This is a genomic window from Candidatus Tisiphia endosymbiont of Parasteatoda lunata (genome assembly GCF_964030955.1).
Taxonomy (GTDB): domain Bacteria; phylum Pseudomonadota; class Alphaproteobacteria; order Rickettsiales; family Rickettsiaceae; genus Tisiphia.
In genome coordinates, this window is record NZ_OZ035003.1 from 1,142,814 (window position 1) to 1,198,582 (window position 55,769).

Here is a 55,769-nt window from a genome sequence, read left to right on the forward strand (position 1 = left end):
CTTTATTGGGACTCTTTCGCAAAGTACGCGGCAGCCTTTTTTAATAGATCACGCTCATGCGTTACCCTAGCTAAATCTTTCTTTAATCTTTTTAATTCATCATAGAGATGTTCATCTGTTCGCATTATTGATTCTTTAGGTTTGGAATATTTATCTACCCAAGTATATAGAGTATTTCTAGTAATACCTAACTCTTTAGCTGTTTGTGACACAGGTCGCTTGGACTCAATTGCTAATTTAACTGCTGACTCTTTAAATTCAGCCGGATAAACCTTTGGTTTGCTATTAGTCATTTTTGTACTTCCTTTCTGTTAATATTGTCTCCTATTAACTGTCCGGAAAACTATAACCACATCACTACAAAATGCAGCCAAAAAATGGACCATGCCTATTAAAGATTGGTCTTTAGCTTTAAATCAATTTGAAATACTTTGTGGAGATTTTAAATATGATTTATTGGAAAATAAAAAATGAACTTACACAAATTAAATGATTGACTCTTTTTATTCTATAATAAAAACAGAACTGCCATTAAAATTTTGTCCTTTGACGGTCAAGGCTTTTGGCTATGCTCTAAACGCCTATCCAAAGGTAAATTTACCGCAAAACTTTTCCCATCTGATAATTCATCTTATCAAATTTGTTATAGAACCTTACACATTCTTATTCATAATGGTGATCCTAGTTCTGCCAAATTCTCTAATGATTGGCTTCCTGTCGTTTAAGCTGCTGTCTCGATTAATTCCGTATTATTCATATATCTTGCATAGGCAAAAGGCGTATAATTCGCAGGACGCTTCTTTGCTTTGCTACTCTGCTCTTGTAGCCAATTTAAATATTTAAAGGCATTGATCTCGTTCTCACTACAAGTCTTTACTATACTATACAAACCACTATGTATCTCAGCACTATTGATTGTTTTAAAGAATAATGAATTCTTCCTTTGTAAAATAATGGTACGCAGTGATCTCTCAGCCCAATTATTATCAAGATTGCTAACTGGGATTTTTAAAAATTGGGTCAAACCTTCTTTATTATTTATCCAATATTTCATAGCTTGTCCAAGCCTACTATTAGGCTCAACTTTCTTGTCGTTAAATAATTCGTCTATTTTGTTATATATGTTTTCTATATATTTACTGCTATGTTCCTGATGATACCCAAGTTTTTCTTCAGGACTCATCTCTTTACATTGATGTTCATTGTGGTAAATCCCTCGTGTTTGTTTGAGAAAATATCCGCATTCTTCAGGGTAATATAGTTCATTCTCTGTAAATTTTCTCTGACCATGTGACAAACAATTGATCATCACTATTATTGCCAGTAATTCTTGATCTGCTTCTGATAATACCGGGTTATTATTGTTACTTGCGTCAGTCATTAATTGGATAGAATCTGTTCTATTCTTACGATTCTTTAGTACGTTACCTATATTTTCTCCACCATGCCTATTACCGGTAAAATATAAAACTATCACCTCATTATTTGCAGTCTTAGCACATATTGTAGTAGTATAACAGCTGCGTCCTTTCTTATTTTGAGTACGTAATTTCTTATTGGCTATAGTAATTTCTAAAATCCTAGCTCTAGTATCATCAAGGTTCAGTGAACTACATTCGGCAGCCATTTCCAATAATACCCCGTAAATTTCAGCTCCACCACCTTCTTGCCAAACATCTAAATATTGTTGCCAGAGCGAGCTATATGCCACAGGAACACCACTTAAACTTTGCAGCCTAGATAAACGGTAGAAAGGAGTACCATAGGTCTTTTGTAACACTATTGCACTTCTGCTACTATTTGTCCATTTGTTGATATTTTTATTGTTCATAACTATATAATCACAAGCATTACAACGTAGCGTTTTCTTTACATATCTGTTGACTGTAATTAGAGCATTACCTGTAAATTGTAGCAATTTTCTAGCTTCACTATTATATAGTTTGCCATTACAATAGTGAGGACAGCTATCACCACTACAAAAATTCTCAGGAGTTAAATAGCTGGTATTCGCATCCTTATAATCATCAAACCCATATTTACCTTGCCAATTACTACGATCTATCTTTTTGGGCTTATCGCACTCTTCTTCATTACCACCATTCCCGTTATCAGATTCACTTGGCGGTTCTTTTAATGAATCTGAACTATCTTTTTTTTGTTATCTGCCTTAAAACCAATCAGCATTTCCTTAAGCTTATTTATACTGATATTTGATGATGCTAGCTTGTCTATTAGCTCATTACAAAATTTCACAAGTTCTACTATCGTTTGCTGTTCATCTCCCGTTAATGAACTTTCCTTGACATGTTGTATTAGTTCTTCTCGTTCTTCAGCACTTAAGGTCGCTACTTTTGGTTTTTTCATTTGATTAATTATCATTATTATTAATATTTCAAATGTTATAATATAATTGGTACTTTTTCAACTAGTTTTTATTACAAAACTTACGCTATGTTATCTCAAGTATGACTAAAAACCTTGGCTGAAAGCCATTTTTTCATAGTAAAGAATTTTAATAATATCTCAGTACAAAGCCACTTATCATAAAACATAGCGTAAGTTTTGATTAATCGGTGATATTTGCATAGTAGAAACCCAAATTTATACAATAAATTCATACTAGCAAAAAAATTAGATAGTGTTACGCAGTTTTGCTGCAAGTATACATCTTATCTTGAAGCTGAAAGATTAGGGCAGTTAATCCTAAAAAATGCCGCTACTGAAACTAAAATTTTAAGATTTATCATGCCAGCAAATTTTATTAAATATCAACCAGGAGATTTTATCATATTATATTATCGGAATTATCAATATCAAATTAGAATTATCTCCATGAGATTATTTCGCCTAACAACTGAAATTCACGGAATTATTGATGAAGTTGAGAGTTATATATTCAAGTGAATAGCAGTATATATAAGCAGCAAGAATTTATTTGGAATCTATCCAAGATATATTCCCATCCCGACGGTAATAAACTACATTCATGCGATTAGTATGACTATTTTGAAACATTAAAGCAGGAAGGTTCTCAAGATCCATTTTCATCACTGCTCCACTTACTGATAGAGTTAATATTTCTACAGATTTTTCTGCTATAATTACAGGATTATCATATGCTGCCACATTATCTTCGTCTTCATGTTCATATTGATTGGGTGTTATAGTATATTTAACTGCTTTATTAGATGTTACTTCGGATATTTTAACTCTATCATGACGATCCTTGAGCTTAGATTTATACTTCCTAAGCTGCTTTTCAAGCCTAGCAAGAGCAATATCAAACGCTGAATATATGTCATCTGAAGCAGCGTTACCTTTCAATATCATATGTCTGCCTGTACCATCATTCACTACAATATCACAAACTAGTTGGAATCCTTGTTTAGAAAAATGCACGTTTGCACTAATTATTACATCACAAAAATACTTTTCTGACACCTGCATAGTACGGTTTCTTACATAATCTTGCAAAGAATTCCCAATAGAAATATGTTGACCTGATACTGATATTTGCATAAAATCCCCTTTAATTTAGTTAAGTCAAATATTATACGTAATAGAAAAGAGCTAGCATATACCCAACTACCTATCTATACAACTAATGCATAATCATGTAAATTTCAAGCCATTATTTTGAAATTTTCATAATGTCTTGATAATTGCGTTAAATAGAATGTAAGCTTATATATACTTACTTTAAATTGCTTTTTTAAAATATTATTCAGTTAAAAAGAGATTCTTTGACCGTAATTTTACCTAAATTGTAACATTTTATAGCTAACTTAAATAAGGTTATAATTTTGTTCTAAATAATGTTTTTTTGTTTTTACTATCTACTGAGTTTTGTTGTGATGACTTTCTAAGCCTAGATTTATTGTCCCACTTTGGGAGAAAAACCCCGCACTTGCAGTGCGTCGTTTCAACATAAATTTTAAATATCTTATCAAGAAAAGATAAGAATGAATCATACAGATATTTTTTAACAAAATCTTACACTTCACAGATATATTCTTTTTGTGTTGTGACACTTTCTAAATGAGCCATACACAAATAGTTTCTAACTTTTAAGTTAGTACATACATTAGGCATTCATGCCGTAATATTAAGCTCTGCACTTGCAGTGCAGAGTGGTTAACTACCATACACAATTTGTACTTGCTGTAATATTTTAGTTTTAATATGTTCTGATAAAGCAATATCTTTTAACAATTTGAACTGAAATTGATTGTCTATTACTTTACCAAATGCACAAGAAGTTAACAACTGATAAGCTGTATCAGTATCAAAAATGCCAGAAATTTTACGTTTTAACTGAGCCTGGTGGCTAGTATCAGTACTATATTCTATCTTCTGTAAGTACTGCTCTTTAGCTTTATTCTCATCACTAGATTTAAACTGGAAATTGCTAGAATTAACTTTAGTAGTTTCTCGTAGTTCATGGCTTAAGGCTTTAGCCATATAGTTCAAAAGCACTTTCTTATGACCAAAATGATGATTTGAACAGGAGTTTCGCAGTTAGCAAAATTGCGAATCAGCTAAAAGGCATCTAATGTTGTTCTGAATTGATGTTTTTATAACTTCCCAAGTTTGTTGATATAAAGTAATTTTTTCATTTATCCTCCTTTTGTTCATATCGAGCCAAGCAAATACAGCAAGGCAAATATGATTTCTCTGAGCTCGACCCGTGCGTGCCTGACAGCGTTCAATACCACAAGTTTGTTTTAATTCTCGATGATAAACTTCTATAGACCACCGTGCCTTAACAATTTTCTCTATTTGTTCACGTGTTGGATTTTCTAAGTTAGTTGTTATGTAATCAATGCGACCATTTTTTGCCACAAACTTAAATACCGTAACCCAACCGTATCCACGTAGGTGAATTTTTAGTCCCTCATCAGGAATCTCTAAACTTTCTAAGCTAACATTATGATTAACTTTTCTATTTTTTCTTAGGTTACTAACCCATGTCCAACCTAAATTACGTATATGTTTCAAATTCTCCAAACCGCTATACCACGCATCCATTACTACTGCATCAGGATTGATCCCTCTTTCCTTAGCTAAAGTAAGCATATCACAAAAATGCTCATTCTTTGTTTTTCCATCAGTTTCTTTATCATATATTCTATAATCTACAGGGGTAGATTGATCAGTTTTAGCATTGTAATGCAGTAAGTTGACCATCCCTATACCAGGTATAACATCATGTACAGCTCCAGAATATTGATAATGTACAAGCTCAATTTTCTTACTGTATTGCTTTGACAATAACGTGTCATCTCCCACTAATAAACAAGAAGCTTCCCTATCAATATATTTTGACACTTCTCTGTAGATCCCGCTAGGGCGGAAATCCTTACTATTTAACCATCGACTTGCACTATCATGAGATAGGTTTATTGGACTTACTTCAGATAATGCTTTACCACTATATCTTACGCTACTTGCTTGTAAAAATGATTTATATAAGTCTTTGCTACATTTTGATCTTGCCATGCTTAACTAAAACTCTTTCTTGCTAGATTAACATATTTTTTGCTAAGTGCGAAACTCCTGTTGAATATTCCTCAGCTAGCTTTAATAGTAACTTGTTGATAAAGTCTAAGTTAAATTCTCGATTTGATTTAAACTGCAATAAATCAGCATCTTCTTGAGTTAGAGGATAGAAATCAGCTAATCCTTTTCTTCTGAACCAGCTATTTTTATGTTTTATAACTGGCATAACTGAATTATTAGAGCAATTTGATGGTACTGGTGTCTGATGTTTCTGTGAACTTTTTGAACAACTTTTTGTAGCGTTGTACTGAGTGGCAAAGCAGTTGTCATAGGATTGTCAGTAGATGCTCTAGTATTATCAACTACTTGTGGTGCGTCTGATAGTTTTTGTTCAAATTGTAAGTTTTGTTCAAGATTTTGTAGTGGTAATTGTTGTTTATTGTCCCACTTTGGGAGAAAAACCCCGCACTTGCAGTGCGTCGTTTCAACATAAATTTTAAATATCTTATCAAGAAAAGATAGGATATTTTTTAACAAAATCTTACACTTCACAGATATATTCTTTTTGTGTTGTGACACTTTCTAAATGAGCCATACACAAATAGTTTCTAACTTTTAAGTTAGTACATACATTAGGCATTCATGCCGTAATATTAAGCTCTGCACTTGCAGTGCAGAGTGGTTAACTATCAATTTGATTTTTTTATTTTGAAAAATTTTAGATTTGTTATATCTAGATTTATTAGATATATCTTTATTATTATCTATATATATAGAGTGGTCCAAACTTTTTTGGGGTTGAGGCAAAAAATCTTTGGGGTTGACCCCAAAGTTTTTTGGAGTTGAAGGAAAAATTTTTTCATTTTTAGAATGGTATTTTATTGAAGCAGGTTGGAAATTTCTAGTCAGCTTAATACAAGGAGTATTACGGCATTTAATGCCATATTTAACAACTGTTGAGTTGTAAACTTGAATAAAACCACTTTTTTGCAACTCAAGTAGGCATTGTCTTACACGTTCTTGACAAACACTTAAGTGTTCTTGAAAGAAAGGATAGGTTTCCTGAAGTTCATCAATGCTATTATTATGATAGATTTGCAAACGAAATACGATCAGCGATAGAAGTTGTCGAGAAGTTTTACTTAAAACTTTACCAGTGTTGGAAGAAAGGTTACGCCATTCAGGTGGGACAAAATTACCAACAAAATTATAGAAAATGATTGAATTTTGATCATCAAAATTATGCGTTGCACAATCATTAGTAAAATGCGATGAGCATATAGTGAGCATAAGACCTCAACTTAAACATCAGTTTAGAAGAGGCACTCAAGGTAATTATACTATCATTTTTAAAAACGCGATGAGCATATAGTGAGCATACGGAGTATGTAGGTAAAATTGGTATATTAAGCAAAGCTTGGAGATATGGTGGTGGGCGATAGAGGATTCGAACCTCCGACCTTTACGATGTCAACGTAATGCTCTAACCAACTGAGCTAACCGCCCTTGCTTTTCTGATTTAATTTTATACTTAAAACAACAAAGTATACTCTTCTGCTTTAAAGAATTGCTTTTTCAAATACTTGCAGAGTCTATCGCGTACTCACGTAGCAAATGTACGCCTAGTCCGGTTACCCCTTGTTTGTTGTCCCAATTCTTCAAATCATTTGAAATATATATTAAGTTTTCATAGTAACATGTCTAATCCATAATAGCTTCAATTTCAAGTTTTATTTGCATTATTTTAAATATTCAGCTAGAATTCAGCATAAAATTATTAAGTAAATGACCTTAAAATCTCAAGCTTTTAATATTAGCAATAATTTTGTAGTGGCACTGGATGGTCCAGCAGCATCGGGTAAGAGTACAATTGGTCAAATGTTAGCACAAAAACTTAAGCTTACTTACTTTCAATCAAGTATTGTATATAGAAGCCTTGCTATTTCTTGTATAAACCAGAAAATTGATCTTACTGACATAAATGGAATAATTGAATTATCCAAATCTACGGAATATGTACAAAATTCAGAACTTGATAGTGAGATTGTAGGTAATGTAGCATCAAAAATTGCTATTATACCGGAAGTAAGAAATAACCTAGGAAAATATCTAGGAAAATTAATAAAAACAACTCCTAGAATTATAATGGAAGGTAGAGATATTGGAACAGTAGTGGCCCCCAATGCTGACTTAAAGATTTTTATCAGAGCAGATATTGTTATTAGAGCAAAGAGAAGATATAAAGAGTTGCAAGAAAAAGGAGGAGAATATATATTTGATACAGTTTTGGAACAACTAAAAATAAGAGACAAACGGGATATAGAGCGTGATATTGCTCCAACTCTTCCCCCACAAGGAGCTTTAGAAATTGATACTTCTTATCTATCACCAAAAGAAGTGATTGATAAGATCATGGAGTTTATTTCAGTTAGGTAACATCAACATATTTTATGTGCCATAGGTTGTTTTATCTACATTTTATTAACCATTCATAGTTAATTTAGTTGAATTTGATTACTTAAGGCAAAGAACAACTTGCTTATGTAAATTCAAGTCAATTAACTATAATTTTTATACTAGACGGCACAACTAGTATTAGAGAATAATATGCAAAAATTTAAGAAAAAATTTGTTTCTCAGCTTGCTGAAATTAGCATTCAATCTCACGAAGATTTTGCACAAATGCTTGAAGCCGTAAGTACTAGTCACGTAAAAGAAGGTACTGTTGTCAAAGGTCAAGTAGTAGGGATTGCTAAAGGCATTATCATAGTTGATGTTGGATTAAAGAATGAAGGCAGAGTTCCTATAGAAGAATTTGCTCTAGTTAGTAATCAACCTTTACCAGAAGTTGGCGAGATAGTTGATGTATATATTGAGAAAATTGAAGGACGTAACGGTAGAACTATATTAAGTCGTGAAAAGGCCATTAGAGAAGAATCATGGGGACATTTAGAAATTGCATGTGCCAATAAACAGTTTGTTGATGGTGTAATATTCGGACGTGTTAAAGGTGGATTTACTGTTGACGTATCAGGGGTTGTTGCCTTCTTACCTGGAAGTCAGGTAGATGTTAGACCAATAAAAGATATTGCTTCGTTAATGGGTATCAAGCAGCCATTCCAAATTTTAAAGATGGATAAGAAACTTGGTAATATCGTAGTTTCTAGAAGAGCTATACTTGAGGAATCAAGATCTGAGGCTAGAGACGAAATGTTATCGAAAATTAAGGAAGGAATAATATTAGATGGTACAGTAAAAAATATCACTGATTACGGTGCGTTTATTGCTTTAGGTAATTCAGGTAATGTAGACGGTCTATTGCACGTTACTGATATTTCATGGAGCAGAATAAATCACCCTTCTGAAGTTTTATCTCTAGATCAAAAGGTTAGGGTTATAGTTATAAAATTTAATGAAGAAACTAAGAGAATTTCACTTGGTATGAAGCAACTTGATCATAATCCATGGCAAAGTATAAAAGAAGAATTCCCCGTTGGCAAAATAATGACTGGCAAAGTAACAAATATTGCTGATTATGGGGTATTTATTGAATTAAAAGATGGTATTGAAGGACTCGTTCATTCAAGTGAAATTAGTTGGGTAAAATCAAATCAACATCCTAAGAAAATGCTTACTATTGGTCAAGAAGTTCAATTCACAATTCTAGAAGTTGATACCGATAAACATAGAATATCTCTAAGTATTAAACAGTGTCAAGATAACCCAATTATTGGGTTTGCACATAGTCATGCAATAGGTAGTATAATTAAAGCACCAATACGAAATATCACTGACTTTGGTATGTTTGTAGCACTTGATGACAACATTGATGGTATGATTCATGAAACAGATATAAGTTGGGAAGGCAATGGTACTGAGCTGTTAAAAACATATAAAAAGAATGATCAAATAGAGTGTAAAGTCTTATCAATTGATATTGAAAAGGAACGTATAAGCTTAGGTATTAAACAACTAAGCTTTGACCCCCAGCAAGATGAATTTGGCATGTACAAAAAAAATATGGTCGTTACTTGCTCAGTTACTGAAGTTAAAGATGATGGGATAGAAGTTATTTTAGACGACAAAATACCGGGCTTCATCAAAAAAGCTGATCTTTCTAGTGAAAAAGCTGAACAAAAAACTGAAAGATTTGTCTCTAATGACAGAATTGATGCAAAAATTATTACCATTGATAAGGCATCTCGTAAAGTTACTTTGTCAATAAAAGCACTTGAAATAGAAAAGAGAGAAAAAGCTATCAAAGAATATGGTTCTGCTTATAGTGCTCCTAGTCTAGGAGACATACTTGGAACAGCTCTTGACAATAAAGGAGAGAAAAACGGTAAAACTTGATATTGATTAGACTTTGGCAAACTCACTTATGCTGAGGAATTTAAAGAAGCCACGGAATATTGACCCGCAGCGGACGATGATGTATGTGAGGAGCAGAGTGCCGATAGCACAAATAAGTTACCAACAAAAGTAGAGTTTGTCAAAGATATCTATTATTGTTTTGTAGCAAAATCGAAGCCTTTACTTCAATTTTGCTACTCAATTTTTACCTTTTTACCTAAAAACTTGAAAAGTGGTAAACTAATTTTCAAGTTTTTGTTAAGTAATATATAGGATTTCCCCATGGACAGTTTGATAATTAAAGGCGGTATCCCTCTTGAAGGTAGTATTAGCATTAGTGGGGCTAAAAATTCGGCCTTACCAATTATGACTGCAGCATTACTTATAGATAAGCTTAGTATTAACAATGTTCCAAAGCTTACTGATATTCTCACAATGAAAAAATTACTTGAGAATTTAGGTAGCGTTGTTACTGTAACTGATCATCAAGATCAATTGAGCATGGATATTGACAGCAGCAATATTAATAATTTTACTGCACCATATGATATAGTACGTAAAATGCGTGCTTCTATTTGGGTTCTAGGGCCTCTACTCTCTAGATTTTCTAAAGCTAAGGTTTCCTTACCTGGAGGATGTGCTATAGGTGCTCGACAAGTGGATCTACATGTAGCAGTTCTACAAGCTATGGGGGCAAATATTGACGTCGATCATGGTTATATTAATGCTACAATTAAAGGTAGATTAAAAGCTGTACATTTTGTTTTTAATAAAATATCTGTTGGAGCAACAATTAACGCCATAATGGCTGCTACTTTGGCTGAAGGAGAAACAATATTATTTAACTGTGCTAGAGAACCAGAAATCATTGATCTGTGCCATTGTCTTAGCAAAATGGGTGCAGAAATAGATGGAATTGCTACAAACGAAATAAGAATAATTGGTAAATCTCATTTAAAAAATGTCAATTATTCAATTATGCCGGATCGTATTGAAGCCGGTACTTACATGATTGCTGCTGCTATTACTAAAGGCAATTTAAACATTTATGGAATCAGTAATAATATCGTTGAAAATATAGTATTAAAGCTTATTGAAGCTGGTATAGAAATTTTACCTATTGATAATGGTTTAAGAGTCTCTTATGTAGGTAAATTAAATCCTGTGGACATCCATACAAACCCATATCCAGGTTTTGCAACAGACTTACAAGCTCAGTTTATGAGCCTTATGACTCTTTGCAAAGGTTCTTCTATAATTACAGAAAATATTTTTGAGAATCGCTTTATGCATGTTCCTGAATTATGCAGAATGGGTGCAAATATAACAGTTAACGGAAAGAGTGCTATAATACGGGGTATACCTTTTTTGACAGGAGCAGAAGTAATGGCAAGCGACCTCAGAGCATCAATATCCCTAGTATTAGCTGGACTTGCCGCCAACGATACAACAAGAATACACCGAATCTACCACTTAGATCGTGGATACCAAACATTGGAGAAAAAACTAACCAGTTGCGGGGCAAATATAGTACGAATTACTGGAGGTAATGTTTAAATAAATTTATTGTCCCACTTTGGGAGAAAAACCCCGCACTTGCAGTGCGTCGTTTCAACATAAATTTTAAATATCTTATCAAGAAAAGATAAGAATGAATCATACAGATATTTTTTAACAAAATCTTACACTTCACAGATATATTCTTTTTGTGTTGTGACACTTTCTAAATGAGCCATATACAAATAGTTTCTAACTTTTAAGTTAGTACATACATTAGGCATTCATGCCGTAATATTAAGCTCTGCACTTGCAGTGCAGAGTGGTTAACTCTACTTAGGTAGAACTTCAAGAATTAAGATTCCCGTGACCTAAAGATTGAAGCTGCCCCATTACTCATGTACGTTACGCTGCTCGATTTTGCTACTGCCTAGCTCTTCCTGAAGTTATATAGTCTGTCCGGCAAAACTCTATAAGTCTTATAGATAATAGGGTTTAATGGCAGAAAATAATAAAGAAATCCATAAGAAAATGTTAAAATATGCTAATAAACCTTATGGATTTCAGTCAATATGCCAATAGAAAATATTATCAAATCACAAAAACAAGGAAAACTTTTTGGTTATAAATTAAAAGAAGAATTAAACTCAAATAATAAGCTATATAAATTAAGAGAATTAATAAATTGGTCTGGTCTAGAAGAATGGTTATCAAAAAATGTTTCTATTAAGAGATTTGGTAGAAATAGAAAATGTCATAGAGTGATGCTTGGTGTAACGATGCTACAAGCAATGTATAATTTTTCAGATTCATTAGCAGAGGAAGAACTAAAAGAAAACATGTATTGGCAATATTTCTGTGGGTGGGAATATATAGAAACAGATATAGCGATGTCGGAAACTAGTATAAGAAGATTTCGTAATTTATTAGGTGAATCTGGATATAACGAGATATTAGCAGAGTTGATAAGAGTTGGAATAAGAACTAACACAATTAAAAAAAAAGATTTGGAATTGATAATTGCTGATACAACGGTATAAATTAAGAATATCAAGCACCCACATGATGTTTATAGTCACCTTTTTGGTTAAAACCCCCAGCTTCAGCTGGGAAAGACTTCAGTCCTTGTTCTAATATTTCAATTCACTATAACTTGAATATATGATATTTTAATATACATGAAGAGCTTGCTCTTATGTATATTAAAATATCATATATGACAGATTATAACAAGACTAGCCACACTGTATTTTACCATCGCTTTCATGTTGTTTGGATCACTAAATATCGCTACAAAAGTATTGCAGGGTAACTTATAAGAATTAGGATCAGAGAGATAGCACAGGCATTAGTAATATCTCTTTAGAGTAATAGCGACTTCCAGTCTAGATATCAACCCACCAGCTTCAGCTGGTTGTTATTGAGTGTCCCACTTTGGGAGAAAAACCCCGCACTTGCAGTGCGTCGTTTCAACATAAATTTTAAATATCTTATCAAGAAAAGATAAGATAAGATATTTTTTTAACAAAATCTTACACTTCACAGATATATTCTTTTTGTGTTGTGACACTTTTTAAATGAACCATACACAAATAGTTTCTAACTTTTAAGTTAACCTCAGTTTGATGTAAGAGGAAGGTTGAGATTGTTTAATTTTCCAAAAGCTACAGAAATTTTATTAGGCTTAAAAACATAGGCAAGCAGTCCAGCTAATACGTTAGTTTGAAAATTCATAACAGATCTGTGCCTTGTATGGTCTATATGACAAAGGTTTTTTAGTTGATCGTTAATGGTTTCAATAATATACCTTTTATTTAAAAACCGCTTTTTAATAGGATCTATTATTTTTTCTTTCATATTACTTTTAATTTTTGTTATTAGTTCTAAACCTTGATTAGCAAGGGATTGAGTGAGTTTTTTACTGATATACCCACGATCACCAAAAAGCCAGCCTTGTAATTTATCTACTAAATTTTCCACCACTGCTCTATCATCAACATTTCCTGGAGTTAAAGAAAAACTCATAATCTCTCCGCAACTGTTAATGACAATATGTAGCTTACAACCAAAGAACCACCCAGTGGAAGTCTTACCTCTTTTTGCTATGTCTTTGAATACTTTATGTCTATTAATTCTTAAATTATGGCAAGCAGGAAGTTTAGTAGAGTCGATATAATATTGACCAGTTTGTTTTCCTGATAGGCTTTTTAGCAGTAACACCATGGGCATGAAGCTCATTGGCATTAACTGAATAAAACGACTATAGCTCACAAGTTTTGGAAATTCCTTTCTATAACTTTGACATAGGCAGCATAAATAAAAATCTTTAAAGGTACGGTAGTGACTCAAGTGAAACATTACTATAATAGTAATAATCTCTGAGAGTCCTATACTGCAAACTACTTTACGCTTACGGTTAGGATTTGGTAATATATATTTATTTTGCTCCGTATCAAAATGCTTGCAAAAATCATCAATTAAGCAGAAAATCTCCGTAAGAGGGATCATAATATATTCTCCAATTTTGTTGTTATTATTCGAGAACTTTATAATCCCTCCCTTCTTACTTTTCAAATATTCTTTCTCCTAACACACTAGTTTAAAAGAAGGTTTTATTTTTACCATAGCTCACCACCAACAGTTTGTTTATGTTATTACATAATGCTTAGCATTTTGTTTGGTGCTTACGTCAAACTCAGGTTAAGTTAGTACATACATTAGGCATTCATGCCGTAATATTAAGCTCTGCACTTGCAGTGCAGAGTGGTTAACTCAATCATAGATTATGGGGGCTTTAAATATTTTTGGCGGACGGACTATATAGTCTCCCCGTCAAAAGTCTAGAAGGATAATATATAATATGCTTAGCAGATAAAAATATATAGAGAATCCATAAGAAAAAGCTATAATATTGGCAAAAAACTTAAGGATTATCTGATTAATGCCGATAGAAAATATAACAAAGTTGCAAAGACAAGGACAACTTTTTGGTTACAAACTGACCGAAGAATTAAACCACAATAATAAATTATATAAATTAAGATCATTAATAAATTGGTCTAGTTTAGAGGAATGGTTGTCAGCAAATGTTGATATTAAGAAATTTGGTAGGAATCGCAGATGTCACCGCCTGTTACTTGGGGTGACTATGCTGCAAGCGATGTATAACCTGTCAGATGCAGCGACTGAGGAAGAGTTAAGAGAGAACGTATATTGGCAGTATTTTTGTGGTTGGGAATATTTGCAGAAAGATGCTGAAATATCAGAAGCTAGTATCCGTCGGTTTCGTACTATATTAGGAGAAGATGGCTACAATGAGATATTAAAGGAGCTGATAAGAATCGGATGCAAAGCAGGTGTAGTAAAAAAAAAGACTTAGCATCGATAATAGTTGATACTACTGTACAAATTAAGAATATTAAGTATCCCCATGATGTGTACTTGATGGATAAGGCAAGAATAGAGCTAGTAAAGCTATGTCATGCCTTAGGCATCAAGTTAAATGAAACATATGCCAAGCAATATAAAAGAGATATATTAAAATTATGGAAATATAAGGATAATAGTAAAGCCAAGAAGCGTAAGAAAATAATGAGGCATTTAAAAGTATTACTGGGTCGTTTAGTTAGGATATGTCAGCGAGAAATAGCTAAAGCAAAGTTAAGTTTATCGGCAAGACAACAAGAAATACTGAATAAGATAAAAAAGATACAAGTACAATCTATATTGAGTAAAGCAGAAAAAGAACAATATAAAGAAGAGAATAAAATATTATATAGTTTTCATGCACCGGAGGTAGAGTGCATTGGTAAAGGGAAATTAAACAAGCCATACGAGTTTGGTAATAAGGTTTCGATAGCAGTAAGTGGTCGGGGTAACTTTGTATTAGGGACAAAATCTTTTCATGGCAATCCATATGATGGGCATACATTATCGGAGACTGTAGAGATTGTAAAAGAATTAACAGGAGTTGAAGTAGCAAGAACCTTTGTTGACTCAGGTTACAAGGGGAATAATTTTAAGGAGAAGGGCAAAGTGTATAGCCCATATTGCAAGAAGAAACTATCGTCAGATGATAAGGCAATGCTCAAGAGACGGAGTGCCATAGAACCGATAATAGGGCATCTTAAAAGTTATGGTAGAGTTGGCAGAAACTACCTGAAAGGGGTAATAGGAGATGTCATTAATCCGTTAATTTCCGCTGTAGGATTGAACTTACGGTGTATTGCGAATCATTTACTCAAAACAAATTTTTCTACATAGAAATTAGTCAGTAAAAAAATAATCAAATAATTACAAAATCGTTAATAAATCATCATGCAAAAATTCTCTAAAAATCATCTTTTTGTACCAAAAATTTAAATCAAAAAAATTAAACTCTCAAATTTTATACAAGAATTTTTGGCTAAGGTATTAAATTTTGAATTTTTCTTAATTTTTAGCACTTTTGACGGGGAGACTATATACTCTTCTGCTTTGAAGAATTGTTTTTTAAAAATATCATGGATTCGCATGCGTGACTATACTATATGCACGTTCCGCTTGCTCACCATTCATTTTCAAATCCAATTCTTCAAATCATTTGAGTATACTATCGTCTATCAACTCTTGAAATCATAGCAGTATATCACCTCGGGAAAATGAATTTTCAATTTACGCAGCGAGCTTATCTCTCAATACTTCAATTAATTTATTAATTGCTTCGTCAGGATTTATATTCTCAAGAATTGCAAGCTCCCCAGCTAGCCTATTTAAGGCTGATTCATAAATAGTCCTTTCACTATAAGATCGGTCACTATCAACATTTTTATAGAGATCTCGTACCACTTCTGCTACAGATACTACATTACCAGAATTTATTTTACCCTCATATTCTTGTGCTCTTCTACTCCACATCCTATTACCTTGCTTAGCTTTACCCTGAAGCGTTGAATATATTACAGCTAAATCAGTTTTACTAACAAGTTTTCTAAGACCCGAAATAGCAGCTCTGTTTACCGGTACTTTCAAAGTCATTTTGTCTTGAGGGAATGATATTACATAAACCTTAATATCAGTACCAGCTATGACTTGGTGTTCTACATTTACTATCTCTCCAACTCCATGAGATGGATATACAATTCTTTCTCCTACTTTAAATTCAGACGATGTTGACATGCTTACTCCTTTCCATTATAAAAACTTAGACCATGGTCAATTGATTTGAATTTGTGTCAGTGAGTTGCAAATAATTAAATCATAACTATAGATATTTTGCAAATCACAATACTAAAGATAACACTCCCTAAATATACTTGAATGTGACTCCAAATTAGATTTGAAAATGAGGAGAGAACACACTAGACGTACATACGGTACGGGAGTCTTTGATATTTTCAAATAACAATTCTTCGAAACAGAATTAGTATACAGACTAATTTTACTCTGTGGTAGTATAGCATATTTTAGAAGGATAACAAAGTATAAGTTATAAAAAAAATATTACCCTACCTAAAACAAAAGAAAAATAAGTTGCCTTTTGCTCTAATATTGGTTAGTATCTCAGCTCTTTAGGCTAGGTAGCAAAGTGGTAATGCCGTGGACTGCAAATCCTCAATGCGCCGGTTCGATTCCGGCCCTGGTCTCCATTAAAACAAACTGTACGTAATATGGTAGAGTTTATCGAACAATTCCTAGAAATGATGATAGCGGAGCGTGGTGTAGCTAATAATTCCGTACTTGGCTACAAAGGTGATCTGTTAGATTTCCAGAAATTTTTATCACAGAATAAATTGTTAGAGCTGAATATTAAAGCTGAAAATATTAGAGACTGGATAGAATATTTGGCAGGAAATGGCTTGCAGGCAAGATCAATCAACCGGAAGATATCCACTATAAAAAACTATTATGAATTTTTAATTAGCGAAAAGCATACCAATTATAATCCTGTTTTGATGGTAGATTTACCAAGATATCAAGCTAAACTTCCTTCTACATTATCAATTGATAAAATCAAAGATTTACTTTTCTATTGCAATCAAGACAAAAATCCTAATTCCATACGCCTAAAAGCAATGATTCATTTATTATATGCAAGTGGGTTACGTGTTTCTGAGCTTGTCAGTATAAGGTTAACTGATATTTTAGTAAATCAAATGTCCCAAAATATTAGAAAAATATTTTCAATAATCGGTAAAGGTAATAAAGAAAGAATGGTGATAATCAATGAACAGGCTACCATAAGTTTGTCTGATTATTTAACTATTCGTAGTAAATTTATAAGCAAAAAACACCCTAAAAGTCAAATTTATTTATTTTGTTCTTCTTCAACTAATGGTCATATGACTAGGCAGAATTTCGCAATTCTGTTAAAACAAGCATCTATTAAGGCTGGGCTAGACCCAAGTAATATCTCCCCACATACTTTACGTCACAGTTTTGCAAGCCATTTGTTAGAAGGCGGTGCAGATCTTAGGGTAATTCAAGAACTACTTGGACATGCTGATATTAGTACTACCCAAATTTATACACATATACAAACAAAGCATCTAAAACAGGCTTTAGATCATCATCCGCTTAAATTATCTACACTCAAATGATGTAAAGAATTAGAGCGTAAAACAAGGGGTGAATGAGCATTTTCTAAAATAGCAATTTATAGTTTAATCCTCCTTTTTTTTTGAATTCTTTGTAATATCACTATTATCTTCTATATCAGAATCTATTTTAGGGTCTGTATCAGGTATGTCGTCAGGGTTTGCATCATATGGATCTTGATATTTGGCAACACATATATCCAACACATTAAATAAGGGTGTATTATATGTGTATTATATAATGTTCCTTTGTCATTATGCCCAAATCTTGTAATGTCTTCACCCCAACCCTTACTATCCACTTGAGCTCCGTACTTAAGTAATATTTCTACTGCCTGATATTTAGCGTTCAATGCGGCTTCATGTAAAGCTGTCCTTTTTTCATAACCTAGCACATCTACCGTAGCACTAGACTTAATTAATAACTCTATTGTAAACCCTTCTTTTGCCACTATACGTAATGGAGTTCTGCCATTTATATCTTTGGCATTAATATTAAAGTTAGGCGACTTTAACATTCTGCGTACTAACTCAATATTTCCCATCTTAACTATATCATATTTTTCCTACCCACTAAGCATATTTATAAAAAAATTTATACAACATAGGTTAGAAAATATTGCATCTTTTTAAAAATAAAAAGCAATAAATGCTTTAAATAGTCAAAATTTTAGTTTATTGTCCCACTTTGGGAGAAAAACCCCGCACTTGCAGTGCGTCGTTTCAACATAAATTTTAAATATCTTATCAAGAAAAGATAAGAATGAATCATACAGATATTTTTTAACAAAATCTTACACTTCACAGATATATTCTTTTTGTGTTGTGACACTTTCTAAATGAGCCATACACAAATAGTTTCTAACTTTTAAGTTAGTACATACATGAGGCATTCATGCCGTAATATTAAGCTCTGCACTTGCAGTGCAGAGTGGTTAACTATAACTTTATAATTAAAATATCATGGTTTCTTATGGAAGATGTTAATAACTATTGGGATAATTCAAAATACCAGTATTGTGCATATGCTGAGAGGTTGCTTAAGGAGTTAATTTTGCTAAATGAAAAAGTAAAGCAACCAATAAACATGTATGAAGTCAAAAAAGGCATCTACTATGCTAAAAAATATCATGGCAGTCAAATGAGGCAGTCCGACGAGCCGTATTATTCACATCCGATTGAAGTGGCTTATATGCTTGCCCAGTACACAGCCTTAGAAATTCCACGATTGTTTAGAACAGACATGATTGTTACCGCATTACTGCACGATACCATTGAAGATACAAAACTGACTGAACCCATGATTGCTTACATCTTTGGCAGTCAAGTAGCTAGTCAAGTGCAAGATTTGACTAGGGTCAAGCCTCATGGCAAGATTAGCTCGGCAGAAACATTAAATATATTATTTCAACAAAAAAAACATGATGTAGCATTGATTAAAATTTTTGACCGAATTCATAATTTAGAAACTTTAGGAGCTAAATCACCGGAAAAAATAAGGCAAATTGTACAAGAGAGTATGAGGGAGTTTGTAATAATCACTATGTACTTAGAAATCCCACAATTAACACAAAAATTACTACGGTTATGTTACCAATATTTATCTATTATTACACAGTCTTTTCCACAAAATCAACCTTTGGCATTTTCTAAGGATACGCTACTTTTTTCTCCAACCTTTCAAAATGAAATAGCCCAAATGCGAACCCTAGGCTGATTAAACAAAATAGGATAAGCAACCCCCAATGACCAAAATATTCAGTTAGATATATTGGTCCAAAGGATACAATGACATATATAAAAGCACGTGATAGGGCATATGTAAGAGTAGCACAGGTAAAACGTTTAAATACAGGAAAGTGCTTATAAAAAATTGGGTTAGCCGGCATATTATCAGACATTAACAAAACAACAAATGCTTGAAGTAGGAAAACATCTAAAGAATTTCTAAGGTTATTTAATAAGTACGGACAACTTAAAGACAGGATAATTAGAGCTACTAATTTCACTCTTAAAATTTTTAATGGATAAATTCTTGAACTTAGGTATGTTCTGATTATAAAACTTAATAAAGTTATTAAAGAAATAATAAAGTTTTGATGAATAACTTGTTCTGCTGTATAAGCAAAAGAATCTTTTAGTACATTAGCGCAATAAATATACACAAAATAAAAACTTGCGGGGGCTGAACATTCCATTAAAAAATAATGGTATGGACCTACCCTATATACAGAATGAGAAGCGTATGCTAATCTTCTAGGATAGGAAATGAATCCTAAACAACAATAAGGAGGTCCATATGGAAGTTACCACAATTGGTATAGATATTGCAAAAAGAATTTTTCAAATTCACGGTGTAGATAAAAATGGCAAGACAATATTAAAGAAGAAATTAATGAGAGAACAGGTTTTAACTTTTATGGCTAACGTACCAAAATATCTAGTAGGCATGGAAGCTTGCGGTGGAGCTAGCTATTGGGCAAGAGAATTAATAAAATTAGGTCATAATGTAAAACTAATGGCACCACAGTTTGTTAAGCCTTATGTCAAAACCAATAAAAATGATCAAGCTGATGCAGAAGGAATATGTGAGGCAGTAGCAAGACCTAGTATGAGGTTTGTACCCATTAAAACTGTAGAGCAACAAGATATTTTATTTATTCATAGGGTAAGACAGAGATTGGTAAAAAATCGTACTGCACTTGCTAATGAGATTAGAGGGCTATTATATGAATTTGGTTTTACTATTCCGCAAGGAATCAATAAGATTATAACAAAATTAACTGAGATTTTAGACGAAGGGGATTTAAGTCAGCTAAGCTACCAAACATTTAGTGAGTTAAAAGAAGAATTTGTAAAAAATGATAAAAAAATAAAAGAGCTAGAACAACGATTAAAAATCATAGCTAGCCAGTATAGTAATCACCAACAACTAATGATGATACCAGGTATAGGTTTAATAACTGCCACAGCCTTAATAGCCTCAATAGGTAATGCTAGTTGTTTTGAAAATGGTAGGCAATTATCAGCATGGCTGGGATTAGTGCCAAGGCAACACTCTAGTGGTGGCAAAAATAAGTTGCTTGGTATTAGTAAAAGAGGTGATATCTATTTACGTACTTTGTTAATTCAAGGGGCAAGATCCATTCTGAATAGCAAGATAAGATTTACCACGGAAGAACAAAAATCTAAAAAAGATTATAGCAAGTTTACTGAGTAGATGTTTAATTTATCTGAGAGAAACGGTCATAATAAAACAGTTGTCGCGGTAGCTAATAAGCTAGCAAGGGTGGTATTTGCATTACTTAGTTCAGGTGATGATTATACCGAGAGTAAAGTTTGTAGTTAAAAAACTACTCCAAATAATTGATGAAATGACATTATAGGTAATAGAAGTTTAACAAATTCCAATCCGGAATATGCGAAGAATGATAATATTGATGGTAAATAAGACGAACCTTAGCTTACAAAAAAACTGATTTAGCTAAGGGCTATTTATAAGTCGATAAAATAATAAGTATAAGTTTGTAAGCCCGCGAATTCCATCAGGGCTATAGGATAAATTGCTTGATTTATTGTCTATAAGCCGGATACATGACTGCATTCAATTTTTTTGCTGTTATATATTATTTTTTTCTTGCATTGTTGGGTAGGTCCATACATAAGCTATTTTAACAATTTTTTCTTGCAAAATAGGATGATTTGCTAATAATTTATAATCTTCAGCAGCTTTTTCTAAACTTATTTTTAATTGTCGTTTTGCGTCGGCAAATTCTATTGTTTCTCTAAGACTTGTTCTAGCTATAACACCGACCAGTGCAACCACTGTACCAATCCAAAAAGCCATCCGCCAATTAAAGCCATAAGAAGTAACAAGTGAGGCAAGACCTAAAGCTGCTGTCCCACCTAAAGCGGCAAGAACAGAAATTATTGCTACAGCTGGATATCGTGCTGGCGGAGCTATAGTTTCAGTTAGGTAAAGTTCAGCTCCAATTACTTCACCCATAGAAGATATACCCTGAACAATACGACATATAGTAATAATGATAGAAGCACTAATACCTATTTACGTGAATTCGGGATAAGGATATTGTGAACATGTAGATTAATACCAATTGCAATAATTAACGCAGTGTTATAAAATGGTTTTTTAACTGATAAAAGGTAATCAAATAGCTAGGTTAATATTACCGCAAGGTTTTGAAGGTCATGATTTTATAAAAATGATGAAACATGAGCCGCATGGTCGAAATCGTATACGTTTATTGGCGATGTATCACCTTCAATTAGGCAAATCTTTTAAAGCCATATCTGAAATAGTGAAGTCACACTGGAAAACTGTGCAATCATGGCTCAGAAGATTTAGGAATCATGGTTTTGAAGGATTATTTGAATCACAAAGAAGCGGTGCCCCTAGGAAGATTAACACTATACAAGAGTCTGCTCTTTTTGATAAAATCAATACGCTCAGTGAAAGTAAAACTGGTGGGTATATAACTGGAAAGGAGTTACATATCATGTTACTTGAGGAATATGGTGCTAAATGTGCTTTAAAAACAGTCTACAATACTATGCACCGCCTTGGTTTTAGCTGGATTACTTCTCGTTCAATGCATCCAAAGTCAAATCAAGAGACTCAAAATACATATAAAAAAACTTTCCAGATATGTTAACAGAATTATTACCAAAAAATATCGATAGATGTAAAGTTGATATATGGTCTCAAGATGAAACTCGAGTTGGGCAACAAGGTAGCTTAACTCGTATATGGGCTAAGCGTGGCACTAGACCCCGTAAAGTTCGGCAACAGCAATTCATTTCAACATATATTTATGGAGCTGCTTGCCATGATACAGGAGAAGCTTTTGCATTAATTTTACCATATGCAAACACACAGGCAATGAATAAATTCTTAGAAGACCTTTCTCGCAGTATTCAAGGCAACCGACATATAGCTTTACTAACGGATAATGCAGGTTGGCACACAGCCAAAAAACTAACTGTGCCAAGCAATATCACTTTGATACCGCTTCCGCCCTATGCACCGGAACTTAATGCAATGGAACAAGTTTGGGAATGGATCAAGAATCATTACTTGTCTAACCAATGTTATGGTGTATATGAAGATATCGTCACTATGGCTTGTTACGCTTGGAATCAACTTGCTCATAATGTAGATTTAGTAAAATCAATTATGTATAGAGACTGGATAAATACACCGTGTTAATTATTGCAATTGGTATTATCATGGCTAATCTCCCTACTTATGCTCAAATAGGAAACCTAGCAGCTTGGGTAGTGACTATCTGCCGTGTTATGCAAGGCATGTCTTCTATGGGAGAGATAGTAGGTGCTGAACTTTATATAACGGAAACGATTAACCCACCAGCCCAATATGCAATTGTTGGATCATTAGGAGTTTTTGCTTCCCTAGGAGCATTAGGTGCTTTAGCTATTGCCTCACTTGTTACTTCTTATGGCTTTAACTGGCGTGCAGCATTTTGGATAGGGGCAGTAATTGCACTGATTGGTTCTGTTGCAAGAACGAAGCTACGAGAAACACCAGAATTTGCTGATGCCAAACGTCAACTAAAAAAAGTTTTTGCACAAACTAATACAGATACCACCCCAATTCGTAATAAGAATTAACTAATTCTTATTACGAATTGGGGTAGTATGTATGGAACAGCAAGATGCAACTCAAGATATTTTAATCCCAATATTAAAAGAATAAGATAGTTCACAAAAAAACATGTTGAAGCGATATCATAACAAAACAATAAGAAATTAGAATGTGGCAGCAATACTTAGCAATAATATTAATTATTATTGAAGGTTTATTAATCTTAATATCTTTGAAATATTTGCATCAGATAAATATAACTCAATGATAGGTAAGGCACTAGTTTGACTAGTGAGACCATCAAGGCTTGGCCTTTAGATTTAGTATAACCTCAGTTTGATGCAAGATGAAGGTTGAGATTGTTTAATTTTCCAAAAGCTACAGAAATTTTATTAGGTTTGAAAACATAGGCAAGTAGCCCAGCTAATACATTAGTTTGAAAATTCATAACAGATCTATGCCTTGTATGGTCTATATGAAAAAGGTTTTTCAATTGATCATTAATGGTTTCAATAATGTGCCTTTTATTTAAAAACTGCTTTTTAATAGGATCTATTATTCTTTCTTTCATATTACTTTTAATTTTTGTTATTAGTTCTAAACCTTGATTAGCAAGGGATTGAGTGAGTTTTTTACTGATATACCCACGATCACCAAAAAGCCAGCCTTGTAATTTATCTACTAAATTTTCCACCACTGCTCTATCATCGACATTTCCAGGAGTTAAAGAAAAACTCATAATCTCTCCGCAACTGTTAATGACAATATGTAGCTTACAGCCAAAGAACCACCCAGTGGAAGTCTTACCTCTTTTTGCTATGTCTTTGAATACTTTATGTCTATTAATTCTTAAATTATGGCAAGCAGGAAGTTTAGTAGAGTCGATATAATATTGACCAGTTTGTTTTCCTGTTAGGCTTTTTAGCAGTAACACCATGGGCATGAAGCTCATTGGCATTAACTGAACAAAACGACTATAGCTCACAAGTTTTGGAAATTCCTTTCTATAACTTTGGCATAGGCAGCATAAATAAAAATCTTTAAAGGTACGGTAGTGACTCAAGTGAAACATTACTATAATAGTAATAATCTCTGAGAGTCCTATACTGCAGCCCACTTTACGCTTACGGTTAGGATTTGGTAATATATATTTATTTCGCTCCGTATCAAAATGCTTGCAAAAATCATCAATTAAGCAGAAAATCTCCGTAAGAGGGATCATAATATATTCTCCAATTTTGTCATTATTATTAGAGAACTTTATAATCCCTCCCTTCTTAATTTTCAAATGTTCTTTCTTACGTCAAACTCAGGTTAGTATAAAATAAAAAGTTATCATATATAACTTCTTTGGTTTGACGGTCAAAGGAGAAAATATATGACAACATACGAAAGTTTAAATCATTCTAAATGGGATTGCAAATATCATATTGTGTTTATTCCAAAGTGTCGTAAAAAAGAATTGTACGGGAAGGTTAGAAAATATCTTGGGAACGTATTCCATGAGTTAGCTTTTCAACGTGGGAGCAAGATCATAGAGGGGCATATGGTACAAGATCATGTGCATATGCTCATCAAGATTCCTCCTAAATATTCTGTAGCTGAAGTAATAGGCTATATCAAGGGGAAAAGTGCTATAGCCGTTGCTAGGCAGTTTGGTGGACGAAAACGTAATTTTAATGGAGAAAAGTTGTGGGCTAGAGGTTATGCGGTCTCAACTGTAGGATTTGAAGAGAATCAGATCAAACACTACATTAAGAATCAAGAGCAACTTGATAGTTTAGGCTCTGACGAATCAGGAGAATTTTAATTAACAATGGCAGCCCTTTGGGCTGCTCATAACCGTCAAGCCCCTCGCTTTGCGAGGGCGTTCTGATACCAATTGCAATAATTAACACGGTGTATTTATCCAGTCTCTATACATAATTGATTTTACTAAATCTACATTATGAGCAAGTTGATTCCAAGCGTAACAAGCCATAGTGACGATATCTTCATATACACCATAACATTGGTTAGACAAGTAATGATTCTTGATCCATTCCCAAACTTGTTCCATTGCAGGAAACTGGACTGATTTTTCAAGACAAATTTTTCACTAATTTTGTTTCCCATTTTACATAATTTTTAAGCTGCATTTTGTAAGTAATCAAGATACACGTTCATCGGTTTTTTATAACCAATACTTGAATGGAATCTTTGATTGTTATATTTATCCATGTATTTATCAATACCATCTTTAAGTTCTGCGATATTTTTAAAATCATTTATAAATATACAATTATATTTTAAAGTTCTAAAAAATCTTTCAATCACAATATTATCAATGCTTCTACCCTTACCGTTCATTGAGATTTGTATATTATTCTCTTTTAGAATTCCCGTATGCTCATGTCCAGTATATTGACTACCCTGATCACTATTGAATATTTGTGGTGCAGGGTATTTATTCAGTGCATCTTTTAATACATCGGTTACAAGTGATGCATCCATAGAATTAGATACTTTATAACTTAGTATTGCCTTACTATGCCAATCTATAATCGCCACAAGATACATAAATCCTCCGTTAGTTCTAATATAAGTAATGTCACCACTCCACACTTGATTAACATAAGGTACATGAATAGTTCTATTCGTTCCTGATTTGTGCCAGTACGGCTCAAGCAAATAGCTATAAATTTTATGTTGACCATCCTTCACAGAAGTAGATTGCTTTTTATGAGGATGAATAGCTTCTATACCCATTATTCCCATATATTTAAGCACCCTATCTCTGCCCACATTAAAGCCGTCTTCCAATAATTGTTTGTATATATAACGATAACCATACTCAGGGTTATCCGTATATATTTCATCTATTCTATTTAAAATATCAAGATTATATAAGCTCATTACTTTAGCTTTATAATATACTCCAGATCTGCTTATCTTTAATAGTTCACATTGCCTTGTCTTTGCTAACGTACTCAGCTTGGGGTCGACAAGACTTTTCTTATTTGATAAGTCCAAGCTGTTTAGCTTTCCCACCGCCCAGTCCCTCTCGACTGTAGCCTTACCTAATGCTTTTGCAAGTTCATCGTTTTGATTCTTAAGTTCACTAATCTGCCCTTTGTACTCACTAACAGCTTTTGCTGGCTCAAATGCCAATGACGCATTATCTAAAAATTGTCGTTTCCAGTTTTGCATAGTTTTAGCCGTTACTTCATATTTGACCGATAACTGACCTATTGTTGATTCTTCTTTTAACATCTCTAATACTATTTTAGTTTTTGCTTCTGCACTAAAATTTTTAATTTGTTTTTTACCCATTTGTTTCTCTTTAATTTTATTTATTATTCTATACTTATTGAGAAACAAAAATACCTGCTTCTTTGTCTAATTTTTTCAGTCCATTATATAATTGTACTATAGTACTCGGGAATACACTGCTTATAGCTTCTGGAAAGCCCTTTAAACCATCCACACAAGCAACATAAATTTGTTCAATTCCTCGATTCTTTAACTCAGTAACTACTTGCATCCAAAATTTAGCACCTTCATTTTTGCCTATCCAAATGCCAAGTAACTCCTTTTTCCCTTCTATATTTACAGCAAGTGCTAAATATACTGCTTTATTTATTACTATGTGATTGTCTCTAGATTTTACATAGATACAGTCCAAGTATAATATTGGATACACCCTATCTAAACAACGATTTTGCCACCTAGTTACTTCTTCTATCACCCCATCTGTTATGGTGGATATCAAGTCACCAGATACATCAGTTTGATATATTTCTTCTAAATGCCCTCGGATCTCGCTGACTGTCATACCGCGACCATAAAGGGATATCACTTTCTCATCAAATCCATTAAATCTCCTCAGCCCTTTTGGTATTAATTGAGGATTATACTCTCCTTCCCGATCTCTTGGTACTTCTACTGTCAGCTTACGACCATCCCCATCAATTACTGTCTTCTCATAGCTACCATTACGACGATTATTATCTACTTTTGGCATCTTGCTATGTTTTGAATATCCTAATTCATGATCCAACTCACTTGCTAATATTTTCTCAACTATTTGCTTCTTTAGCTGTTGAAATAAACCATCTCGACCAAATAACTCCGATGGATCTGCTTTTGATAATAATTCTTCTACTAGCTGATTACTGATGTCTAATGTATCTTTATCTGTATCTAATTTTTTAGCCATAATTCCTCCTTGCTTGCTTAAGTTACTTTTTTTACAGTAATCTCTTACTGCTTTCTTTGCAACTTACACAAACTATAGGACAGACTCTCTTAACTTTATTTGTAAACCGTTTTACATATCAAAACTTACGCTGTGTTATCTCAAATATGACTAAAAACCTTGGTCAAAAGCCATCTTTTCATAATGGGAAATTTTTATAATATCCTAACGGATATACAATAGAGAATTTCGTAAGAGATCTATTCTTTCAACCAATGTACCATTTCTTTTAAATCAATAGTAAAAGCAGCAAATTTTTTAACAACTTACTTTATCTCTTCCAACTGGTAAACAAACATAATGTTCTCTAGAGCTGATATCAATGACTGCTGCATCAGGATTCATTATTTCCAATTTCTGTTTATCATTATTTTCCTTTACCATTATAACCTCCTTCTTGTTAAATGCTGTTAAGCCAAGCTAATTTTAAGTTGGAGGGGTAATAGAATTACTCTCCTAAACGAGGTCTCTCATACACTTAATACCAATTTTCGAATTTAATTTAGCAAATAATTCATGCAGCAAATAGATTGAATTAGCGAGGTATTTAAATTCCTAATAGAAGAAGATACTGCTATTTCCAATTGTTCAATTGTATTGTATACTTTATTCTTTATAGTCTCAGACTTTAAATGCTCCCATAATCGCTCCGCAGGATTTAATTCAGGAGAATATGGTGGCAAGTAAAGAATTTCTATATTAGCAGGAACCACTAAGTCCTTAGCCTTATACCATCCAGCACAATCCATAACAACAATGGCTTTTTGATCGCCTATATGTTTAGACATTTCCGCAAGAAACATGTTCAAAGACATAGCATTAACATTTGGCATCATTAAGCTAAAATCATCTCCTGTTATTGGGTTAACAGCACTATAAACATAAAAATTCTGAAAACCTATTTTGATTTTAACTTGAGTTCTGCTACCTTTGCGAAACCAACCATGACCTAATTTAGAATGAGTTCCAAAACGCGATTCATCAAAGAAATACAAAAAACTTCTTGGATTGCTTGTTATTTTTTCTTGAATTTTTTTTAAACTGTTCATGAGTTTCTTTATTCTGTTTGTAATGCACTGGTCTTGGAGTAATGTACGCAAACTTAAGCTTGTGCAATGCCCTGTGTACAGCCGATTTACTTACATTAATTCCCAAATTTTCTTTAAGTTTTATGACGATACTTTTTATTGTTATGTTACAATCTTCTTGTATCCATTTGTTTATTGCTTCATAGCAGCTTTCCGTTAAATCGCTTTTCCTTCCCCTACCTTTTTTATATTCAAGATTTTTATCATCGCCTTGGGCAAAGCTTTTTACCCAGTTTCTTAGCGTATTAGTTGTGATATTAAATATTTTAGACACCATACCAATACCATGTTCTTTTGCAGCTACTATAGCTCTTAACCTGATAGTGGTTCTATTCTCTTTGTTCGTACTTGCAAGTTGAGCTATAGCCTGTTTGTATAAATCTTCTGTTATTAATTTTTGATGAGTACCCATTACATTCCTAATTTTATCTATCTTTTACATTATAACCTATTTTTCTATTCTTTATACTAAATTAAATTTGGGAATTGGTATAAGTTATGTATGATGCCATCAATGATATTACCAAAACTCCAAAACCATGCTACCAAACGGCTGTGATCAATGCACCAGTGAAATTGACGATTATAGCTTAATATTAGCTTGGTTATTTCATTTTATAGAAGTATCGCAAATAATACAGATGCTGCTTAATGGTTACTGTTAAAAATGATACTACGTTGAAGTGTGGTACAGAGCCAGTTTCTTATATTTTGTCGCGTGGTGCTTAGCACCAATGTTTAGGCTACCAACAGAGTTGATTATGTTGTTAGCAATAACAAAACTCAAAAATCTTCTAAAGCTGTACAAGATGAGTTTGGTTTTCGGTAGGTAATTGAGAGCATGCATAGAGAAATTAAGCAATTACTGTATAGAACGTTGCCAATGCAGAAAACAGCGTATCCAATGTAATCACATTAGTTGTACATTTCTAGTTTGGGCTTTTAGATGATTATATGCAACAACAGTTCCGTTCTCCATCTTTACCCTATTTAGAACCTTCTATAGCATAAGTTTTGTAAGTTTATTATGTGACATGTTCTAAACAAAATTGTTGACTTGTCCATTTTATAGACATAATCTTAACCAAGAGGGTAATTGATAATAAGAGGAGGAGGGTATTTTAATGGAAGAGTCAAATGATCTTGGATTTTTTCAAGTAAAAAAATCAAGAATTCATGGTTTTTTAAACGCCGTAACGGGAGTAAACATGAGTGATAAAGTGCTGATAGATGTGGTTATTGATGAAGATGAAGGTAGTTAACCACTCTGCACTGCAAGTGCAGAGCTTAATATTACGGCATGAATGCCTAATGTATGTACTAACTTAAAAGTTAGAAACTATTTGTGTATGGCTCATTTAGAAAGTGTCACAACACAAAAAAATATATCTGTGAAGTGTAAGATTTTGTTAAAAAATATCTGTATGATTCATTCTTATCTTTTCTTGATAAGATATTTAAAATTTATGTTGAAACGACGCACTGCAAGTGCGGGGTTTTTCTCCCAAAGTGGGACAATAAAGTATTATTAGAAATTAATAATAATGCCAGTCAAAAGCATGGACTTAGAATAATAAAATTATATGGTATTAGTAATCTTAATATAGATATAGAAGTTAATGAACAAGCAACTATCGATAAAGTATCAATCAGAAGAAATGGAAGTGGTAATAAACAAGACAATCATACTGTTCCTGTATCCACATTCCTTAAATCTTTAGAGAAAAATCTCAAAAACAAAGAGCTTACAGAAAATACGGTCAAGAATTTACTACACCAATATGGAAAATATTTGCAAGATAGTGCATCAAATCCTCAACAGCAGAGAAATCCACAACACACTTCAGAATTTGACTGGATAAAAGATAAAATATCTAGTTTTGATAGTAAAACTTTAGATCAGAAGTTATCTATAATTGAGAAATATATTATACCCTTTATATTTTATGAGTGGAATACCAGAGCTGAGGCTACTTTTAGAGCAGTAAAGGAAGCTACAGCTTATGGAGCAGAGGGCAATTTAATAAAGAAAATAAATAAACAGTTTAGTGAATTAATCAAAAGCCTGAAGAAGGAAGAAATACAATCAATTTATAATTTAAAGGAAAAAATTAATGAGATACTACCTGAATATTGTAAATCTATAGATTTACCTAATGAAAATCAATTAACTTCTAAAAGGCTTGGAGTTGTTGTCAGTGATGCAAGAAGATTATTTAAAGTATGGTTTTCATTACTGGAGAATGTGGATGAAAATCTAGGATTGCGTTCATTCTTAGATAGTAATGGGTCAAATGACTATAAATCATTTAAAGAAGAGTTTTTTAATAGGCAGAAATTTGGTGAGCAGATAATTGATTCAAAGCAACAATTAACTAGAAAACAAAAACAGAGTTTAAAGAATAAGTTAAGTGAATATATAGCAAGCAATCCTGAGACAGTAGATTCAGGGTCTGATCATAGTGAATCTGATCAAAGTTCTGCATCTGGTGCTCTTTCACCAGGAAGAGATGAAGATGTTGATGTTGCAATAGAAAGTTTAGAGAAAGAGCCAATTAAAATTGAATACACATCTGATAAAATTAAACTAATACTTCAACATTATTTACCACAAAAAGATATAGAACAGGTTTATTTAATAGATGCTCCAGATCAATATCATAATTGTGTAGATAATTTGAAACAACAATTAATATGGGAAACTAAAGATAAAGTAATATTGAATGATAAATTTTATGTTGTAATAGAAAGAGCAGATGATCAATCACGTGTATCTTCTGTAATAATGTTAAAATTATTTAATAAAAATAATAAAAATCAGATTAAAGTGTTACCTATTGTAGGTTCTATCTCAGGTTCATTTCGTGATGAATTAAAAAAAACACCAGAATTAAGTATAGTATCAATAAAAGTTGACGATTTACCTGATTGGTTTCTTGAGCATCAGTCTACTACTAATGTATATTTAAACAACCTAATAGAAGTAATAAAACTAAGTATCGAATGTAATGCTCCTTGTAAGGTTGAAGATAATGATATAGAAGAGATAATGAGTGAATCTTCTATAGAATATGAAAAAACACATAAGAGTATTTTAGATCAAGTAGTAAGTATTGGAGAGCAAGCTGATACGAGTGGTATATTAAAGAGGAAAGGAATAGATGGTGGTGATTCACCTATAAAAAAAGTAAAGTTTAATTTAGAAGATCTAGAGGAACATAGAGATAATATAAATTTGCAAGCATTTGCCTCTGGTTGTTCTACTCGTACTTCTAGTAAGAAACGTCTTAAACGTGATCTATGTCAAGAAGAGAAAACTGAAGAGATATTTCCATATGAACCATTGGAAAAAAATGTCGCAGAATCTTCTAAAATTAATGCAAGACTATATTCGCAAATAGCATATCTTGTAGCTTTAGAGCATCCAGAACCCACTACTCCAAACATGATGCTGGACAATGTCCTTACTTATATAGCAAATATAGGAGATATAATTAGTGAAGGAGAAATAAACCATAGTTTACGAGAACAGGAATTATTACAAACTCATTATCAGGAAGCACAAGACTTCTGTAATACATATCCTAAAGATACGGTATTAGATTTAGTAGGAGCAGAAATTGATTCATCAAGTCGTGCTTGGTTATTTGATAATGGTAAACATTCCTTATTAGTATCATATGATGGCAATCGCTATCAAATATATAGTCCAGATTTAAATTATAGACAAAGCTTTCAAACCAAAGAAAGAGTAAGGTTTACAGATATAGAATTATATGCCGAAGCATTTTTTAAATGGCGTAGTAATAGTATAGAATATGATTTGTTTACTTTAAAACAAAATGTACCAGAGGAAATTACTAATAAGATAAAGCAAACTAAATTCTGGAATCCTGATCAAGTTGTTTCTGATTTAGTATTACTTGATAAAGGATCTTTCTCAAACATACAGGGAATACCAGCAAAAGTGGTAAGAGAGTTATTCTTTTTAGATGGTAAAGTACCGGAACTTAAGGCATTGCATGAGAGCTTTTTTGCTCAATATTCAGGAAAAATTTCTATTAGAGTAGAGGAATTACATAATGTCTTATCATCTTTAGATCCACAAGCAAGTAAATCTTTAGTAGATTTAGCAAAGCAGCATAATTTCCGGGTAGATACTGCATATCTTAATAATATGCCAGAAAGTACAAAAAGTTTACTACATTCTTACCACAATGAGATTAGCAACAAGTTAAAAATATCAGAATCTATTACTATTAAAGATTTATCTGATTTATCTTGGTCAGTCCTTGAAAAAGAAATGATAAAAAATCTAGAAATTTCATCTGAATTAAAAGAATCAGCACTAAAAAATGTGAAAGAGCTTTATTCTATTGCCTCAAAACGTTCTCATGAACTTGGGATAACTAGTCAAACATTATTTTTCTTACCTGATATCATTAGATCAATGAACACTGGTAATTTTGAAGGATTACAAAAAACTGGTGAAATGATGTTAGGAGATATGGCTTTTAATAAGATGTATGATTCACTAATAAGTAAGTTGGGATCAGTATTACCTGAAAGTAGAATAGCATTACTTAAAAAATTACCAATAACAAGTCCTATATTTAAGATATTAACAATTCATTCAATTATAGAATTACAGAAACAATTAAATAATTTGCCTGCTGATTCAGAAGAAGCCGGTATTATCAAACATCAATTAGAAGAGCAATATTTTACCATAGGATTAATGGTTGCAGAGCTATTTGGATTAGAACTTGGTCCATTATGGGTAGGGTTGATGGCAGAACAATTAGTTTATGGAGCAATATCCTTACGTAAGCAGTATCACTTAGATATTTCATTTGGCGAAGCATTTTTAATGAATTTAGGATTTGAGCAAGATAAGTTACAATCAATACTTACAGAAAGACAATTAGTTGATCTTAACCTATCTTTAGTCGATAGATTGAGTGCTCAAACAAATACTAGTTATAGTTTAGTAATAATAAAAGTACCTAAAATGTTATATGATACACCTCAGGTAGGAAATACTGTGATTGAGTTTAAGCCTCAAAATAGTCGTTTCTGTATGGAGGATAATGTTTTTTTAGAAAAGAACTCTGGTTATAAGAGAATTTCTTCTGTAATTAGTGATGAACAAAACAACAATTGTGTTGACACTGCTGCATTACAAATATCTGGTGGTGGTCTTGCAGCACTGTATGGTAACAATAATAGTACAGAGCAACAATCTATTTATGTTAATTTTGATCCTAATGAAGGAGATATGAAATTACATTTTGATGTGGTTATAGTTTTCCGGACAGTTAATAGGAGACAATATTAACAGAAAGGAAGTACAAAAATGACTAATAGCAAACCAAAGGTTTATCCGGCTGAATTTAAAGAGTCAGCAGTTAAATTAGCAATTGAGTCCAAGCGACCTGTGTCACAAACAGCTAAAGAGTTAGGTATTACTAGAAATACTCTATATACTTGGGTAGATAAATATTCCAAACCTAAAGAATCAATAATGCGAACAGATGAACATCTCTATGATGAATTAAAAAGATTAAAGAAAGATTTAGCTAGGGTAACGCAGGAGCGTGATCTATTAAAAAAGGCTGCCGCGTACTTTGCGAAAGAGTCCCAATAAAGTACGCATGGATAAAGAAGCATAAAGGTGATTTTTCAACTGCGATTATGTGCAAATTTATGAAAGTATCACGTAGTGGCTATTATGAATGGTTAACTACCCCTGAATGCAATAGGGACAAAGAAGATAATGCTTTAACCTGTAAGATTAAAACAATTTTTCAAGAAGGTAGAAGGAATTATGGATCTAGACCCATTAAAAAGGAACTATCTAGACACGGTATAATTGTTAGTCGGAAGCGGATTGCAAGGCTAATGAATGAAGCTGGTTTAGTATGTAAAAGCAAACATAAATTTAAAGCAACTACTGATTCTAGTCATAATAAGCAAGTTGCTCCTAATTTATTGGATAGAAAGTTCAAGGTCTATGCTGCTAATTGTTATTGGGTTGGGGACATCACATATGTTCCAACTGAAGAAGGTTGGCTGTACTTAGCAACCGTTATTGATCTATTTTCTAGGAAAATTATAGGGTGGTCAATGAATAGTAACATGAAAGCTGATTTAGTTAATAATGCTCTGCTAATGGCAATATGGCAACGTAAACCACCTAAAGGACTTATTTGGCATACTGATAGAGGTAGTCAATATTGTTCTGATAGCCATTCAAAACTTACAAAACAACATGGTATTATACAGAGTATGAGCGGTAAAGGAAATTGTTGGGATAATGCTGTTGCTGAAAGCTTTTTTCACACTATAAAAACAGAACTAATTTATCAATATAAATTTAAAACTAGGGAGGAAGCAAAATATGCCATATTTGAATATATAGAAGTATTTTATAATCGTATAAGGATGCATTCAACTAATGACTATCTATCACCTGTACAATACGAGAAAATGCAAAAATGTGCCTAAACAAACTGTCCGGAAAACTGTTGACAGATCATTTTACTAAAGAAGGATTAAATAGGCTAGATCAATTAAATAATGCTAATGTCACTAATCCATATGTTGTTATCGCCCAAATATATCATAAACCTTATCCAGATCAGATTGGATTATTTGGTAATACAAATCATAGTTTTATATTAAATGATGATAGCAAACGTATAGTTAGTCACTATTACCTAGAGGGTACTAGCTCTTTTGAATTAGATGATAATACTATATCCACAAGTATAATGTTTTTTAATAGAAAGCTCTCTGCAGGATATATTGTATTTATCAGTGGTAACACAAGCAATATACAAGTTAGAGGCATGATTCCATATGAGGAACGCACAGGAGTCAATCATTTAATTTGTGTAAGTGATCTGTCAACAGTTTTCCGGACAGTTTGTTAGGCACATTTTTGCATTTTCTCGTATTGTACAGGTGATAGATAGTCATTAGTTGAATGCATCCTTATACGATTATAAAATACTTCTATATATTCAAATATGGCATATTTTGCTTCCTCCCTAGTTTTAAATTTATATTGATAAATTAGTTCTGTTTTTATAGTGTGAAAAAAGCTTTCAGCAACAGCATTATCCCAACAATTTCCTTTACCGCTCATACTCTGTATAATACCATGTTGTTTTGTAAGTTTTGAATGGCTATCAGAACAATATTGACTACCTCTATCAGTATGCCAAATAAGTCCTTTAGGTGGTTTACGTTGCCATATTGCCATTAGCAGAGCATTATTAACTAAATCAGCTTTCATGTTACTATTCATTGACCACCCTATAATTTTCCTAGAAAATAGATCAATAACGGTTGCTAAGTACAGCCAACCTTCTTCAGTTGGAACATATGTGATGTCCCCAACCCAATAACAATTAGCAGCATAGACCTTGAACTTTCTATCCAATAAATTAGGAGCAACTTGCTTATTAGAGCCTTTCTAATTAAGTGTGTAAATTTTTCATAGGGCTTAAATTCTACCTTCAAATTTTATCAAAAAGTGAGCCATAGCTGCGTTCCAGTTTGGAATCGGCATAACCCATTTCTTGGTCATATAATCAATTGCCAAATACAAGGTCTTAAAAACGGCATTATCATTTGGAAAAACCCGTTTATTCTTAGTAACCTTACGTAATTGGCTATTGACAGATTCTACACTATTAGTTGTGTATATTACTTTCCTTATCGCCTCAGGGTATCCTAGAAAAACCATTAAATTTTCCCAATGAACATACCAAGATTTAGCAATTTGTGGATACTGTTTACTCCATTTAGCTTCAAAAGATTCTAAAGCAAGATGTGCTTCTTCCTCTGTGCTAGCAGTATATATAGGCTTTAAATCAGCCGCTAATTCTTTTCGGTCTTTATATGATACATATTTTAAACTATTTCTAATCTGATGTACAATACATAATTGATGTTCGGTTTTCGGAAAAACTGCTTCTATTGCCTCAGACATACCGGTTAAATTATCACTGCAAGCAATAAGCATGTCTTGCATACCTCTGTTCTTCATCTCAGTAAAATTACCAAGCCAAAATTTCGCTCCTTCATTTTCACTGATCCACAATCCTAAAATATCCTTCCTTCCAGATAAATCAATACCTAATGCTACATATACAGACTTATTGATAATTCGTTTATCTTGACGTACTTTTACTACTAAACAGTCAAAAAATACTATAGCATATACTCGATCCAATGGTCGGCTTTGCCATATCTTGACATCCTCAATTACATCATCAGTAATTTGACTTATCAAACTTTCGCTAACGTCAGCTCCATACAATTCTTGCATTTGAATCTTAATATCAGATAAGCTCATTCCTTTAGCGTATAATGATATTATTTTATCATCAAATCCTTCAATACGTCTTTGACGCTTCGGAATTAATGCAGGTTCAAATGTACTACTTCTATCCCTTGGAACCTCAATCTCTACAACTCCATTATTTGTTACTAGATTCTTTACATTCCTACCATTACGAACATTATCACTATCAGTATGACAATATTTATCATATCCTAAATGATTATTCATCTCTGACTGCAATGCCTTCTCTACAAGCCGTTTGGTTAATTGTTTTAATAAACCATCCTCTTTAAGTAATGTTGATATATCTGTATCATTATTTATTAATAAATCTATCGCTTGATTCATTGCTTCATTTTGTTTTTGGTGCATTATAATTTCTCCTTTTGTTATATTATATTTTTATATAACCTTTGAAAAATTTACACACTTATTTGTACAGAGCCGCTTATTATGACTAGAATCAGTAGTTGCTTTAAATTTATGTTTGCTTTTACATACTAAACCAGCTTCATTCATTAGCCTTGCAATCCGCTTCCGACTAACAATTATACCGTGTCTAGATAGTTCCTTTTTAATGGGTCTAGATCCATAATTCCTTCTACCTTCTTGAAAAATTGTTTTAATCTTACAGGTTAAAGCATTATCTTCTTTGTCCCTATTGCATTCAGGGGTAGTTAACCATTCATAATAGCCACTACGTGATACTTTCATAAATTTGCACATAATCGCAGTTGAAAAATCACCTTTATGCTTCTTTATCCATGCGTACTTTATTGGGACTCTTTCGCAAAGTACGCGGCAGCCTTTTTTAATAGATCACGCTCCTGCGTTACCCTAGCTAAATCTTTCTTTAATCTTTTTAATTCATCATAGAGATGTTCATCTGTTCGCATTATTGATTCTTTAGGTTTGGAATATTTATCTACCCAAGTATATAGAGTATTTCTAGTAATACCTAACTCTTTAGCTGTTTGTGACACAGGTCGCTTGGACTCAATTGCTAATTTAACTGCTGACTCTTTAAATTCAGCCGGATAAACCTTTGGTTTGCTATTAGTCATTTTTGTACTTCCTTTCTGTTAATATTGTCTCCTATTAACTGTCCGGAAAACTATAACCACATCAATAATCTGCGTAGCATGTTTACAGTACAATCGCTTCCTAGCGATCAGGGGATGAGGAACGTAATAGACCAAGTAGATAGTGATGTAGCGTTTAGACCTATTTTCAAAGAATTATTTAGTAAATTACAACGAGGGAAGTATCTAGAACAATATCAAATATTTCCTGGTAAATACTTATTAAATGTTGATGGTACACAATATTACAGCTCTGATAAAGTGAGTTGTAAACGTTGCCTAATTAGAGGGCATAAAAATAACCAATATCATTGTCATCAAGTATTACAAGGGGCTATTGTAAAATTTGGGTTACGACAAGTAATACCAGTAATGCCTGAGGAAATTCGTGTACAAGATGGTGACGAGAAAGAGGATTGTGAGAGCAATGCTTTCAACAGATTTTTGACAAGATTTAGAAAGGATCATGATAAATTAGGGATAATAATCAATGCTGATGCGTTATATGCAACAACTCCAGTGATAGAAACAATTCGTGATCATAAAGCTAATTATATTTTTAAAGTAAAACCCAATAATCATAAGACATTAATGGATAATGTTCAATCTGTAGATAAATCAAAGATAGAGACATTGAGCCTTAGAAAGAACAAATTGATAATTGAATGGGTTAATGATGTTGAATTATTTAATAGCACTAAGGTAAGAACAAATTATATAGAGGCATGGGAGCTAGTGCCGCAGAAAGATGGTAGTAGTTAACCACTCTGCACTGCAAGTGCAGAGCTTAATATTACGGCATGAATGCCTCATGTATGTACTAACTTAAAAGTTAGAAACTATTTGTGTATGGCTCATTTAGAAAGTGTCACAACACAAAAAGAATATATCTGTGAAGTGTAAGATTTTGTTAAAAAATATCTTATCTTATCTTTTCTTTTCTTGATAAGATATTTAAAATTTATGTTGAAACGACGCACTGCAAGTGCGGGGTTTTTCTCCCAAAGTGGGACAATAAAAGTCAGTATTATGGTAAATGGATTACTGATCTAGAAATCACCTCAGATAATGCTAAAACAATAATAGACGGAGCAAGAGCACGTTGGAAAATAGAGAATGAATTTAATAGCTTAAAGAATCATGGTTATAATATAGAACATAATTACGGTCATGGTTCTAAGAATCTATGTTATAATTTCTACAATTTCACTTTGTTAGCATTTACTATTCATCAAATACACCAATTAGTTGATAAATTATTTCAAGAAATGAGGGAGCAATTTGGTAGATTAGGGTCGTTATGGGAACGAATAAGAAGTTTAGTAGATCTTTTTTTCTTTGAATCAATGGAAATGTTATGGGAGATATTAGCTGGCAAACGAGATTACAGAGTCCCGCCAATATAGATTCGACCTATCAAAAGCTTTTTCTAGAGCAATAGACTTATTTATTGCTAACCGTTGATTTTTACCAAATTGATTACAATAACGTGAATTATGATAAGTTTGTATAAAAATATTTATAGAATTCAAGAAAATACATACAAATCTTTAACAAAAAAATAGATTATTCGTCTTAAAGTTGAGTGGGTCGCAATGCTAAAATTTCTCTATGTATCTATAATGTCATATTTGCAATTGCTGAATTGGAAGTGTAAAGGAATGATTTGATATTAACTGAAGTAATTGAGATTTAACTTACATTTGATAAAATAAATAAATTGTTAAATGGAGGTTCAAATGAATTTGAATCAAAAAATAATAAAACCAAAACTAGGATTATTAGAATTTATGATTTATCAAATAAAAAATTTACCTATAAACTAGATTATTTAATATTTAGTAGTTTGTGAGTTTTATGGTATAATGAGTAACATGTAAAACTATAACACCTCTTCAATAAATTACTATTTATGGCTATTACTAAGTTTCTCGATCCTAAAAATGATATTGCCTTTCGCCGTATATTTGGCTCGGAGAAAAATAAAGATATTCTTATTCATTTCATTAATGATGTGCTAGAGCTGAAAGGTAATGATAGAATCAAAGAAGTAACATTTTTACCTACTATTCAAGAACCAGAGATTGCTTCAAAGAAGCAAAGCATAGTAGATGTGTTATGTAAAGATGAAAATGGAGTGCAGCTAATTATTGAGATGCAGGTATCTCCGCAAGAAGGATTTGAGAAGCGAGCACAATATTATGCAGCAAAAGCCTATTCACGGCAGTTAAATAAAGGTAAGAAAGAAGGAGCTAGATATATAGATTTAAAGGCTATAATATTTATTGCTATTAGCGATAATATTATATTTAAAGACAAAGTATTCTATAAGTCTGATCATATTATTTTGGATAAAGATAGCTATGCCCATGATTTAAAGGATTTTTCTTTTACTTTTATTGAGCTACCGAAGTTTAAAATCACAGATATAAATTTACTGACCAACATAATCGAGAAGTGGTGTTATTTCTTTAAGCACGCAGATGAAACAAGTGAATCCGACTTACGTAAGATCATAGGATCAGATCAAGTAATAGAGAGAGCTTATGAAGAATTAAACCAGTTTAACTGGACGGAAAAAGAATTGTTAACTTACGAGCAAGAAACTAAACGTATCATGGATAATAAAGCAGCAGAAGATTACCTAATAGAAACTGCTAAAGCTGAAGGTAAAGCTGAAGGTAAAGCTGAAGGTAAAGCTGAATTGGTAAAGATACTGTTACAGAATGGCAATTCTGTGGAGTCAATTGCTAAGATGACAGGTATGTATATTAAGGAAATCAAGGAATTATTAAATATACAGATACAATAAGAAAGGGAAGCATCTCCTATTTTTTATGTGTGATTTATAGAGCTTGTTACAACAGAAATATAAGATAAAATTACGACTTATCTTTTTGTAGAAGTCAAGATTTGATCTTACAGACCCCATAAATTAACTTATTAGATTGTCAGATAAATTTTGACTGTCAGATAAGTGTTCAAGATACAAGATATCATTATTTTTTTCAAACGCTAATTTTTTACTATCTTTAAAGGTTTGCATTGGAGTTTTACCATAGCAATACTTGCCGGAATGAGGGCGTTCGTTATTATAATAATGTAACCAGGTATCAAGATCTTTTTGCAATTCAAAAAGTGAATTGTAAATCTTTTTACGCATTGCAGTATCATAAAACTCATTTTTCATGGTTTTATGAAACCTCTCACCATAGTACCCCACAGATTTTACAGGAGGGTTAAAATAATAAATTGAATAAGTGACTGAGAGTAACTAATCTCCGCTGAGAATAAGCAACAGGAGGTATTAATGGACTCTCAATCACTATACCAAATATTATACATATTTTTAGATTGGCACCCAGCACGAATTAAAACATTTGCAGAATTAATTTGTGCAGTAGTAAAAGCTAAAACTGTGAGAATCAAAGAATTAGCACTGTATGTCGCTTCTAAAGGCAATTTGCATGCCAAGATTGTTAAAGTTGAGCGTTTGCTTTTAGAACAAAATATGTGCTTTATAAGTTTAGGAAAAATTATTGTTAAATTGCTCTGTCTAACAGGTAAAATTAGCCTTGCCATAGATAGAACCAGCTGGCAATTTGGTATTAAAAATTTGAATTTTTTTGTTGCAACCATTGTTTATGGTAATATTTCAATTTCTATAGCATGGTTGTTACTTGATAAAAAAGGCAACTCTTCTACTAATGAAAGAAAGAAATTGATTGAGCAAATTTTAACAATTATACCTAAGGAAATGATAGAGCTTATCCTTGCCGATCGGGAATTTGTTGGGGAAGAATGGTTGCAATATATGGGTGGAATCCAAAAATTACCTTTTGCTATTAGGCTAAGAAAAAGCGAGAAAGTCAAGCATTTCAACGGTGGCAAGATGAAGTTGAATAAATGTTTTGCCGATATGCAAATAGGTAACACTAAAACTATAGAAAGCAAAATTTACAATGGTATGGCAATTAAAATAACTTGTTTGCAATTAGAAAGAGAGCAACTATTTATTGCTAGTAATGTCCTTATTGGTGAATGTGCTTTGCTAGCATATAAGCAGAGGTGGAGCATTGAGCGATCTTTTCTGTCTCTCAAGTCATCTGGATTTAATATTGAAGATACCCACATTACAGATCAAAAAAAGCTAGAAAAACTATTTGCAATAGTATCTTTATCCTTAGCTATTTGCGTGCTTGCTGGTGACATTAAGAACAAAATTTATCCTATAAAGATCAAAAAACATGGTCGTAAATTATACTCATTATTTACTTATGGATTTGATTGGATAAAAGATTATTTTTATAACTCGTTAAGTGATACCCCTGCTATGTTGTTTTCATTACTACGAAAACACATTATGATTGCTTTTCAACTTCAACAATAACTGTGGGGTACTATGACCTCTCACATATCCCCAGGAGTTTCGCACTTAGCAAAAAATATGTTAATCTAGCAAGAAAGAGTTTTAGTTAAGCATGGCAAGATCAAAATGTAGCAAAGACTTATATAAATCATTTTTACAAGCAAGTAGCGTAAGATATAGTGGTAAAGCATTATCTGAAGTAAGTCCAATAAACCTATCTCATGATAGTGCAAGTCGATGGTTAAATAGTAAGGATTTCCGCCCTAGCGGGATCTACAGAGAAGTGTCAAAATATATTGATAGGGAAGCTTCTTGTTTATTAGTGGGAGATGACACGTTATTGTCAAAGCAATACAGTAAGAAAATTGAGCTTGTACATTATCAATATTCTGGAGCTGTACATGATGTTATACCTGGTATAGGGATGGTCAACTTACTGCATTACAATGCTAAAACTGATCAATCTACCCCTGTAGATTATAGAATATATGATAAAGAAACTGATGGAAAAACGTATACTTGCAGCAAAACTGCGTAACACTATCTAATTTTTTTGCTAGTATGAATTTATTGTATAAATTTGGGTTTCTACTATGCAAATATCACCGATTAATCAAAACTTACGCTATGTTTTATGATAAGTGGCTTTGTACTGAGATATTATTAAAATTCTTTACTATGAAAAAATGGCTTTCAGCCAAGGTTTTTAGTCATACTTGAGATAACATAGCGTAAGTTTTGTAATAAAAACTAGTTGAAAAAGTACCAATTATATTATAACATTTGAAATATTAATAATAATGATAATTAATCAAATGAAAAAACCAAAAGTAGCGACCTTAAGTGCTGAAGAACGAGAAGAACTAATACAACATGTCAAGGACAGTTCATTAACGGGAGATGAACAGCAAACGATAGTAGAACTTGTGAAATTTTGTAATGAGCTAATAGACAAGCTAGCATCATCAAATATCAGTATAAATAAGCTTAAGGAAATGCTGATTGGTTTTAAGGCAGATAACAAAAAAAAGATAGTTCAGATTCATTAAAAGAACCGCCAAGTGAATCTGATAAGGGGAATGGTGGTAATGAAGAAGAGTGCGATAAGCCCAAAAAGATAGATCGTAGTAATTGGCAAGGTAAATATGGGTTTGATGATTATAAGGATGCGAATACCAGCTATTTAACTCCTGAGAATTTTTGTAGTGGTGATAGCTGTCCTCACTGTTGTAATGGCAAACTATATAATAGTGAAGCTAGAAAATTGCTACAATTTACAGGTAATGCTCCAATTACAGTCAACAGATATGTAAAGAAAACGCTACGTTGTAATGCTTGTGATTATATAGTTATGAACAATAAAAATATCAACAAATGGACAAATAGTAGCAGAAGTGCAATAGTGTTACAAAAGACCTATGGTACTCCTTTCTACCGTTTATCTAGGCTGCAAAGTTTAAGTGGTGTTCCTGTGGCATATAGCTCGCTCTGGCAACAATATTTAGATGTTTGGCAAGAAGGTGGTGGAGCTGAAATTTACGGGGTATTATTGGAAATGGCTGCCGAATGTAGTTCACTGAACCTTGATGATACTAGAGCTAGGATTTTAGAAATTACTATAGCCAATAAGAAATTACGTACTCAAAATAAGAAAGGACGCAGCTGTTATACTACTACAATATGTGCTAAGACTGCAAATAATGAGGTGATAGTTTTATATTTTACCGGTAATAGGCATGGTGGAGAAAATATAGGTAACGTACTAAAGAATCGTAAGAATAGAACAGATTCTATCCAATTAATGACTGACGCAAGTAACAATAATAACCCGGTATTATCAGAAGCAGATCAAGAATTACTGGCAATAATAGTGATGATCAATTGTTTGTCACATGGTCAGAGAAAATTTACAGAGAATGAACTATATTACCCTGAAGAATGCGGATATTTTCTCAAACAAACACGAGGGATTTACCACAATGAACATCAATGTAAAGAGATGAGTCCTGAAGAAAAACTTGGGTATCATCAGGAACATAGCAGTAAATATATAGAAAACATATATAACAAAATAGACGAATTATTTAACGACAAGAAAGTTGAGCCTAATAGTAGGCTTGGACAAGCTATGAAATATTGGATAAATAATAAAGAAGGTTTGACCCAATTTTTAAAAATCCCAGTTAGCAATCTTGATAATAATTGGGCTGAGAGATCACTGCGTACCATTATTTTACAAAGGAAGAATTCATTATTCTTTAAAACAATCAATAGTGCTGAGATACATAGTGGTTTGTATAGTATAGTAAAGACTTGTAGTGAGAACGAGATCAATGCCTTTAAATATTTAAATTGGCTACAAGAGCAGAGTAGCAAAGCAAAGAAGCGTCCTGCGAATTATACGCCTTTTGCCTATGCAAGATATATGAATAATACGGAATTAATCGAGACAGCAGCTTAAACGACAGGAAGCCAATCATTAGAGAATTTGGCAGAACTAGGATCACCATTATGAATAAGAATGTGTAAGGTTCTATAACAAATTTGATAAGATGAATTATCAGATGGGAAAAGTTTTGCGGTAAATTTACCTTTGGATAGGCGTTTAGAGCATAGCCAAAAGCCTTGACCGTCAAAGGACAAAATTTTAATGGCAGTTCTGTTTTTATTATAGAATAAAAACAAGGAACCATTAAGAGGGTCAGAAGAAAGTTTTTGTCTACAAACAGCGATTAAGCCATCGATACCCTTGCGAAAATCGATGGCAATAGTGGCAACAAAAATAACTGACGCCGGGGTTAGTTACAGCATAAAAATGTCTGAATTATGGTTTTTGGTTCTAGTGTTTGGATAATAAGTTTGGTACCATTTGGTTTAATAATGTGACAAATATAGTGATTTTGTTTGGGGGCAGCTACAGGATCGGTATCTATAGAATTTAATAGTTGAAATGGGAGAAAATTAATATTTTGTTGTAGAGCTTGATTTGAAGTTGAGACAGGAGAAGTTTTGAGGGTAGGCTCATGGGCTTTTTTAATTGAACTGATTGTTGCTTTATTAATATTAAGATGTTTAGCTATCTCTTGGTAAGAATAATGATGGAGTAATTGGTAAACTAATTCCTTTAGATGGTTTGGTATAGGATCAAACTTATTAGTTTTAGTTTGACGCCAGGCTTTAAATTGCTGAGCTACTTGCTCAATAGTAATTGATGGTATTTGCATAGTATGAAACCCAAATGTATAAAAAATTCATACTAGCAAAAACATTAGATAAAGTTATGCAGTTTTGCTGCAGGTATACGGAAAAACAAAGAATGAGCATTTTTGTGATATGCTTACTTTAGCTAAGGAAAGAGGGATCAATCCTGATGCAGTAGTAATGGATGCGTGGTATAGCGGTTTGGAGAATTTGAAACATATACGTAATTTAGGTTGGACATGGGTTAGTAACCTAAGAAAAAATAGAAAAGTTAATCATAATGTTAGCTTAGAAAGTTTAGAGATTCCTGATGAGGGACTAAAAATTCACCTACGTGGATACGGTTGGGTTACGGTATTTAAGTTTGTGGCAAAAAATGGTCGCATTGATTACATAACAACTAACTTAGAAAATCCAACACGTGAACAAATAGAGAAAATTGTTAAGGCACGGTGGTCTATAGAAGTTTATCATCGAGAATTAAAACAAACTTGTGGTATTGAACGCTGTCAGGCACGCACGGGTCGAGCTCAGAGAAATCATATTTGCCTTGCTGTATTTGCTTGGCTCGATATGAACAAAAGGAGGATAAATGAAAAAATTACTTTATATCAACAAACTTGGGAAGTTATAAAAACATCAATTCAGAACAACATTAGATGCCTTTTAGCTGATTCGCAATTTTGCTAACTGGAGTCTGTCCTATAGTTTGTGTAAGTTGCAAAGAAAGCAGTAAGAGATTACTGTAAAAAAAGTAACTTAAGCAAGCAAGGAGGAATTATGGCTAAAAAATTAGATACAGATAAAGATACATTAGACATCAGTAATCAGCTAGTAGAAGAATTATTATCAAAAGCAGATCCATCGGAGTTATTTGGTCGAGATGGTTTATTTCAACAGCTAAAGAAGCAAATAGTTGAGAAAATATTAGCAAGTGAGTTGGATCATGAATTAGGATATTCAAAACATAGCAAGATGCCAAAAGTAGATAATAATCGTCGTAATGGTAGCTATGAGAAGACAGTAATTGATGGGGATGGTCGTAAGCTGACAGTAGAAGTACCAAGAGATCGGGAAGGAGAGTATAATCCTCAATTAATACCAAAAGGGCTGAGGAGATTTAATGGATTTGATGAGAAAGTGATATCCCTTTATGGTCGCGGTATGACAGTCAGCGAGATCCGAGGGCATTTAGAAGAAATATATCAAACTGATGTATCTGGTGACTTGATATCCACCATAACAGATGGGGTGATAGAAGAAGTAACTAGGTGGCAAAATCGTTGTTTAGATAGGGTGTATCCAATATTATACTTGGACTGTATCTATGTAAAATCTAGAGACAATCACATAGTAATAAATAAAGCAGTATATTTAGCACTTGCTGTAAATATAGAAGGGAAAAAGGAGTTACTTGGCATTTGGATAGGCAAAAATGAAGGTGCTAAATTTTGGATGCAAGTAGTTACTGAGTTAAAGAATCGAGGAATTGAACAAATTTATGTTGCTTGTGTGGATGGTTTAAAGGGCTTTCCAGAAGCTATAAGCAGTGTATTCCCGAGTACTATAGTACAATTATGTATTGTACATATGGTTCGCAATTCAGTAAAGTATGTGTTATATAAAGATTTAAAAGAGGTCACATCAGATCTAAAACAAATTTATACAGCTAATAATGACGAAATGGCACGTTTAAAACTTCAGCAATTTGGTGTAAAATGGGATAAAAAATATCCGGTAATTTCTGATATTTGGCAACGTAATTGGTCTGGGATAATACCGTTTTTTGCCTTTCCTGAAGAGATCAGAAAGGTAATTTATACTACTAACACTATAGAATCTGTAAATCGTCAAATTAGAAAAATTATCAAAAATAAGGGGGTGTTTCCAGATGATAAGTCAATTCAAAAAATAATATTTTTATCCCTACAAAATGCAGCCAAAAAATGGACCATGCCTATTAAAGATTGGTCTTTAGCTTTAAATCAATTTGAAATACTTTGTGGAGATTTTAAATATGATTTATTGGAAAATAAAAAATGAACTTACACAAATTAAATGATTGACTCATTTTTATCCCTACAAAATGCAGCCAAAAAATGGACCATGCCTATTAAAGATTGGTCTTTAGCTTTAAATCAATTTGAAATACTTTGTGGAGATTTTAAATATGATTTATTGGAAAATAAAAAATGAACTTACACAAATTAAATGATTGACTCGCTAACTGCGAAACTCCTGATCCCGTTAGTTTGAGGGGAATATGCTTTTGTAACGGTGTGTTCTATTCCTTCAATACTTAAAAACAATTCAAAGGCATGATGTTCTATATTTCCTTTATATTCAGTACCACGATCAGTTAATATACGTAGTATAGGAATACCTTGTTCTTCGTACCAAGGTAGAACTCTATCATTGTATACCTGCAGCAAAACTGCATAACTTTATCTAATGTTTTTGCTAGTATGAATTTTTTATACATTTGGGTTTCATACTATGCAAATACCATCAATTACTATTGAGCAAGTAGCTCAGCAATTTAAAGCCTGGCGTCAAACTAAAACTAATAAGTTTGATCGTATACCAAACCATCTAAAGGAATTAGTTTACCAATTACTCCATCATTATTCTTACCAAGAGATAGCTAAACATCTTAATATTAATAAAGCAACAATCAGTTCAATTAAAAAAGCCCATGAGCCTACCCTCAAAACTTCTCCTGTCTCAACTTCAAATCAAGCTCTACAACAAAATATTAATTTTCTCCCATTTCAACTATTAAATTCTATAGATACCGATCCTGTAGCTGCCCCCAAACAAAATCACTATACTTGTCACATTATTAAACCAAATGGTACCAAACTTATTATCCAAACACTAGAACCAAAAACCATAATTCAGACATTTTTATGCTGCAACTAACCCCGGCGTCAGTTATTTTTGTTGCCACTATTGCCATCGATTTTCGCAAGGGTATCGATGGCTTAATCGCTGTTTGTAGACAAAAACTTTCTTCTGACCCTCTTAATGGTTCCTTGTTTTTATTCTATAATAAAAACAGAACTGCCATTAAAATTTTGTCCTTTGACGGTCAAGGCTTTTGGCTATGCTCTAAACGCCTATCCAAAGGTAAATTTACCGCAAAACTTTTCCCATCTGATAATTCATCTTATCAAATTTGTTATAGAACCTTACACATTCTTATTCATAATGGTGATCCTAGTTCTGCCAAATTCTCTAATGATTGGCTTCCTGTCGTTTAAGCTGCTGTCTCGATTAATTCCGTATTATTCATATATCTTGCATAGGCAAAAGGCGTATAATTCGCAGGACGCTTCTTTGCTTTGCTACTCTGCTCTTGTAGCCAATTTAAATATTTAAAGGCATTGATCTCGTTCTCACTACAAGTCTTTACTATACTATACAGACCACTATGTATCTCAGCACTATTGATTGTTTTAAAGAATAATGAATTCTTCCTTTGTAAAATAATGGTACGCAGTGATCTCTCAGCCCAATTATTATCAAGATTGCTAACTGGGATTTTTAAAAATTGGGTCAAACCTTCTTTATTATTTATCCAATATTTCATAGCTTGTCCAAGCCTACTATTAGGCTCAACTTTCTTGTCGTTAAATAATTCGTCTATTTTGTTATATATGTTTTCTATATATTTACTGCTATGTTCCTGATGATACCCAAGTTTTTCTTCAGGACTCATCTCTTTACATTGATGTTCATTGTGGTAAATCCCTCGTGTTTGTTTGAGAAAATATCCGCATTCTTCAGGGTAATATAGTTCATTCTCTGTAAATTTTCTCTGACCATGTGACAAACAATTGATCATCACTATTATTGCCAGTAATTCTTGATCTGCTTCTGATAATACCGGGTTATTATTGTTACTTGCGTCAGTCATTAATTGGATAGAATCTGTTCTATTCTTACGATTCTTTAGTACGTTACCTATATTTTCTCCACCATGCCTATTACCGGTAAAATATAAAACTATCACCTCATTATTTGCAGTCTTAGCACATATTGTAGTAGTATAACAGCTGCGTCCTTTCTTATTTTGAGTACGTAATTTCTTATTGGCTATAGTAATTTCTAAAATCCTAGCTCTAGTATCATCAAGGTTCAGTGAACTACATTCGGCAGCCATTTCCAATAATACCCCGTAAATTTCAGCTCCACCACCTTCTTGCCAAACATCTAAATATTGTTGCCAGAGCGAGCTATATGCCACAGGAACACCACTTAAACTTTGCAGCCTAGATAAACGGTAGAAAGGAGTACCATAGGTCTTTTGTAACACTATTGCACTTCTGCTACTATTTGTCCATTTGTTGATATTTTTATTGTTCATAACTATATAATCACAAGCATTACAACGTAGCGTTTTCTTTACATATCTGTTGACTGTAATTGGAGCATTACCTGTAAATTGTAGCAATTTTCTAGCTTCACTATTATATAGTTTGCCATTACAACAGTGAGGACAGCTATCACCACTACAAAAATTCTCAGGAGTTAAATAGCTGGTATTCGCATCCTTATAATCATCAAACCCATATTTACCTTGCCAATTACTACGATCTATCTTTTTGGGCTTATCGCACTCTTCTTCATTACCACCATTCCCGTTATCAGATTCACTTGGCGGTTCTTTTAATGAATCTGAACTATCTTTTTTTTGTTATCTGCCTTAAAACCAATCAGCATTTCCTTAAGCTTATTTATACTGATATTTGATGATGCTAGCTTGTCTATTAGCTCATTACAAAATTTCACAAGTTCTACTATCGTTTGCTGTTCATCTCCCGTTAATGAACTTTCCTTGACATGTTGTATTAGTTCTTCTCGTTCTTCAGCACTTAAGGTCGCTACTTTTGGTTTTTTCATTTGATTAATTATCATTATTATTAATATTTCAAATGTTATAATATAATTGGTACTTTTTCAACTAGTTTTTATTACAAAACTTACGCTATGTTATCTCAAGTATGACTAAAAACCTTGGCTGAAAGCCATTTTTTCATAGTAAAGAATTTTAATAATATCTCAGTACAAAGCCACTTATCATAAAACATAGCGTAAGTTTTGATTAATCGGTGATATTTGCATAGTAGAAACCCAAATTTATACAATAAATTCATACTAGCAAAAAAATTAGATAGTGTTACGCAGTTTTGCTGCAAGTATACCTATCATTTAACATATCAGCAGAGGTTATAGCTGTTTTGTCTGTGTATAATTTGGCATCCGTCACCCTGGAATAGCTAGTCTCCCCGTCAAAAGTGCTAAAAATTAAGAAAAATTCAAAATTTAATACCTTAGCCAAAAATTCTTGTATAAAATTTGAGAGTTTAATTTTTTTGATTTAAATTTTTGGTACAAAAAGATGATTTTTAGAGAATTTTTGCATGATGATTTATTAACGATTTTGTAATAATTTGATTATTTTTTTACTGACTAATTTCTATGTAGAAAAATTTGTTTTGAGTAAATGATTCGCAATACACCGTAAGTTCAATCCTACAGCGGAAATTAAGAGTCAATCATTTAATTTGTGTAAGTTCATTTTTTATTTTCCAATAAATCATATTTAAAATCTCCACAAAGTATTTCAAATTGATTTAAAGCTAAAGACCAATCTTTAATAGGCATGGTCCATTTTTTGGCTGCATTTTGTAGGGATAAAAATATTATTTTTTGAATTGACTTATCATCTGGAAACACCCCCTTATTTTTGATAATTTTTCTAATTTGACGATTTACAGATTCTATAGTGTTAGTAGTATAAATTACCTTTCTGATCTCTTCAGGAAAGGCAAAAAACGGTATTATCCCAGACCAATTACGTTGCCAAATATCAGAAATTACCGGATATTTTTTATCCCATTTTACACCAAATTGCTGAAGTTTTAAACGTGCCATTTCGTCATTATTAGCTGTATAAATTTGTTTTAGATCTGATGTGACCTCTTTTAAATCTTTATATGACACATACTTTACTGAATTGCGAACCATATGTACAATACATAATTGTACTATAGTACTCGGGAATACACTGCTTATAGCTTCTGGAAAGCCCTTTAAACCATCCACACAAGCAACATAAATTTGTTCAATTCCTCGATTCTTTAACTCAGTAACTACTTGCATCCAAAATTTAGCACCTTCATTTTTGCCTATCCAAATGCCAAGTAACTCCTTTTTCCCTTCTATATTTACAGCAAGTGCTAAATATACTGCTTTATTTATTACTATGTGATTGTCTCTAGATTTTACATAGATACAGTCCAAGTATAATATTGGATACACCCTATCTAAACAACGATTTTGCCACCTAGTTACTTCTTCTATCACCCCATCTGTTATGGTGGATATCAAGTCACCAGATACATCAGTTTGATATATTTCTTCTAAATGCCCTCGGATCTCGCTGACTGTCATACCGCGACCATAAAGGGATATCACTTTCTCATCAAATCCATTAAATCTCCTCAGCCCTTTTGGTATTAATTGAGGATTATACTCTCCTTCCCGATCTCTTGGTACTTCTACTGTCAGCTTACGACCATCCCCATCAATTACTGTCTTCTCATAGCTACCATTACGACGATTATTATCTACTTTTGGCATCTTGCTATGTTTTGAATATCCTAATTCATGATCCAACTCACTTGCTAATATTTTCTCAACTATTTGCTTCTTTAGCTGTTGAAATAAACCATCTCGACCAAATAACTCCGATGGATCTGCTTTTGATAATAATTCTTCTACTAGCTGATTACTGATGTCTAATGTATCTTTATCTGTATCTAATTTTTTAGCCATAATTCCTCCTTGCTTGCTTAAGTTACTTTTTTTACAGTAATCTCTTACTGCTTTCTTTGCAACTTACACAAACTATAGGACAGACTCGAAATTAACGGATTAATGACATCTCCTATTACCCCTTTCAGGTAGTTTCTGCCAACTCTACCATAACTTTTAAGATGCCCTATTATCGGTTCTATGGCACTCCGTCTTTTGAGCATTGCCTTATCATCTGACGATAGTTTCTTCTTGCAATATGGGCTATACACTTGGTTTTGTCGCATCTATAAATCATACTACATCAAGATTGTTAAAACTAAGGTTTTGGACATTATGATGCCATTAACATAGCAAAATTCTCAAAAGTAGAAAGATTATCATTAGCTCCAATTATTTGTCTTTTTTGCATCATACGAATATTTTCTATACCGGTAATAGTCATTTCTGCAGAATAAAAACTCTTAAAACCAAGCATTGGCTTTGTACGTTTTTTGATAAACCTATGATCTTGTTCTACAAGATTATTCAGATATTTGGTCTGAATAACCTTAATTTTATAATCTTTAGGAACTTCTGTATTCAAATCATTAAGAGCAGCCGTATTACTACCGCTTTTATCAATTACTACTTTCTCAGGAAAATTATTCTCTCTAAAGGCTTTACGAAAAAATGCAAGTGCTGCAGGCTTGTCTCTATGCTTACGTAGCAGAAAGTCTACAGTATTACCAAGACTATCTAGTGCTCTATATAAATAAACCCATTTACCGTTTAATTTAATATAAGTCTCATCCATTCTCCAACTACTACCAACTGGCTTCTTTCTTTTTCTAACCACCTGATCTATCAATGGTACAAATTTTATAACCCATCTTTGTAATGTAGAGTGATCAATTTTTGCTCCCCTTATACTCATCATTTCTTCCAAATCTCGATAACTTAAAGAAAATCGGCATTTCATATAGACAAATAACATTATTATTTCTGGTGAAGAACAAAATCCTTTGAAATATGATAATAATCTTGCAGTAATACGAAACATCTTAACATCTTTTTTAGATCATTATATCAATCTTTTTTCTATTGTCCAACATATGCGACAGAACCAGAGCAAAATCCTTTAAAATACTTCAAAAGTTTTGGCGATATTTGGAATACCATAATGCTATTTTTTAGCTCCATATACCACATATCATCATACTTGGCAATAGATGCGACAGAACCGATAAAGATCGTAACGTATCATATATTGGCGGACAGAATTTCATGTTTGATTGTAGTATGCATGCTTTCTTGCCACAGAGTAAACTTAGGAAGATGATGGGTACGGAATTTAATAGCCAAGATTATATGGCTGTAAATATTACCGCTACGTTAGGAAAAGTAGGAGATATTGAACCAAAAACGCAGGTAGTAATTGATGTGGCTGGTACTGGTAAGATTGCTGATCGATTTATTGGCGATATACAAACAATCAAAACAAATTGTGAACAAAAATCCCCTCAAGCAATTATTGATAGTAATAAGGCTTTATCGAAAGAATTATTAACTGCTCCTCTTAATGAAGAGCAATATAAAAGAGATATGAAAGAGATATGAAAGAAAGAGTTGCAAAAATCATATCAGATGAAGGAGTGAAGCCGGAAACAATAAGCACATTTAAAAAAGCAAATGGTGCTACAGAGGCTTTAGCTGACGTATTGATAGAACAAATTGATCAAGCAATTGCAACTCAAAAAGATAAAAGAACAGGGAAATTAAGCTCACAATCTATTAATGACATTGCTAAAAAAGCTGCGGAACAGTTAAATAAGTTTATCGATAATCCAAGTTAACCACTCTGCACTGCAAGTGCAGAGCTTAATATTACGGCATGAATGCCTCATGTATGTACTAACTTAAAAGTTAGAAACTATTTGTGTATGGCTCATTTAGAAAGTGTCACAACACAAAAAAATATATGGCTCTGTACAAATAAGTGTGTAAATTTTTCAAAGGTTATATAAAAATATAATATAACAAAAGGAGAAATTATAATGCACCAAAAACAAAATGAAGCAATGAATCAAGCGATAGATTTATTAATAAATAATGATACAGATATATCAACATTACTTAAAGAGGATGGTTTATTAAAACAATTAACCAAACGGCTTGTAGAGAAGGCATTGCAGTCAGAGATGAATAATCATTTAGGATATGATAAATATTGTCATACTGATAGTGATAATGTTCGTAATGGTAGGAATGTAAAGAATCTAGTAACAAATAATGGAGTTGTAGAGATTGAGGTTCCAAGGGATAGAAGTAGTACATTTGAACCTGCATTAATTCCGAAGCGTCAAAGACGTATTGAAGGATTTGATGATAAAATAATATCATTATACGCTAAAGGAATGAGCTTATCTGATATTAAGATTCAAATGCAAGAATTGTATGGAGCTGACGTTAGCGAAAGTTTGATAAGTCAAATTACTGATGATGTAATTGAGGATGTCAAGATATGGCAAAGCCGACCATTGGATCGAGTATATGCTATAGTATTTTTTGACTGTTTAGTAGTAAAAGTACGTCAAGATAAACGAATTATCAATAAGTCTGTATATGTAGCATTAGGTATTGATTTATCTGGAAGGAAGGATATTTTAGGATTGTGGATCAGTGAAAATGAAGGAGCGAAATTTTGGCTTGGTAATTTTACTGAGATGAAGAACAGAGGTATGCAAGACATGCTTATTGCTTGCAGTGATAATTTAACCGGTATGTCTGAGGCAATAGAAGCAGTTTTTCCGAAAACCGAACATCAATTATGTATTGTACATCAGATTAGAAATAGTTTAAAATATGTATCATATAAAGACCGAAAAGAATTAGCGTCTGATTTAAAGCCTATATATACTGCTAGCACGGAGGAAGAAGCACATCTTGCTTTAGAATCTTTTGAAGCTAAATGGAGTAAACAGTATCCACAAATTGCTAAATCTTGGTATGTTCATTGGGAAAATTTAATGGTTTTTCTAGGATACCCTGAGGCGATAAGGAAAGTAATATACACAACTAATAGTGT

At 32.7% G+C, this 55,769-nt stretch carries 67 protein-coding genes, 2 tRNA genes and 7 pseudogenes (2 of these 76 cut by a window edge); 36 read left to right on the forward strand and 40 right to left on the reverse strand.

Annotated features, from left to right (window positions below; translation table 11 throughout):
• Together AAHN00_RS07115 and AAHN00_RS07120 are read right to left on the reverse strand one after the other, a co-directional pair.
• Nucleotides 1-45 carry the 5' end (the start) of an IS3 family transposase gene (locus AAHN00_RS07115; RefSeq protein ID WP_342272567.1) on the reverse strand. It extends 858 nt beyond the left edge of the window, so only the first 45 of its 903 coding nucleotides appear in the window; the start codon lies at nucleotides 43-45; its stop codon lies beyond the left edge, outside the window.
• A complete protein-coding gene (locus tag AAHN00_RS07120; protein WP_342272518.1) occupies nucleotides 3-293 on the reverse strand; it encodes a transposase in 291 nt (96 codons plus the stop codon). Before AAHN00_RS07120 ends, AAHN00_RS07115 begins: the two co-directional genes overlap by 43 nt.
• Before the next feature lie 216 nt (nucleotides 294-509).
• On the opposite strand from AAHN00_RS07120, the pseudogene tnpB (AAHN00_RS07125) reads away from it, so the two are divergent.
• A pseudogene (tnpB, locus tag AAHN00_RS07125) lies at nucleotides 510-725 on the forward strand (IS66 family insertion sequence element accessory protein TnpB); the annotation flags it as partial.
• On the opposite strand, the gene AAHN00_RS07130 reads toward tnpB (AAHN00_RS07125), so the two are convergent.
• The 11 genes and pseudogenes from AAHN00_RS07130 to AAHN00_RS07175 all read right to left on the reverse strand — a co-directional run bounded on the left by AAHN00_RS07130 (nucleotide 722) and on the right by AAHN00_RS07175 (nucleotide 7,008).
• Nucleotides 722-1,918, reverse strand: coding sequence for an IS66 family transposase (locus AAHN00_RS07130; protein ID WP_342272519.1), 1,197 nt, complete (start codon nucleotides 1,916-1,918; stop codon nucleotides 722-724). The pseudogene tnpB (AAHN00_RS07125) and the gene AAHN00_RS07130 sit on opposite strands and share 4 nt — an antisense overlap.
• A 215-nt stretch (nucleotides 1,919-2,133) precedes the next feature.
• A complete protein-coding gene (locus tag AAHN00_RS07135; protein WP_250310741.1) occupies nucleotides 2,134-2,367 on the reverse strand; it encodes a hypothetical protein in 234 nt (77 codons plus the stop codon).
• A gap of 567 nt (nucleotides 2,368-2,934) precedes the next feature.
• Entirely contained in the window at nucleotides 2,935-3,522 is a 588-nt protein-coding gene (gene hpf, locus AAHN00_RS07140; protein WP_341752190.1) for a ribosome hibernation-promoting factor, HPF/YfiA family, read from the reverse strand.
• A gap of 317 nt (nucleotides 3,523-3,839) precedes the next feature.
• A complete protein-coding gene (locus AAHN00_RS07145) occupies nucleotides 3,840-4,034 on the reverse strand; it encodes a hypothetical protein (protein WP_342272520.1) in 195 nt (64 codons plus the stop codon).
• Nucleotides 4,035-4,070: 36 nt separating this feature from the next.
• Nucleotides 4,071-4,202 carry a hypothetical protein gene (locus AAHN00_RS07150; protein WP_342272521.1) on the reverse strand — a complete coding sequence of 44 codons (132 nt, stop codon included), beginning with the start codon at nucleotides 4,200-4,202 and terminating at the stop codon, nucleotides 4,071-4,073.
• A pseudogene (locus tag AAHN00_RS15065) lies at nucleotides 4,141-4,500 on the reverse strand (hypothetical protein); the annotation flags it as partial. The gene AAHN00_RS07150 and the pseudogene AAHN00_RS15065, both read right to left, overlap by 62 nt.
• Before the next feature lie 21 nt (nucleotides 4,501-4,521).
• Nucleotides 4,522-5,502, reverse strand: coding sequence for a transposase (locus AAHN00_RS07155; protein ID WP_342271025.1), 981 nt, complete (start codon nucleotides 5,500-5,502; stop codon nucleotides 4,522-4,524).
• A gap of 22 nt (nucleotides 5,503-5,524) precedes the next feature.
• The gene (locus tag AAHN00_RS07160) at nucleotides 5,525-5,728 is read right to left on the reverse strand and encodes a hypothetical protein (protein ID WP_342272522.1); all 204 of its coding nucleotides are present in this window, start codon (nucleotides 5,726-5,728) and stop codon (nucleotides 5,525-5,527) included.
• Complete coding sequence (locus AAHN00_RS07165) at nucleotides 5,716-6,081, reverse strand: hypothetical protein (RefSeq protein ID WP_342272523.1); 366 nt, start codon at nucleotides 6,079-6,081, stop codon at nucleotides 5,716-5,718. Before AAHN00_RS07165 ends, AAHN00_RS07160 begins: the two co-directional genes overlap by 13 nt.
• 87 nt (nucleotides 6,082-6,168) lie before the next feature.
• Nucleotides 6,169-6,792, reverse strand: a pseudogene (locus AAHN00_RS07170) (hypothetical protein); the annotation flags it as partial.
• A gap of 139 nt (nucleotides 6,793-6,931) precedes the next feature.
• A tRNA-Val gene (locus tag AAHN00_RS07175) sits at nucleotides 6,932-7,008 on the reverse strand.
• A 279-nt stretch (nucleotides 7,009-7,287) separates the two neighbouring features.
• On the opposite strand from AAHN00_RS07175, the gene cmk reads away from it, so the two are divergent.
• The 3 genes from cmk to murA all read left to right on the forward strand — a co-directional run bounded on the left by cmk (nucleotide 7,288) and on the right by murA (nucleotide 11,412).
• On the forward strand, nucleotides 7,288-7,938 hold the full coding sequence (gene cmk, locus AAHN00_RS07180) for a (d)CMP kinase (RefSeq protein ID WP_341747382.1): 651 nt from the start codon (nucleotides 7,288-7,290) through the stop codon (nucleotides 7,936-7,938).
• Nucleotides 7,939-8,109: 171 nt separating this feature from the next.
• Entirely contained in the window at nucleotides 8,110-9,855 is a 1,746-nt protein-coding gene (locus AAHN00_RS07185; protein ID WP_342272524.1) for a 30S ribosomal protein S1, read from the forward strand.
• 282 nt (nucleotides 9,856-10,137) lie between these two features.
• Nucleotides 10,138-11,412, forward strand: a complete 1,275-nt coding sequence (gene murA / locus AAHN00_RS07190) for a UDP-N-acetylglucosamine 1-carboxyvinyltransferase (RefSeq protein ID WP_342272525.1) — start codon at nucleotides 10,138-10,140, stop codon at nucleotides 11,410-11,412.
• On the opposite strand, the gene AAHN00_RS07195 is transcribed toward murA, so the two are convergent.
• Nucleotides 11,393-11,575: a hypothetical protein gene (locus tag AAHN00_RS07195; protein WP_342272526.1), complete on the reverse strand. Its 183-nt coding sequence runs from the start codon at nucleotides 11,573-11,575 to the stop codon at nucleotides 11,393-11,395. The genes murA and AAHN00_RS07195 overlap by 20 nt on opposite strands.
• A 349-nt stretch (nucleotides 11,576-11,924) precedes the next feature.
• Between AAHN00_RS07195 and AAHN00_RS07200 the strand changes: the two genes are divergently transcribed.
• Nucleotides 11,925-12,392 carry a transposase gene (locus AAHN00_RS07200; protein ID WP_342272527.1) on the forward strand — a complete coding sequence of 156 codons (468 nt, stop codon included), beginning with the start codon at nucleotides 11,925-11,927 and terminating at the stop codon, nucleotides 12,390-12,392.
• Between the two features lie 377 nt (nucleotides 12,393-12,769).
• On the opposite strand, the gene AAHN00_RS07205 is transcribed toward AAHN00_RS07200, so the two are convergent.
• Nucleotides 12,770-12,922 carry a hypothetical protein gene (locus AAHN00_RS07205; protein ID WP_342272528.1) on the reverse strand — a complete coding sequence of 51 codons (153 nt, stop codon included), beginning with the start codon at nucleotides 12,920-12,922 and terminating at the stop codon, nucleotides 12,770-12,772.
• 47 nt (nucleotides 12,923-12,969) lie between these two features.
• The gene (locus AAHN00_RS07210; RefSeq protein ID WP_342270981.1) at nucleotides 12,970-13,860 is read right to left on the reverse strand and encodes an IS982 family transposase; all 891 of its coding nucleotides are present in this window, start codon (nucleotides 13,858-13,860) and stop codon (nucleotides 12,970-12,972) included.
• A 433-nt stretch (nucleotides 13,861-14,293) separates the two neighbouring features.
• On the opposite strand from AAHN00_RS07210, the gene AAHN00_RS07215 reads away from it, so the two are divergent.
• Both AAHN00_RS07215 and AAHN00_RS07220 read left to right on the forward strand, forming a co-directional pair.
• On the forward strand, nucleotides 14,294-14,731 hold the full coding sequence (locus tag AAHN00_RS07215) for a transposase (RefSeq protein WP_342270975.1): 438 nt from the start codon (nucleotides 14,294-14,296) through the stop codon (nucleotides 14,729-14,731).
• The gene (locus tag AAHN00_RS07220; RefSeq protein WP_342271532.1) at nucleotides 14,698-15,615 is read left to right on the forward strand and encodes a transposase; all 918 of its coding nucleotides are present in this window, start codon (nucleotides 14,698-14,700) and stop codon (nucleotides 15,613-15,615) included. Before AAHN00_RS07215 ends, AAHN00_RS07220 begins: the two co-directional genes overlap by 34 nt.
• 390 nt (nucleotides 15,616-16,005) lie before the next feature.
• Here the strand turns inward: AAHN00_RS07220 and AAHN00_RS07225 are convergent, their stop codons facing one another.
• Nucleotides 16,006-16,509 carry a CarD family transcriptional regulator gene (locus AAHN00_RS07225; protein ID WP_342259416.1) on the reverse strand — a complete coding sequence of 168 codons (504 nt, stop codon included), beginning with the start codon at nucleotides 16,507-16,509 and terminating at the stop codon, nucleotides 16,006-16,008.
• Nucleotides 16,510-16,904: 395 nt separating this feature from the next.
• Here AAHN00_RS07225 and AAHN00_RS07230 point away from each other — a divergent pair.
• Both AAHN00_RS07230 and AAHN00_RS07235 read left to right on the forward strand, forming a co-directional pair.
• Nucleotides 16,905-16,979: transfer RNA gene (locus AAHN00_RS07230), tRNA-Cys, on the forward strand.
• A gap of 21 nt (nucleotides 16,980-17,000) precedes the next feature.
• Nucleotides 17,001-17,930 carry a site-specific tyrosine recombinase XerD gene (locus tag AAHN00_RS07235; RefSeq protein ID WP_342272529.1) on the forward strand — a complete coding sequence of 310 codons (930 nt, stop codon included), beginning with the start codon at nucleotides 17,001-17,003 and terminating at the stop codon, nucleotides 17,928-17,930.
• 122 nt (nucleotides 17,931-18,052) lie between these two features.
• On the opposite strand, the gene AAHN00_RS07240 is transcribed toward AAHN00_RS07235, so the two are convergent.
• Nucleotides 18,053-18,472, reverse strand: a complete 420-nt coding sequence (locus tag AAHN00_RS07240) for an ankyrin repeat domain-containing protein (RefSeq protein WP_342272530.1) — start codon at nucleotides 18,470-18,472, stop codon at nucleotides 18,053-18,055.
• A 125-nt stretch (nucleotides 18,473-18,597) separates the two neighbouring features.
• The gene (locus tag AAHN00_RS07245; protein WP_342271033.1) at nucleotides 18,598-18,759 is read right to left on the reverse strand and encodes a hypothetical protein; all 162 of its coding nucleotides are present in this window, start codon (nucleotides 18,757-18,759) and stop codon (nucleotides 18,598-18,600) included.
• Between the two features lie 222 nt (nucleotides 18,760-18,981).
• Here AAHN00_RS07245 and AAHN00_RS07250 point away from each other — a divergent pair, with 222 nt between their 5' ends.
• The 3 genes and pseudogenes from AAHN00_RS07250 to AAHN00_RS15070 all read left to right on the forward strand — a co-directional run bounded on the left by AAHN00_RS07250 (nucleotide 18,982) and on the right by AAHN00_RS15070 (nucleotide 21,276).
• A complete protein-coding gene (locus AAHN00_RS07250; RefSeq protein WP_342272531.1) occupies nucleotides 18,982-19,644 on the forward strand; it encodes an HD domain-containing protein in 663 nt (220 codons plus the stop codon).
• 582 nt (nucleotides 19,645-20,226) lie between these two features.
• Nucleotides 20,227-21,078: pseudogene (locus AAHN00_RS07255) on the forward strand (IS110 family transposase); the annotation flags it as partial.
• Nucleotides 21,079-21,147: 69 nt separating this feature from the next.
• Nucleotides 21,148-21,276 (forward strand): hypothetical protein, encoded by a 129-nt coding sequence (locus AAHN00_RS15070; RefSeq protein WP_410521424.1) that lies wholly within the window; start codon nucleotides 21,148-21,150, stop codon nucleotides 21,274-21,276.
• A 270-nt stretch (nucleotides 21,277-21,546) separates the two neighbouring features.
• Here AAHN00_RS15070 and AAHN00_RS07260 read toward each other — a convergent pair whose 3' ends face one another.
• A complete protein-coding gene (locus AAHN00_RS07260) occupies nucleotides 21,547-21,993 on the reverse strand; it encodes an MFS transporter (protein WP_342272612.1) in 447 nt (148 codons plus the stop codon).
• Nucleotides 21,994-22,150: 157 nt separating this feature from the next.
• On the opposite strand from AAHN00_RS07260, the gene AAHN00_RS07265 reads away from it, so the two are divergent.
• Genes AAHN00_RS07265 through AAHN00_RS07275 form a run of 3 tightly spaced genes read left to right on the forward strand, consistent with a single transcriptional unit; the run spans nucleotide 22,151 to nucleotide 23,576 of the window.
• Complete coding sequence (locus AAHN00_RS07265; protein ID WP_342271056.1) at nucleotides 22,151-22,600, forward strand: helix-turn-helix domain-containing protein; 450 nt, start codon at nucleotides 22,151-22,153, stop codon at nucleotides 22,598-22,600.
• Nucleotides 22,594-23,154, forward strand: coding sequence for an IS630 family transposase (locus AAHN00_RS07270; RefSeq protein WP_342270961.1), 561 nt, complete (start codon nucleotides 22,594-22,596; stop codon nucleotides 23,152-23,154). The genes AAHN00_RS07265 and AAHN00_RS07270 overlap by 7 nt, the downstream gene beginning before the upstream one ends.
• On the forward strand, nucleotides 23,148-23,576 hold the full coding sequence (locus AAHN00_RS07275) for an MFS transporter (RefSeq protein ID WP_342272532.1): 429 nt from the start codon (nucleotides 23,148-23,150) through the stop codon (nucleotides 23,574-23,576). The genes AAHN00_RS07270 and AAHN00_RS07275 overlap by 7 nt, the downstream gene beginning before the upstream one ends.
• A 305-nt stretch (nucleotides 23,577-23,881) precedes the next feature.
• Here AAHN00_RS07275 and AAHN00_RS07280 read toward each other — a convergent pair whose 3' ends face one another.
• Nucleotides 23,882-24,772: an IS982 family transposase gene (locus AAHN00_RS07280; RefSeq protein WP_342270939.1), complete on the reverse strand. Its 891-nt coding sequence runs from the start codon at nucleotides 24,770-24,772 to the stop codon at nucleotides 23,882-23,884.
• Nucleotides 24,773-24,928: 156 nt separating this feature from the next.
• Between AAHN00_RS07280 and tnpA the strand changes: the two genes are divergently transcribed.
• Nucleotides 24,929-25,360: an IS200/IS605 family transposase gene (gene tnpA, locus AAHN00_RS07285; RefSeq protein WP_250310729.1), complete on the forward strand. Its 432-nt coding sequence runs from the start codon at nucleotides 24,929-24,931 to the stop codon at nucleotides 25,358-25,360.
• 81 nt (nucleotides 25,361-25,441) lie between these two features.
• On the opposite strand, the gene AAHN00_RS07290 is transcribed toward tnpA, so the two are convergent.
• From AAHN00_RS07290 to AAHN00_RS07315, 6 genes are all read right to left on the reverse strand, one after another.
• Nucleotides 25,442-25,609, reverse strand: a complete 168-nt coding sequence (locus tag AAHN00_RS07290) for a hypothetical protein (RefSeq protein ID WP_342272533.1) — start codon at nucleotides 25,607-25,609, stop codon at nucleotides 25,442-25,444.
• Between the two features lie 68 nt (nucleotides 25,610-25,677).
• Complete coding sequence (locus AAHN00_RS07295; protein WP_342270912.1) at nucleotides 25,678-26,862, reverse strand: IS3 family transposase; 1,185 nt, start codon at nucleotides 26,860-26,862, stop codon at nucleotides 25,678-25,680.
• Between the two features lie 34 nt (nucleotides 26,863-26,896).
• On the reverse strand, nucleotides 26,897-27,748 hold the full coding sequence (locus AAHN00_RS07300; RefSeq protein WP_342272534.1) for an IS256 family transposase: 852 nt from the start codon (nucleotides 27,746-27,748) through the stop codon (nucleotides 26,897-26,899).
• A 297-nt stretch (nucleotides 27,749-28,045) separates the two neighbouring features.
• A complete protein-coding gene (locus AAHN00_RS07305) occupies nucleotides 28,046-28,171 on the reverse strand; it encodes a hypothetical protein (protein WP_342260131.1) in 126 nt (41 codons plus the stop codon).
• 113 nt (nucleotides 28,172-28,284) lie between these two features.
• Nucleotides 28,285-28,836: an IS630 family transposase gene (locus tag AAHN00_RS07310; RefSeq protein WP_342271748.1), complete on the reverse strand. Its 552-nt coding sequence runs from the start codon at nucleotides 28,834-28,836 to the stop codon at nucleotides 28,285-28,287.
• Nucleotides 28,769-29,287, reverse strand: coding sequence for a helix-turn-helix domain-containing protein (locus tag AAHN00_RS07315; protein WP_342271749.1), 519 nt, complete (start codon nucleotides 29,285-29,287; stop codon nucleotides 28,769-28,771). Before AAHN00_RS07315 ends, AAHN00_RS07310 begins: the two co-directional genes overlap by 68 nt.
• Before the next feature lie 712 nt (nucleotides 29,288-29,999).
• Between AAHN00_RS07315 and AAHN00_RS07320 the strand changes: the two genes are divergently transcribed.
• From AAHN00_RS07320 to AAHN00_RS07345, 6 genes are all read left to right on the forward strand, one after another.
• Nucleotides 30,000-30,137, forward strand: coding sequence for a hypothetical protein (locus AAHN00_RS07320; RefSeq protein WP_342272535.1), 138 nt, complete (start codon nucleotides 30,000-30,002; stop codon nucleotides 30,135-30,137).
• An 87-nt stretch (nucleotides 30,138-30,224) separates the two neighbouring features.
• Nucleotides 30,225-30,407, forward strand: a complete 183-nt coding sequence (locus tag AAHN00_RS07325; RefSeq protein WP_342272536.1) for a hypothetical protein — start codon at nucleotides 30,225-30,227, stop codon at nucleotides 30,405-30,407.
• Between the two features lie 260 nt (nucleotides 30,408-30,667).
• The gene (locus AAHN00_RS07330) at nucleotides 30,668-34,213 is read left to right on the forward strand and encodes a hypothetical protein (protein ID WP_342272537.1); all 3,546 of its coding nucleotides are present in this window, start codon (nucleotides 30,668-30,670) and stop codon (nucleotides 34,211-34,213) included.
• 18 nt (nucleotides 34,214-34,231) lie between these two features.
• Entirely contained in the window at nucleotides 34,232-34,522 is a 291-nt protein-coding gene (locus AAHN00_RS07335; protein ID WP_342270937.1) for a transposase, read from the forward strand.
• Nucleotides 34,523-34,533: 11 nt separating this feature from the next.
• Nucleotides 34,534-35,382 carry an IS3 family transposase gene (locus AAHN00_RS07340; RefSeq protein WP_342272570.1) on the forward strand — a complete coding sequence of 283 codons (849 nt, stop codon included), beginning with the start codon at nucleotides 34,534-34,536 and terminating at the stop codon, nucleotides 35,380-35,382.
• Entirely contained in the window at nucleotides 35,373-35,810 is a 438-nt protein-coding gene (locus AAHN00_RS07345; RefSeq protein ID WP_342272538.1) for a hypothetical protein, read from the forward strand. The genes AAHN00_RS07340 and AAHN00_RS07345 overlap by 10 nt, the downstream gene beginning before the upstream one ends.
• On the opposite strand, the pseudogene AAHN00_RS07350 reads toward AAHN00_RS07345, so the two are convergent.
• The 4 genes and pseudogenes from AAHN00_RS07350 to AAHN00_RS07365 form a co-directional block, all read right to left on the reverse strand.
• Nucleotides 35,807-36,346, reverse strand: a pseudogene (locus AAHN00_RS07350) (IS3 family transposase); the annotation flags it as partial. The gene AAHN00_RS07345 and the pseudogene AAHN00_RS07350 overlap by 4 nt on opposite strands.
• A 39-nt stretch (nucleotides 36,347-36,385) precedes the next feature.
• Nucleotides 36,386-37,600, reverse strand: a complete 1,215-nt coding sequence (locus tag AAHN00_RS07355; protein WP_342270921.1) for an IS256 family transposase — start codon at nucleotides 37,598-37,600, stop codon at nucleotides 36,386-36,388.
• A gap of 30 nt (nucleotides 37,601-37,630) precedes the next feature.
• A complete protein-coding gene (locus AAHN00_RS07360; RefSeq protein WP_342272539.1) occupies nucleotides 37,631-37,942 on the reverse strand; it encodes an IS3 family transposase in 312 nt (103 codons plus the stop codon).
• Nucleotides 37,943-38,001: 59 nt separating this feature from the next.
• Nucleotides 38,002-38,292, reverse strand: coding sequence for a transposase (locus AAHN00_RS07365; RefSeq protein WP_342270937.1), 291 nt, complete (start codon nucleotides 38,290-38,292; stop codon nucleotides 38,002-38,004).
• Between the two features lie 78 nt (nucleotides 38,293-38,370).
• On the opposite strand from AAHN00_RS07365, the gene AAHN00_RS07370 reads away from it, so the two are divergent.
• A complete protein-coding gene (locus tag AAHN00_RS07370; protein ID WP_342272540.1) occupies nucleotides 38,371-39,072 on the forward strand; it encodes a hypothetical protein in 702 nt (233 codons plus the stop codon).
• A gap of 1,150 nt (nucleotides 39,073-40,222) precedes the next feature.
• On the forward strand, nucleotides 40,223-41,122 hold the full coding sequence (locus tag AAHN00_RS07375) for an Rpn family recombination-promoting nuclease/putative transposase (RefSeq protein WP_342272541.1): 900 nt from the start codon (nucleotides 40,223-40,225) through the stop codon (nucleotides 41,120-41,122).
• Between the two features lie 123 nt (nucleotides 41,123-41,245).
• On the opposite strand, the pseudogene AAHN00_RS07380 reads toward AAHN00_RS07375, so the two are convergent.
• Nucleotides 41,246-41,518 (reverse strand): annotated as a pseudogene (locus AAHN00_RS07380) (integrase core domain-containing protein); the annotation flags it as partial.
• A 102-nt stretch (nucleotides 41,519-41,620) separates the two neighbouring features.
• Here AAHN00_RS07380 and AAHN00_RS07385 point away from each other — a divergent pair.
• The 4 genes from AAHN00_RS07385 (at nucleotide 41,621) to AAHN00_RS07400 (ending at nucleotide 45,140) form a co-directional block, all read left to right on the forward strand.
• Nucleotides 41,621-42,700 carry an IS4 family transposase gene (locus AAHN00_RS07385; protein WP_342272542.1) on the forward strand — a complete coding sequence of 360 codons (1,080 nt, stop codon included), beginning with the start codon at nucleotides 41,621-41,623 and terminating at the stop codon, nucleotides 42,698-42,700.
• 91 nt (nucleotides 42,701-42,791) lie between these two features.
• Nucleotides 42,792-43,217, forward strand: a complete 426-nt coding sequence (locus AAHN00_RS07390; protein WP_342272543.1) for a hypothetical protein — start codon at nucleotides 42,792-42,794, stop codon at nucleotides 43,215-43,217.
• 277 nt (nucleotides 43,218-43,494) lie between these two features.
• Entirely contained in the window at nucleotides 43,495-43,728 is a 234-nt protein-coding gene (locus AAHN00_RS07395; protein WP_342271086.1) for a hypothetical protein, read from the forward strand.
• 215 nt (nucleotides 43,729-43,943) lie between these two features.
• Nucleotides 43,944-45,140 (forward strand): IS66 family transposase, encoded by a 1,197-nt coding sequence (locus AAHN00_RS07400; protein ID WP_342270935.1) that lies wholly within the window; start codon nucleotides 43,944-43,946, stop codon nucleotides 45,138-45,140.
• On the opposite strand, the gene tnpB (AAHN00_RS07405) is transcribed toward AAHN00_RS07400, so the two are convergent.
• Both tnpB (AAHN00_RS07405) and AAHN00_RS07410 read right to left on the reverse strand, forming a co-directional pair.
• The gene (tnpB, locus tag AAHN00_RS07405) at nucleotides 45,137-45,463 is read right to left on the reverse strand and encodes an IS66 family insertion sequence element accessory protein TnpB (protein WP_342272613.1); all 327 of its coding nucleotides are present in this window, start codon (nucleotides 45,461-45,463) and stop codon (nucleotides 45,137-45,139) included. The two genes, AAHN00_RS07400 and tnpB (AAHN00_RS07405), sit on opposite strands and share 4 nt — an antisense overlap.
• Before the next feature lie 14 nt (nucleotides 45,464-45,477).
• Nucleotides 45,478-45,903: a hypothetical protein gene (locus AAHN00_RS07410; RefSeq protein ID WP_342271098.1), complete on the reverse strand. Its 426-nt coding sequence runs from the start codon at nucleotides 45,901-45,903 to the stop codon at nucleotides 45,478-45,480.
• Between the two features lie 64 nt (nucleotides 45,904-45,967).
• Between AAHN00_RS07410 and AAHN00_RS07415 the strand changes: the two genes are divergently transcribed.
• From AAHN00_RS07415 to AAHN00_RS07425, 3 genes are all read left to right on the forward strand, one after another.
• Nucleotides 45,968-46,570, forward strand: a complete 603-nt coding sequence (locus AAHN00_RS07415; RefSeq protein ID WP_342272544.1) for a transposase — start codon at nucleotides 45,968-45,970, stop codon at nucleotides 46,568-46,570.
• Between the two features lie 90 nt (nucleotides 46,571-46,660).
• On the forward strand, nucleotides 46,661-47,923 hold the full coding sequence (locus tag AAHN00_RS07420) for an IS256 family transposase (RefSeq protein WP_342272545.1): 1,263 nt from the start codon (nucleotides 46,661-46,663) through the stop codon (nucleotides 47,921-47,923).
• A 15-nt stretch (nucleotides 47,924-47,938) separates the two neighbouring features.
• A complete protein-coding gene (locus AAHN00_RS07425; protein WP_342272546.1) occupies nucleotides 47,939-48,076 on the forward strand; it encodes a hypothetical protein in 138 nt (45 codons plus the stop codon).
• Between the two features lie 44 nt (nucleotides 48,077-48,120).
• Here the strand turns inward: AAHN00_RS07425 and AAHN00_RS07430 are convergent.
• Nucleotides 48,121-48,297 (reverse strand): annotated as a pseudogene (locus tag AAHN00_RS07430) (IS481 family transposase); the annotation flags it as partial.
• Nucleotides 48,298-48,376: 79 nt separating this feature from the next.
• On the opposite strand from AAHN00_RS07430, the gene AAHN00_RS07435 reads away from it, so the two are divergent.
• Together AAHN00_RS07435 and tnpB (AAHN00_RS07440) are read left to right on the forward strand one after the other, a co-directional pair.
• Entirely contained in the window at nucleotides 48,377-48,802 is a 426-nt protein-coding gene (locus tag AAHN00_RS07435) for a hypothetical protein (protein WP_342272547.1), read from the forward strand.
• Nucleotides 48,790-49,143 carry an IS66 family insertion sequence element accessory protein TnpB gene (gene tnpB / locus AAHN00_RS07440; RefSeq protein WP_341752109.1) on the forward strand — a complete coding sequence of 118 codons (354 nt, stop codon included), beginning with the start codon at nucleotides 48,790-48,792 and terminating at the stop codon, nucleotides 49,141-49,143. Before AAHN00_RS07435 ends, tnpB (AAHN00_RS07440) begins: the two co-directional genes overlap by 13 nt.
• On the opposite strand, the gene AAHN00_RS07445 is transcribed toward tnpB (AAHN00_RS07440), so the two are convergent.
• From AAHN00_RS07445 to AAHN00_RS07465, 5 genes are all read right to left on the reverse strand, one after another.
• Nucleotides 49,140-50,336 carry an IS66 family transposase gene (locus AAHN00_RS07445; protein WP_342270935.1) on the reverse strand — a complete coding sequence of 399 codons (1,197 nt, stop codon included), beginning with the start codon at nucleotides 50,334-50,336 and terminating at the stop codon, nucleotides 49,140-49,142. The two genes, tnpB (AAHN00_RS07440) and AAHN00_RS07445, sit on opposite strands and share 4 nt — an antisense overlap.
• A 215-nt stretch (nucleotides 50,337-50,551) precedes the next feature.
• Nucleotides 50,552-50,785 (reverse strand): hypothetical protein, encoded by a 234-nt coding sequence (locus AAHN00_RS07450; protein WP_250310741.1) that lies wholly within the window; start codon nucleotides 50,783-50,785, stop codon nucleotides 50,552-50,554.
• 675 nt (nucleotides 50,786-51,460) lie between these two features.
• Nucleotides 51,461-52,723: an IS256 family transposase gene (locus tag AAHN00_RS07455; protein WP_342270914.1), complete on the reverse strand. Its 1,263-nt coding sequence runs from the start codon at nucleotides 52,721-52,723 to the stop codon at nucleotides 51,461-51,463.
• 44 nt (nucleotides 52,724-52,767) lie between these two features.
• Nucleotides 52,768-52,989 carry a hypothetical protein gene (locus AAHN00_RS15075; RefSeq protein WP_410521425.1) on the reverse strand — a complete coding sequence of 74 codons (222 nt, stop codon included), beginning with the start codon at nucleotides 52,987-52,989 and terminating at the stop codon, nucleotides 52,768-52,770.
• Nucleotides 52,990-53,036: 47 nt separating this feature from the next.
• On the reverse strand, nucleotides 53,037-53,744 hold the full coding sequence (locus AAHN00_RS07465) for an IS6 family transposase (protein WP_342272548.1): 708 nt from the start codon (nucleotides 53,742-53,744) through the stop codon (nucleotides 53,037-53,039).
• A 251-nt stretch (nucleotides 53,745-53,995) separates the two neighbouring features.
• Between AAHN00_RS07465 and AAHN00_RS07470 the strand changes: the two genes are divergently transcribed.
• The 3 genes from AAHN00_RS07470 to AAHN00_RS07480 all read left to right on the forward strand — a co-directional run.
• Nucleotides 53,996-54,301, forward strand: a complete 306-nt coding sequence (locus AAHN00_RS07470; protein ID WP_342272549.1) for a hypothetical protein — start codon at nucleotides 53,996-53,998, stop codon at nucleotides 54,299-54,301.
• On the forward strand, nucleotides 54,298-54,537 hold the full coding sequence (locus AAHN00_RS07475) for a hypothetical protein (RefSeq protein ID WP_342272550.1): 240 nt from the start codon (nucleotides 54,298-54,300) through the stop codon (nucleotides 54,535-54,537). Before AAHN00_RS07470 ends, AAHN00_RS07475 begins: the two co-directional genes overlap by 4 nt.
• A 201-nt stretch (nucleotides 54,538-54,738) precedes the next feature.
• Nucleotides 54,739-55,769: the 5' portion of an IS256 family transposase gene (locus AAHN00_RS07480; protein ID WP_342270940.1), read on the forward strand. 184 nt of this gene lie beyond the right edge of the window; only the first 1,031 of its 1,215 coding nucleotides appear in the window; it begins with the start codon at nucleotides 54,739-54,741; the stop codon falls past the right edge of the window.

Bases quoted from the DNA above. Each gene is read 5' to 3' on its own strand.
- AAHN00_RS07385 (WP_342272542.1), top strand. From the start codon at position 41,621: ATGGACTCTCAATCACTATACCAAATATTATACATATTTTTAGATTGG.
- AAHN00_RS07280 (WP_342270939.1), bottom strand. From the start codon at position 24,772: ATGATCCCTCTTACGGAGATTTTCTGCTTAATTGATGATTTTTGCAAG.
- AAHN00_RS07300 (WP_342272534.1), bottom strand. From the start codon at position 27,748: ATGGCTAAAAAATTAGATACAGATAAAGATACATTAGACATCAGTAAT.
- AAHN00_RS07305 (WP_342260131.1), bottom strand. From the start codon at position 28,171: ATGGTAAAGGAAAATAATGATAAACAGAAATTGGAAATAATGAATCCT.
- tnpA (WP_250310729.1), top strand. From the start codon at position 24,929: ATGACAACATACGAAAGTTTAAATCATTCTAAATGGGATTGCAAATAT.
- AAHN00_RS07360 (WP_342272539.1), bottom strand. From the start codon at position 37,942: ATGAAAGTATCACGTAGTGGCTATTATGAATGGTTAACTACCCCTGAA.
- AAHN00_RS07200 (WP_342272527.1), top strand. From the start codon at position 11,925: ATGCCAATAGAAAATATTATCAAATCACAAAAACAAGGAAAACTTTTT.
- AAHN00_RS07325 (WP_342272536.1), top strand. From the start codon at position 30,225: ATGGCTCATTTAGAAAGTGTCACAACACAAAAAAATATATCTGTGAAG.
- AAHN00_RS07450 (WP_250310741.1), bottom strand. From the start codon at position 50,785: ATGAAAAAACCAAAAGTAGCGACCTTAAGTGCTGAAGAACGAGAAGAA.
- AAHN00_RS07220 (WP_342271532.1), top strand. From the start codon at position 14,698: ATGCAAAGCAGGTGTAGTAAAAAAAAAGACTTAGCATCGATAATAGTT.
- AAHN00_RS07475 (WP_342272550.1), top strand. From the start codon at position 54,298: ATGAAAGAAAGAGTTGCAAAAATCATATCAGATGAAGGAGTGAAGCCG.
- AAHN00_RS07395 (WP_342271086.1), top strand. From the start codon at position 43,495: ATGAAAAAACCAAAAGTAGCGACCTTAAGTGCTGAAGAACGAGAAGAA.
- murA (WP_342272525.1), top strand. From the start codon at position 10,138: ATGGACAGTTTGATAATTAAAGGCGGTATCCCTCTTGAAGGTAGTATT.
- AAHN00_RS07235 (WP_342272529.1), top strand. From the start codon at position 17,001: ATGGTAGAGTTTATCGAACAATTCCTAGAAATGATGATAGCGGAGCGT.
- cmk (WP_341747382.1), top strand. From the start codon at position 7,288: ATGACCTTAAAATCTCAAGCTTTTAATATTAGCAATAATTTTGTAGTG.
- AAHN00_RS07370 (WP_342272540.1), top strand. From the start codon at position 38,371: ATGTTTACAGTACAATCGCTTCCTAGCGATCAGGGGATGAGGAACGTA.
- AAHN00_RS15075 (WP_410521425.1), bottom strand. From the start codon at position 52,989: ATGCGACAAAACCAAGTGTATAGCCCATATTGCAAGAAGAAACTATCG.
- AAHN00_RS07120 (WP_342272518.1), bottom strand. From the start codon at position 293: ATGACTAATAGCAAACCAAAGGTTTATCCGGCTGAATTTAAAGAGTCA.
- hpf (WP_341752190.1), bottom strand. From the start codon at position 3,522: ATGCAAATATCAGTATCAGGTCAACATATTTCTATTGGGAATTCTTTG.
- AAHN00_RS07345 (WP_342272538.1), top strand. From the start codon at position 35,373: ATGTGCCTAAACAAACTGTCCGGAAAACTGTTGACAGATCATTTTACT.
- AAHN00_RS07455 (WP_342270914.1), bottom strand. From the start codon at position 52,723: ATGGCTAAAAAATTAGATACAGATAAAGATACATTAGACATCAGTAAT.
- AAHN00_RS07465 (WP_342272548.1), bottom strand. From the start codon at position 53,744: ATGTTTCGTATTACTGCAAGATTATTATCATATTTCAAAGGATTTTGT.
- AAHN00_RS07390 (WP_342272543.1), top strand. From the start codon at position 42,792: ATGGCAAGATCAAAATGTAGCAAAGACTTATATAAATCATTTTTACAA.
- AAHN00_RS07420 (WP_342272545.1), top strand. From the start codon at position 46,661: ATGGCTAAAAAATTAGATACAGATAAAGATACATTAGACATCAGTAAT.
- AAHN00_RS07355 (WP_342270921.1), bottom strand. From the start codon at position 37,600: ATGCACCAAAAACAAAATGAAGCAATGAATCAAGCGATAGATTTATTA.
- AAHN00_RS07410 (WP_342271098.1), bottom strand. From the start codon at position 45,903: ATGCAAATACCATCAATTACTATTGAGCAAGTAGCTCAGCAATTTAAA.
- AAHN00_RS07215 (WP_342270975.1), top strand. From the start codon at position 14,294: ATGCCGATAGAAAATATAACAAAGTTGCAAAGACAAGGACAACTTTTT.
- AAHN00_RS07240 (WP_342272530.1), bottom strand. From the start codon at position 18,472: ATGGGAAATATTGAGTTAGTACGCAGAATGTTAAAGTCGCCTAACTTT.
- AAHN00_RS07320 (WP_342272535.1), top strand. From the start codon at position 30,000: ATGGAAGAGTCAAATGATCTTGGATTTTTTCAAGTAAAAAAATCAAGA.
- AAHN00_RS07265 (WP_342271056.1), top strand. From the start codon at position 22,151: ATGATGAAACATGAGCCGCATGGTCGAAATCGTATACGTTTATTGGCG.
- AAHN00_RS07270 (WP_342270961.1), top strand. From the start codon at position 22,594: ATGTTAACAGAATTATTACCAAAAAATATCGATAGATGTAAAGTTGAT.
- AAHN00_RS07295 (WP_342270912.1), bottom strand. From the start codon at position 26,862: ATGGGTAAAAAACAAATTAAAAATTTTAGTGCAGAAGCAAAAACTAAA.
- AAHN00_RS07290 (WP_342272533.1), bottom strand. From the start codon at position 25,609: ATGGAACAAGTTTGGGAATGGATCAAGAATCATTACTTGTCTAACCAA.
- AAHN00_RS07160 (WP_342272522.1), bottom strand. From the start codon at position 5,728: ATGCCAGTTATAAAACATAAAAATAGCTGGTTCAGAAGAAAAGGATTA.
- AAHN00_RS07135 (WP_250310741.1), bottom strand. From the start codon at position 2,367: ATGAAAAAACCAAAAGTAGCGACCTTAAGTGCTGAAGAACGAGAAGAA.
- AAHN00_RS07210 (WP_342270981.1), bottom strand. From the start codon at position 13,860: ATGATCCCTCTTACGGAGATTTTCTGCTTAATTGATGATTTTTGCAAG.
- AAHN00_RS07185 (WP_342272524.1), top strand. From the start codon at position 8,110: ATGCAAAAATTTAAGAAAAAATTTGTTTCTCAGCTTGCTGAAATTAGC.
- AAHN00_RS07335 (WP_342270937.1), top strand. From the start codon at position 34,232: ATGACTAATAGCAAACCAAAGGTTTATCCGGCTGAATTTAAAGAGTCA.
- AAHN00_RS15070 (WP_410521424.1), top strand. From the start codon at position 21,148: ATGTTTAATTTATCTGAGAGAAACGGTCATAATAAAACAGTTGTCGCG.
- AAHN00_RS07435 (WP_342272547.1), top strand. From the start codon at position 48,377: ATGCAAATACCATCAATTACTATTGAGCAAGTAGCTCAGCAATTTAAA.
- tnpB (WP_341752109.1), top strand. From the start codon at position 48,790: ATGCTGCAACTAACCCCGGCGTCAGTTATTTTTGTTGCCACTATTGCC.
- AAHN00_RS07365 (WP_342270937.1), bottom strand. From the start codon at position 38,292: ATGACTAATAGCAAACCAAAGGTTTATCCGGCTGAATTTAAAGAGTCA.
- AAHN00_RS07310 (WP_342271748.1), bottom strand. From the start codon at position 28,836: ATGAACAGTTTAAAAAAAATTCAAGAAAAAATAACAAGCAATCCAAGA.
- AAHN00_RS07315 (WP_342271749.1), bottom strand. From the start codon at position 29,287: ATGGGTACTCATCAAAAATTAATAACAGAAGATTTATACAAACAGGCT.
- AAHN00_RS07155 (WP_342271025.1), bottom strand. From the start codon at position 5,502: ATGGCAAGATCAAAATGTAGCAAAGACTTATATAAATCATTTTTACAA.
- AAHN00_RS07375 (WP_342272541.1), top strand. From the start codon at position 40,223: ATGGCTATTACTAAGTTTCTCGATCCTAAAAATGATATTGCCTTTCGC.
- AAHN00_RS07225 (WP_342259416.1), bottom strand. From the start codon at position 16,509: ATGTCAACATCGTCTGAATTTAAAGTAGGAGAAAGAATTGTATATCCA.
- AAHN00_RS07425 (WP_342272546.1), top strand. From the start codon at position 47,939: ATGATTGACTCATTTTTATCCCTACAAAATGCAGCCAAAAAATGGACC.